The sequence below is a fragment of the Aquihabitans sp. G128 genome, assembly GCF_019048865.1.
Taxonomy (GTDB): Bacteria; Actinomycetota; Acidimicrobiia; order Acidimicrobiales; family Iamiaceae; genus Aquihabitans.
On the sequence record NZ_CP077604.1, the window covers coordinates 230,181 to 286,310 of the forward strand.

Sequence of the window (56,130 nt, forward strand, 5' to 3'; positions counted from 1 at the left end):
CGGGGGGTGGAAGGCGACGGTGTCGAGCACCGGGGCGAGGCGCTCGGCGGCCAGCGCCATGAGCGGGGTGTGGAACGCGCCGTCGACGGCGAGGCGCCGGGTGCGGCGCACCCCGAGCTCCTTGGCCCGCTCGGCGACCGCGTCGAGGGCATCGGCGTGGCCGCCGACGACCACCTGCCCGGCACCGTTGACGTTGGCCACCCAGGCCCGGTCCGGGGCTGCTCGGCACGCCTGGTGGGCGACGTCCTCGTCCGCGCCGAGGAGGGCGAGCATGGCGCCGCCGGTGGCCGCCTGGGCCTCGGCGGAGGCCTCCGCCCGAGCGGCGGCGAGGCGGAACCCGTCAGCCGCCGAGACCGCGCCCGAGGCGACGAGGGCGGTGATCTGGCCCAGCGAGTGGCCGGCGACCGCCACGACCTCACGGCGGTCGAGCGTGGCCGCCAGGGCGTCCCACGCCACCAGCGACGTGGTCAGCACGCTCAGCTGGGCCTCGCGGGTGGGGGCCAGCTCCTCGGCGGGGGCCTCGAGCAGCAGGTGGGCCAGCGGCGCACCGGTGGCCGCCGTGGCCCGCTCGACGAGGGACCACGACCCGTGGTCGCGCCACGGGCGGCCCATCTGTGCTGCTTGGCTCCCCTGGCCGGGGAAGACCACGGCGATGCCCACGTGTCTGGCTCCTCGAAGGTCGGACGTTCGAGGGGTGAGACAGGGGTGATCACCCAGGGGTTTCACCGTACCGGTGGGTAGCTTGCACATTACCGACGGGTAGGTTGCGGGCCGCCGAAGACCCGCAGGTCAGCGGGGGTGCGGGCCACGGGAGGATCGTCACACCCGGGTGCGGAAAAGGTGACCGCTCGCGGTGACGGCCGGTCCAACGGGCCATGGCCACCCCCGCAGGCGAGTCCTCCCGGCTGGTGGGGCTGCTGCCCCACCGCCCGCCCTTCCGCTTCGTCGACGAGGTCGAGCGCTGCGATCCCGGCGTCGCCGTCACCGCCCGCTGGCGCATCACCGGCGACGAGGCCTGGCTGGCCGGGCACTTCCCCGGCAACCAAGTGGTCCCCGGCGTGCTGCAGCTCGAAGCGCTGGCGCAGGCCGGCGCCATCGCCGTGCTCGACCACCCCGACCACGCCGGCCGCCTGCCGCTCTTCGGCGGGGTCGAGGAGGTCCGCTTCCGCCGGCAGGTGGTCCCAGGCGACGAGGTGCTGCTCGAGGTCGAGATCGAGCGGCTGGGCGGTCGTGGGGGGTGGGGCCGCGGCCGAGCCACCGTCGACGGCGTCGAGACCTGCAGCGGACGGCTGCTCTTCGTCATCGTCGATCGCCCCGCCCAATAGGGTCGACGGCGTGCTCGACGCCGTGCTCTTCGACCTCGACGGGACCCTGACCGACCCCGAGGTCGGCATCACGTCGTCGCTCCGCCACGCCCTCGCGAGCGTCGGCCACCCGGCGCCGGACGACCTGGACCTGCGGTGGATGATCGGGCCGCCCATGCGCTCGAACTTCACCCGCTACGGGCTGCCCGAGCACCTGCACGAGGACGCCACGGTGGCCTACCGCGCTCGCCACGTCGCGGTCGGCCTGGCCGAGGCCGAGCTCATCCCGGGCATGGTCGACGTCCTCGCCGGCCTGGCGGCCGACGGCGTCCCGCTGGCCCTGGCCACCGCCAAGCCGGTCGAGCAGGGCCGCCGCACCTTGGAGCTGTTCGACCTCGAGCAGTGGTTCGCCGTGGTGACCGGGAGCGCCGCCGACGGCGTGGCCCGGTCGAAGGCCCACATCGTGGCCGAGGCGCTCCGCGAGCTGGGCGACCCGGACCCCGCTCGGGTGGCCATGGTGGGCGACCGGCTCCACGACGTCGAGGGCGGCCGGGCCAACGGCTGCCTCACGATCGGCGTCGGCTGGGGCTTCGCCGAGGCGGGCGAGCTGGACCTCGTGGCTCCCGACCACGTGGTCCAGGACCCGGTCGACCTGCTCAGCCTCCTGCGCGCCCTGCCCTGAGGACCCGGCGGCTACCGGATGGGGATGAGGCGCAGCGAGTCGGTGGCCTGGCCCGGGTACTCCCGCGAGCCCGAGAGCACGGCCACCAGGTCGCCGCGGCGGATCTCGCCGGCCTCGCGGGCGGTCTCGACGGCGCGGCGCACGGCGTTGTCGGCCTGGGGGTCGACGTCGAGGAGCATCGGGGTGGCGCCCCAGCTGAGCGTGAGCTGCCGGAGCGTCTGCGGGTCGGTGGAGAAGCCGAGGATCTTGGCCTGGGGCCGGAACCGGGCGATGGAGCGGACCGTGTAGCCGGTGCCGGTGATGCAGATGATGGCGCTGGCGCCGGCTTCGAGGGCGGCCCGCCAGGCGGCGTTGGTCATCGACAGGGTGACGGTGTCGTCGATGTGGGGCTGCAGGGCCGAGGCGATCTTGTGGACCTTGCCGCCCCAGGCGTCGTAGTCGAACTCGTCGTCGGCCCGGGCGGCGATGCGGGCCATGGTGGCCACCGCGTTGATCGGGTCGTGGCCGACCGCCGACTCGCCCGACAGCATGAGGGCGCTGGAGCCGTCGAACACGGCGTTGGCGATGTCGGACGCCTCGGCCCGGGTGGGCGACGGGGCGGTGACCATGGACTCCAGCATCTGGGTGGCGGTGATGGCGGGCCGGCCCAGGGTGATGCAGCGCTCGATGATGCGCTTCTGGAGGTGGGGCAGCTCCTCGATGGGCATCTCGGCGCCGAGGTCGCCACGGGCGATCATGACGCCACCGGAGGCCTCGATGATGGAGTCGAGGTTGTCGACCGCGGCGCGGGTCTCGATCTTGGCGATGACCAGCGGGCCGCGGGGGTGGGGCTCGACGCCGATGCGGCGGATGTCGTGGGCCGAGCGGACGAAGGAGAGGGCGACCATGTCGACGCCCTCCTCGATGAACGCGTCCAGCATGCGCAGGTCGTCCGGGGTGGGCGACGGGATGCGCAGCCGGTCCGACGGGATGTGCACGCCGGGGCGGCCCTGGAGCAGCCCGCCGTGGGTGATGCGGGCCTCGAGGTGGTCGGCCTTGCGGTCGATGACCTGGGCCACCACCAGGCCGTCGCCGAAGGCCACCTTGTCGCCCACGTGCAGGTCGACGAGGAGCCCCTCGTGGTCGACGTTGATCATCTTGGCCGTCGACGGGGCGTTGCCGGGGGTGAGGAGGATGATCTGGTTCTGCTCGACCGGGAGGCCGGCCTCGGGCATGTGGCCGGCCCGGACCTTGGGGCCGGGGAGGTCGATCATGGTGCCGATGGCCCGCCCGAGGGAGGCCTCCACCCGGCGGACCCGGCGGAACTTCTCGATGGCCTCGTCGAGCGAGCCGTGGGCCAGGCCGATGCGGGCCACGTCCATCCCCGCCTCGGCCAGGTCCTTGATCATCGCCTCGGAATCCGATGCGGGACCGATGGTGGCGATGATCTTCGTGCGGCGAGCCATGGGGCCAGTGTCGCAGGTGCACCCCGCAGCCCGGCGCACGCGTTCGTGAACTTCCGGTTGCCGGGCCGGCCCGTGGGTCAGGTGGGGCCGTCGGCGGCGGCGAGCAGGTGGCCCACCAGGTCGGCGAGCGAGGTGCCGGCGTTGAGGCCGCTGGTGGACGGCAGGACGTAGACCGGGCTCCCGCCCACGGCGCGCTCCTGCCAGCCGACGACGGCCTTGCGATCGACCGCGGCCCGCCAGCCCGCCAGGCCCACCACCGCGACCGCGGCCGGCTGCAACCAGGCGCAGAGCTGGTCGAGCCGTTCGAGGCCCTCGCGGTACTCGGCCGTCCGGAGCTCGTCGGCCCGGGCGGTGGCCCGCTTGACCAGGTCGGTCATGCCGACGTGGTCGTGGCGCAGGAGGTGGCGGGGATCGCGATCCCGCGTGGCCAGGCCGGCGGCGGCCATGGCCCGCCAGAACCGGTTGGACCCCGTGACGTAGCCCACCCCGGCGTCGGCGGCGTGCAGCGACGGGTTCAGCCCGCAGCAGAGCAGCCGCATGTCGGTGCCCACGTGGTCGGGCAGGGCGCGGAGGGAGGTGGCGGTGAGCTCGATGCGGGCGTGCTCGTCCTGGTGGGTGGCGCCCACCAGCGCGAGGCGGTCGACCCGGAAGCCCGCAGCCGCGACCACGGCGGCCAGGTGGTCCGGCTGCCACCACGTGAACAGGCGGCCGGGGAGGTCGTCGCCGGACTCCGGCGTCGTCAGCTCCTCGACGGTGGGGGCGGCGCCGCCGTCGGGGGTGGCGAAGACGGTCAGGTCGAACCGGCCGCCGACCGCGAGGACCCGGTGCACGTCGGCCAGCGCGAGCGGCAGGTCGGCGGCCGGCAGGTGCTGGTGGGCCTTGGACGCCCAGACCCCGGCGAAGGTGCCTCGGCCGAACGGGAGGTCGGCCAGGTCCGCCTGCACCACGGCCGCCTCGGGGTGGTCTCGATGGGCGGCCCCGACCATGGCGGCGGTGGCATCGACCGCCACCGCGGGCCGGCCGAGGAGCGGGAGGTAGTGGCCGGGGCCACAGCCCAGGTCGAGCCGCCGCGCCCCGTCGACGACCGCGCCGGCGAAGGCCCGCACGCGCTCCTCGCGCTGCACCCCGCGGCGCACGGCGTAGCCCTCGGCCTCGCGCTCGTAGACGTCGATGGTGGGCCGGTGCACGACGCGCGCCTCCCGCCGGCTCAGAAGAGGCCGAGCTGGAGCCCGCCGCCGGCGTCGGTGAGCGGTATCCACTGGGCGCCGCCGCGCGGGCCGAGGACGCGGATCTCGATGGCCTCCACGGCGATGGCCCGGGCCCGACCCCGCTCGTCGCGCAGGCCGACGGAGCCGTCGCGCTCGCGGCGGAGGACGACACCGTCGTGGAACCGCTTGTCGGCGCCGCCCAGGTAGCGGACGAGCTGGCCGATCTCCAGCCCCAGCTCGGCGAGCCCGTCGTCGACGGGCGAGGCGCGCCGGCTCATCCGGGCTCGGCGGCCGACTGGATCCGGGCCTGCAGGCGGGCCATGCCCGCCAGCCAGCGGTCCGGGTCGGTGGCCCGGCGGCGGTAGTACTCGGCCACCTCGGGGTGCGGGAGGATCAGGAACTGCTCGGCCGCGAGGCCGGCGACCACCGCGGCCGCCACCTCCTCGGGCTCGATGACGCCCTGGGCCACGACGGTCTGGGCCGACGTGTGGCCGACGCCACCGGTGAGCAGGTCGGTGTTCACGCCCTGCGGGCAGAGGCACGAGACGGTGATGCCGCGGTCGCCGTAGGTCACGGCCAGCCACTCGGCCACCGAGACCGCGGCGTGCTTGGTCACGGAGTAGGGCAGGTCCCCGATCTGGGTCAGCAGCCCGGCGGCCGACGCGGTGGAGAGCAGGTAGCCCTCGCCGCGGGCGAGCATGCCGGGCAGCACGGCGCGGGCGGCGTGGACGTGGGCCAGCACGTTGACCCGCCAGATGCGGTCCCACGCCGCCTCGGAGGCCTCGAGGCCCTCGCCGGTGCCGATGCCGGCGTTCGACACGAAGAGGTCGATCGGGCCGTGCTCCTCCTCCACCCGGGCCACGAGGGCCTCGAGGTCGGCGGCGGAGCTGACGTCGAGCACCGCACCGACGGCGCCGGCGCCGAGCGCGGCGACGGTGGCCTCGACCTCTGGGGCGGCGAGGTCGGCGACGACGACCGTGCGGGCGCCCTCGGCCAGGAAGGCGGTCGCCAGGGCGCGGCCGATGCCCTTGGCCGCCCCCGTCACCACCACGACCCGATCCTGCAGCTGCACGTCCGGAACCCTACCGAGGGGGTCCGACGAGGACGGGGAGGATCAGGTGGAAGCGGCTGCCTCCATGGTGTCGGTCACCACCTGTCGGCGCTCCCCGCCCCACGGCATGGGCATGAGGACCGGCACCTGGACGCCGGCGTCGACGTAGGCCCGGACGTGGTCGCGCACGGCGTCGTGGTCGCCGATCAGGTCGATGGCATCGCACATGCGGTCCGACACCGCAGCGAGCGCCCCCTCACGGTCGCCGGCGGCGTGGCGCTCGCGGATGGCGGCCACCTCGTCGCCGAACCCGGCGAGGGTGAAGTTGGCGGCGTAGGAGTCGACCACGGCGTAGGAGAAGAGGTCCCGCCGGGCCTTGTCGAGCGCCTGCTCGCGGTCGCCGACGCCGGCGTGGACGTAGGCGTAGATCTCGGCGTCGCCGCCGGAGCGCACCTGCTCCACGGACCAGGCCACGTGCGAGGCGGGCAGGTAGTTCAGCAGGACGCCGTCGGCCAGCTCCCCGGCGAGGGCCAGCATCTTCGGCCCGAGGGCGCCCACCACCACCTTGGGCCGCTTCTCGCCCAGGCGCAGGCCGAGGCGGAACCCCTTCACCCGGTAGAAGTCGCCGTCGAAGTCGACCTTCTCGCCCGACAGGCACGCCTGCACCAGCGTCACGTACTCGCGGACCTGGGCGAGGGGGCGCGAGCCGTACTCGGCGCCGTGCCAGCGCTGGGTCACCACGGGCGACGAGATGCCGACGCCCAGCAGGACGTCGGCCTCGGGGTGCAGCGACTGGAGCGTGGCGGCGCCCATGGCGGCGACCATCGGGGTGCGCAGCTGGAGCGCCAGGACGCCGGTGCCGAGGTCGAGGCCCGGGGCGGCGGCCCCGGCGGCGGCGAGCAGCGAGAACGCCTCGGGGCCCGTGGTCTCGGCGGTCCAGAAGGAGCGGTAGCCGAGGTCGCGGGCCTGCACCGCGGTCTCGAGGGCCAGCCCCGGCCCGAGGGACATGAGGCTGGCGTAGGTGAATCCGAGGCGGTCGTGGGCCATGGCCGGACCCTAGGCCGGTCGGCGCCCGGGTCGGGCGGCCGGCCGGGGCCGCTCAGTAGCTGCCGGACTTCACGAGCTGGTAGGAGCCGGCGCTGGGCGCCGACCCGTCGACGGCCTCCACCCGCACCGTCAACGTGGTGGCGTCGTCGCGGACGCAGCGCGGGTCGCCCAGGGTGACCGTGCCGGGTAGCCCGTCGGCGCTCGACGCCTGGCCCAGCTCCTCGCCGTCGTCGTCGAGCACGGTCAGCTTCTGGCTGGCGCCCCGAGGTGCGGTGAGCTCCACGCGGACCTTGCCGTCGCAGAGCAGCTGGTAGCCGTCGCCCACCGGCATCGGGTACTCGTCGACGTCGTCGGCCGGGACGATGTTGCCGCGGAGCTCGCTGCGCAGCGGCGTCTGCGACGAGTGGCCGTCGGGCTCGGCCTCGCAGCCGTTCTCGGGGTCCTCGTCGTAGTCGGCCGTGCGGCCGGTGCAGCGGCGGCCGTCGGTGTTCGGCGCGTCGGTGCCCCCGCAGGGGCGGTAGGGGAGGTCCTTGCACGGCGCGGTGGTGCTCGACGTGGCGGCGGGCGCCTTGGTGGTGGGCGAGGCGAGCGGGCCACCGCCGCCGTCGTTGCCCGTGAGCACGGCGATCACGGCCCCGACCAGCAGGACCGCCACGACCGCGCCGGCGGCGATCCGGCCGGCCTTGCCCCGCGCCACCACGCGGGGCAGCCGGGCGGCGGTGCGGGGGTGGGTGCCGTCGGGGCCGCCCCGGGCGGCGGCGGCCGACGGCCGGCGCTCGGGGTCCCGGTCGAGCATGGCGGTGAGGCGGCGGCGCAGGTCGACCGGCAGCGTCCGGGGCAGCTTCTCGGTCCGGCCGGCGGCGGCCCGCAGCATCAGCACCCGCGGGTCGGCGGTGCCGAAGGGGCCTTCGCCGGTGGCGGCGAAGGCCAGCGTGGCGCCGAGGGCGAAGACGTCGGACGCCGTGGTGGCGGTCTCGCCGCGGGCCTGCTCCGGCGACATGAAGCCCGGGGTGCCCACCACCATCTCGGAGGCCGTCAGGCCCGGCGTGGCGTCCCGGTGGATGGCGGCGCCGAAGTCGGCCAGGAGGGCGTTGCCGTCGGCGTCGAAGAGCACGTTGGCCGGCTTGATGTCGCGGTGGACCACGCCCTGGCGGTGGGCGGCGGCCAGCCCGTCGAGCAGGCGGTCGCCCATGCGCCGGATGGCCTCGCCGTCGAGCGGGCCCTCCCCGTTGACCCGCTGGGCCAGGTTCCCGCCCGGCAGGTAGTCCATGACCAGCACGAGGTCGTCGCCGTCGTCGAAGACGTCGAGCAGGTCGACGATGGCCGGGTGGTCGAGCTGCTGGAGCACCTCCGCCTCACGGCGGATGCGCTGGCGGGCCTTCTCGAGCTCCTCGGGCGTGCCGTGCAGGGACAGGCGCTTGAGCGCGACCTCGCGCCCGTCGTCGTCCCGGGCCAGGTCCACCACGCCCATGCCGCCCCGGCCCAGCCGCCGGATGGTCTCGTACGCCATCGGCCGTCAGGGTAGGGAGGTCCGGGCCGCTGCCGGGCATCGCCGGTGCCGCCAGGCCCGTGTTTCCGGCGTGTGGCGCTCCGGTTGCAACCTCTCGATGTGCACGTCGGTTCTCCCGATCCGTGGGTAGAGTCCCCTTCGTGACCGAGACCGCAGCGCCAGAGATCATCCTCGAAGCCTTGGCCGTGATCGACCAGGCCCTACCCACCATGCAGCACCGAGCGTTGGTGTCCACCGACGAGGTCGCCGACCTCCTCCTGGACCTCCGCCTCCTCCTCGCCACCGTCCCCGAGCCCGTCGTCGCCCCTGCGGGCGTCTGAGCGCAGAAGGCGGAGGCCCGCCTTCGACGCGGCCCACGGCCGCCGGCCCTAGCGCAGCTCCAGCAGCTCGCGGAAGGCCGCCTCGATGTCTGCGGCCAGCGCGGCCGGCTCGGCCACCGCGGCCGTGTCCACCTGGAGCCCCAGGTCCAGCACGCCCCGGTAGCTCATGGTCGTGAGGTTCCAGGCCGTGCCGGCCACCGGGCCCAACGGGTAGTTCGCCTCCATCAGCCCGCCGGCGATGTACAGGTCGAAGGGCGCGGCCCGCACGTTCGACGTGGCGAAGTCCACCGTCATGACCTGCTGGCGGGCGAGGCGGACCACGAGCGGGTGCGGCAGCAGGTTGACCAGCCCGGCCAGCGAGCCGGTGAGCGCCATCGCCCGCTCGGACTTGGTGACGGCGAGGCGGTCGTGGATGGCGGCGAAGCGCGCCCGGGGGTCGGCCACCACCGGCACCAGGACCCGCGTGGGGGTGAAGGAGTTGCCGCCGGGCGCCTTGCTGGTGCGGGTGCTGACCGGCATCGACATGCGCAGCTCGTCGACGCCGAAGCCGCGGTCGTGGTGGTAGGTGCCGGCGCCGCCCACCGCAGCGGCCACGAAGAGGTCGTTCACGCTGCCGCCCAGCCGGGTGGCCGCCGCCTTGACCTCGTCGAGGGGCACCTCGAAGGTCTCGAGCGCCCGGCCCAGGGACCGCTCGGTCCACAGCGGTGAGCGGTGGCTGTCGACCACGCCGAGCTGGCGGACGAGCGATCGGGCGGTGGCGGCGCTCTCGGCGGGCAGGGCGGCGAGGGTCGACGCCAGGTGGGCGGGGTCCCGCACCAGGTCGGTGGCGCGGTCGACCAGGCCCCGGGTGGCCTCCGCGTTGCGGCGGGTGAGGTCCGCCAGCGCGTCGATGGTGGTGGCGAGGCGGGACCGGAGCGGTGCGGGCGGAGGGCCGTCGTCGACGGGCTCGGGCTCGGGGGCGTCGCGCTCGAGGTCGATGAACTCGATCGACATGCGGATGCCGCCCTCGCCATCGGTGATGGTGTGGTGCATCTTCTGCACCATGGCGGCCCGGCCGTCGGGCAGCCCGTCGAGCACGGTGAACTCCCACAGGGGGCGGTCGCGGTCGAAGGGCTGAGCGGCGAGCTCGGTGGCCACCCGGCGGGCGTCGGCGTCGGTGGAGCCGGCGGGCAGGGTCAGGCGGCGCAGGTGGTGGTCGAGGTCGAAGTGGGGGTCGTCCTCCCAGGTCGGCGTGAGCAGGCCGACGCCCGGCACGGCGCGGCGGCGCAGCCGGGGGACCCGGCGGCTGGCCCGCCAGAGCCGGCGCCGCAGCCGGTCGTGGTCGGGGCTGCGGTCGAAGAGGGTGAGGTTGGCGAAGGTCGACGAGAGGTGGGGGTCGGCCTCGAGGCTCCACATCAGGGCCTCGACGTCGCTCATCCGCTCGGGTGCCAGGGATCCGTCGTCAGCCACGAGGTGCGACCCTAGGCGGGCGGTCAGGCCGGAGCGGCGGGCGGCGCGGCACCGTGCGGGGGCAGCGGCCAGGCGCGGGTGGCTAGCTTGGCGAACACGATGCCGAGGGCGGCGCCGGCCAGGACGTCGGAGGCGTGGTGGATCTGCACGTGGACCCGGCTGGTGGCCACCACCACGGCCACGGCGTAGAAGAGCGGCTTCAGGGCGGGGTCGTGCTCGCTCAGGATGCCGGCGGCGGTGAAGGCCGAGCTGGCGTGGCCGCTCGGGAAGCTGGAGGTCAGCGGGGGCGCGCAGCTCGAGCGGACGGGGCTCGACCGGCTGGGGGCGGGGTCGGTTCACCAGGCGCTTGATGCCCTGGTTGACCAGGAGCGACTCGCCCAGCATCACCACCGCCAGGCGGATGGAGGCGTCGGCGTCGTTGTCGGAGCGAACGCCCTGGGCAGCGCCCAGGAACTGCCAGATGAGGCTGAAGTCGCCCAGGTCCGACGCCAGGTAGAAGAGCTTGTCGACCTTGGGGCGGCCGCGGAAGGCCCGGCCCCACGCCCGGTCGGCCACGTCGTCGAAGCGGTCGATCCAGCTGGGCAGGTTGTCGTCGGTGTGGCGGGCCCGGGTGCGCATCGGCGCGGAGCCTAGGGGCGGGCCGGGCGGGGGCCCGCCTCGGGGGCGATGGCGGCGACCAGCTCGGCCAGCGGCTCGTGGAAGTCGCGCAGCGGCGGGCGGCCGGCGGCGCGCAGGGCCGCGCCGTCGAGCGCCGAGTTGGCCGGCCGCGGCGCCGGGCGGGGCGGGTCCAGGTCGGCGGTGGCGATCGGGACCACGCGGTCGGGGTCGAGGCCGGCGGCCGCCAGGACCGAACGGGCGAAGCCGTGCCAGCTCACCGTGCCCTGGTTGGTCACGTGCCAGGTGCCGGCGGCCCGGTCGAGGCCGAGGTCGAGCAGGGCCGGGGCCAGGTCGGCGGTGAAGGTGGGGTTGCCCACCTGGTCGTCGACGAACCGGAGCTCGGGCCGCTCGGCGGCCACCCGGAGGATGGTGCGGACGACGTTGGGCCCGTGGGCGCCGGACACCCACGACGTGCGGGCGACGGTGTGCCGTGGGTCGAGGGCCTGCTCGCCGGCCAGCTTCGAGCGGCCGTAGGCCGAGCGGGGCGCCGGGGGATCGGACTCGACGTACGGGCCGACCTTGCTGCCGTCGAACACGTAGTCGGTGGAGACGTAGACGACGTGGGCGCCGACGGCTTCGGCGGCGGCAGCGACGTTCGCGGTCCCGCCGGCGTTCACGAGGTGGGCCCGCTCCGGGTCGGCCTCGCAGTCGTCGACCGCCGTCCAGGCCGCGGCGTGGATGACCAGTTCGGGGCCGAAGGCGTTGACGCGGCGGCGCAGCGCCTCGGCGTCGGTGACGTCGCACGGCTCGGGCTCGTGGCGCCCGAGGCGGGCGACGGCGTGGCCCCGGGCCTCCGCCAGCAGCACCAGCTCGCGGCCGAGCTGGCCTCCGCTGCCGGTGACGAGGATGCGGCTCACCGGTTGCGGACGCGCTCGACGAGCGGCTGCCACCAGGCGGGGTGGTCCACGTACCAGGCCACGGTGGCCTCGAGGGCGTCCTCGAAGTCCCGGGTGCGTCGGTGGCCGAGCGCCTCCACCTTCTCGGTGGCCACGGCGTAGCGGCGATCGTGGCCGGGCCGGTCGGCGACGTGCTCGACGCGCGACCCGTCGAGGCCCAGGCACGCCAGGACGGCCTCGGTGACCTGGCGGTTGGTGCGCTCGTTGTGGCCGCCGACGTTGTAGACCTCGCCGACGGCCCCGGTGCGCAGCACCAGGTCGAGCGCGGCGCAGTTGTCCTCGACGAAGAGCCAGTCGCGCACGTTGAGCCCGTCGCCGTAGAGCGGCACGGTGCCGCCCTGGAGCAGCGTGGTCACGAAGAACGGGATGAGCTTCTCGGGGAACTGGTGGGGCCCGAACTGGTTGGACGACCGGGTGACCACCACGGGCAGGCCGTTGGACGTGTGGTGGGAGAGCGCGATCAGGTCGCTGCCGGCCTTCGACGCCGAGTACGGCGAGCTGGGCCGCAGCGCGCCGTCCTCGGTGAAGGCGCCGACGTCGATCGAGCCGTAGACCTCGTCGGTGGACACGTGCAGGAAGCGCTCCACGCCGGCGCGGCGGGCCTCGTCGCAGACCACGTTGGTGCCCGTGCAGTTGGTGCGCACGAAGACGTCGGGGTCGAGCAGGGACCGGTCGACGTGGCTCTCGGCGGCGAGGTGGACGACCGCGTGGTGGCCGGCGACCGCGCTGCGCACGGCGAGGCGGTCGGTGACGTCCCCGTGGACGAAGCGGAAGCGGGCGTCGGGTTCGAACTCGGCCAGGTTGGCCCGGTTGCCGGCGTAGGTCAGGGCGTCGAACGCGGTGACGTGGTCGTCGGAGGAGGCCAGCACGTGGCGGACGAAGTTCGAGCCGATGAACCCGGCGGCCCCGGTGACGAGGACGTGCACGGCTCGATCAGCTCCGCAGGCCGGCGTGGGGCTGCCACGGGTCGGCGATCTCGGACCGGCGCGGGTTGGCGCGATCCCGCTCGGAGAGGATCGGGTCGACCAGGCCCCAATCGGCGCCGATGGCCGGGTCGTCCCAGGCCACGCCCAGCTCGTCGGCCGGGTTGTAGTAGCCGTCGACCAGGTAGGTGAGCGTGAGCTCGGTGATCGAGGCGAAGCCGTGGGCCACGCCGGGCGGGATGTAGAGGCCGAGGTGGTTGTGGGACCGACCGCCGACCTCGCCGAGGTCGACCTCGAGGGTGGCGCCGTCGGTGGGGCTCCCGGTGCGCAGGTCGTGCAGCACCACGCGGGCGTGGCCGGCCACGACGTACCAGTAGTCGGCCTGGTGCAGGTGGTAGTGGAGGCCGACGATGGAGCCGGACCGGCGCTCGGCGCGGTTGCCCTGCACCATCTCCCGGCCGTCGGGGAACCAGCTGCGGCGGTAGGTCTCGACGAAGGAGCCGCGTTCGTCGCCGTGCACCGCAGGGGTGACGAGGACGACGCCGTCGATCTTGTCGCTGGGGGTCAGCTCGGCCACGGCTACTGGAGGTCCACGGAGCAGTGGTCGCCGAGCAGCAGCCGGGTGGCCTTCGGGGGGCGGCCCGAGCGTGCCACCTCGGTGTCGCGGCCGATGAGCGAGTCGACCAGGCGGGGCACCCCGTCGAGCCGGACCCGCTCCAGCAGGACGGAGTTCTCGACCTCGCTGCCGGTGATGGTGGCGTCCTCGCCGACGGACGTGAACGGGCCGATGTAGCTGCCGGTGATGCGGGCGCCGGCACCGATGATGGCGGGCCCGCGCACGGTGGAGCCCTCGAGGACGGCGCCGGCCTCGACCACCACCCGGCCGTCGACCTCGGAGCTGGCGTCGACGGTGCCGTCGATGCGGGGCTCGATCGACTCGAGCGCCCGGCGGTTGGCCTCGAGCAGCGAGTCCTTCTTGCCGGTGTCCAGCCACCAGCCCGAGATCTGCTCGTGGTGCACGGCGTGGCCGCGGTCGATCAGCCACTGGATGGCATCGACGATCTCCAGCTCGCCACGCGCCGACGGGGAGATGGCCGCCACGGCCTCGTGGATGGCGGGCGTGAACAGGTAGACGCCGACCATGGCCAGGTCCGACGGGGGCTCCACCGGCTTCTCGACGAGGCGGACGATGCGGTCGCCGTCGAGCTCGGCCACGCCGAAGCGCTGCGGGTCCGGGACCGCGCACAGCAGGATGTGGGCCGACGGTGACGGCGGTGCGTGCTCGAGCGACGGGGCGGCGGCCGCCAGGCGGTCGCGATCGAAGCGCTCGACCAGGCCGGTGAGGCCCTGTTGCAGCAGGTTGTCGCCCAGGTACATGACGAAGTCGTCGTCGCCGAGGAAGTCCCGGGCGATGGCCACGCAGTGGGCCAGGCCCAGCGGCTCGTCCTGCGGGAGGTAGGTGATCTCGACGCCCCAGCGCGACCCGTCGCCCACGGCCGCCCGGACCTCCTCCGCGGTCTCGCCGACGATCAGGCCGACCTCGGTGATGCCCGCCTCGGCCATGTCCTCGATGCCGTAGAAGAGGATGGGCTTGTTGGCCACGGGGACCAGCTGCTTGGCGCTGGTGTGGGTGATCGGTCGGAGCCGCGTGCCCTTGCCCCCCGAGAGGATCAGTCCCTTCACCGCGGGGAGCGTAGTGGGCTACCCCGCCACGACCCGGAGGGCGACGGGCGCACCGGCCAGCTCGGCGTCTCGGGCGGCGGCGGCCGCCGCCTCGGCCGCTGCTCGGGCGGCCACCACGCCCGCAACCAGCGACGGGTCCCCGCCCTTGGCCGGGCAGTAGGCGTGGAACCCGCACCACGAGCACAGGGGGCCGGGGCGGGGGCGGAAGTCCTCCCGCTCGCACGCCTGCTCGACGGCCTTCCACAGCGCGCTGACCTTGGTGCGCAGGCCCCGGGTGGACTGCTCGGTGGGGACGGTGGCGATGGTGGTGGTGTCACCCAGGTACAGGAGCTGCACCCGCGACGGGCGCACCCCGAAGAGCTCCTCGCAGAGCAGCGAGTAGAACGCCACGCCGCCCAGCCGGCCCTGCTGGTAGGTCTGGCCGGGGGCCTTGCCGCTCTTGTAGTCGGTGACCACGAGGCCCCCGTCCTCGTCGAGCTCGAGGCGGTCGATGATGCCGCGCAGGCGCAGGCCGCCGACCTCGGCCTCCAGGCGGAGCTCCAGGCCGATGGGACGGATGGCGGTGGGGTCCTCCAGCTCGAAGTACCGCTCGACGAGGCGGGCGGCGTCGGCGAAGAAGGCCGCCTCGGCCTCCGGGTCGAGGGCCAGCTCGACGAACTCCGGGTCGACGCGGATCTCGGCGCTGGCCCGGGCGAGGTCCGCACGGGCCGCCACCGGGGTGCGCTCGGCCGGCTCCCGCTCGAACAGGTGCTCCAGGGCGAGGTGCACCAGCGTGCCCTTGGTGGCCGCCGCGGTGGGCGGCTCCGGCAGGCGGTCGATGGCGGAGTACCGGAAGGCCAGCGCGCAGTCCTTGAACGACGACACCTTCGACGGTGACAGCGTGGCAGGAGGGGTCAGGGCCATGGCTGCACGGTACCCGGGCCCTCTGACAGTTCCCGGGAGGGCCGGCACCGCCCACGGTGGCCGCCGGGCCGCCGGCGCCTAGGATCGGGCCGCTCGCGCCAGGCGAAGACGAGGCGTCCGTGTCCACTGCCCCACAGCTCGAAGAACCGGTCGAGCCGGTCGACGAACCCGTCGACGGCCGCACCGCGCGGGCCGTGCGGACCCGGGACGGCCTGGTCGACGCCACCATCGCCCTGGTCGAGGAGGGCGACCTCCGGCCCACGGCCCCGCGCATCGCCGAGCGGGCGGGGGTGTCGGTCCGGTCGGTGTTCCAGCACTTCGACGACCTCGACTCGCTGTTCGCCGCCATGGGGGCGCGTGTGGTCGAGCGCCTCGCCAAGCTCATCGGGCCCATCGACCCCACGGCCCCGCAGGCCGAGCGGGTGGCGGAGTTCGTGCGCCAGCGCTGCCTGGTGTCCGAGGCGGTCACGCCCATCAACCGGGCGGCCATCCTCCAGGCCCCCGGATCCAGCACCATCGGCCGCCAGTTCGCCTCGGGCCACGGGTTCGTGCGCGCCGTCACCGAGGAGGTCTTCGAGGCCGAGCTGGAGGCGGCGGGGCCCCGGCGCCAGCAGCTGCTCGACGGGCTCATCGTGGCCGGCTCGTGGCCCACCTGGAACCTGCTGCGCACCCTGGAGCACCGCTCGGTCGAGGAGGCCACGGCCGCCGTCGCCGGCATGGTCGACCTCCTCGTGTGGGGGGCCGGGCGGTGACCGAGGCCCACGAGGTCTCGTTCCCGCGCTGGTTCGCCGCCTTGGTGCCCCGGTTGGGCACGGTGGTCCGCTGCCACCTCCCCGGCAGCCCGGTCGACGCCCGCCGCCGGGAGCTGGTCTCCGCCGTGGTGGCCGGGGCCGCCGGCAGCGGCCCGCTGGCTCGCCTCCACGCCGACTGGCACGACGTGCTCGGCCCGGCCGAGCTCACCGAGGTCGACGACGAGGTCCTGAGCTGGGTGGTGGCGGCGGTCGCGCCCCGGCCCGAGCTCGATCCGGTGGACCTGCCCGCCGAGGTCACCCCGCAGGTGCGGCGGGCGCTCGTCGCCCTGGTGGCGCACGGGGTGGTGGCGGCCGCCACGGCCGATCGGGCCGGCGCCCTGGCCCTGCGGCTCGTGGGCCAGCTGCCCCGCGACCCCCGTGCCGCAGCGGGCGACCTGGCGGCGCTGGCGGTGGGCGTGCCGGTCTCGATCCCGCCGGTGGCGTTCGGTGCCGTGGTCGGCGTCCTCGGCCGCCTGGCGCCCCCGCCGGCCGCCGTCGAGGTCGGCGACGACCCGAATCTGCTGACCCAGCTGCTGGCCGAGATCCTGCCCACCTGGCTGGGCAGCGCCTGGGGCCGCACCCTCGTCGCCCGGCTGCCCGTCGAGGTGCCCGTGGCCGTCCGCTCGGGCCTCACCGGCGCCACCGTCCGGGTCGGGCGGGGCCGGGTCCGGGTGGCCAACGGGATCGGCGACGACATCTGGGCCCTCTTCGACGGCGAGATCGATGCCCTGCTGCGCGCCGGGTCGTCGAGCCTGAGCCGCGAGCTCCGGTCGGCCCGCCTGCGCCGGTGACCCCTGCGGAGGAGCGGGCGCTGGCCCGCACCCACCAGTGGTTCGAGGCGAACAGCGGGTGGGCGCCGCCGGACCCCGAGACGCTGCAGGACTGGGCGGCGGAGGGCTCCTGCCGGGCGCCGGACGAGTGCTGGGTGGCGGTGCGGGGCACGTGCGAGCACGGCCTGGCGTCCTGGCAGCTGGTCCTCGACGAGCTGGCGGCGCTCGACGCTCGTCGGCCCCCGGACGCCTAGACCACCCGCACGGCGCCGCCGCGCCGCGGGTCGCCCACCGCAGTCACGCCGGGCACCACGGCGTGGACGCCGCCGAAGTACATCGAGGGGCCCGGCCACTCGTTGGTCCGGGCCAGCTCGGCGAGGGCCTCGGCCACCCCGGGGGCGAAGCCCGGCTCGACCTCGAGGTGGTCGGCGTCCCAGTGCAGCCGGGGCGACTCGACGGCGTCGCGGAGCTCGCGCCGGTGGTCGATGGTGGCCACCAGGACCTGGAGCAGGGCCGAGCGGATCCGCTTCGAGCCGCCGCTGCCGAGCGCCAGCGCCACCGAGGCGTCGTCGGCGCCCAGGACGAAGGTGGGCGACATCATCGAGGCCACCCGCTGGCTGGGCGGGGCGCCGTGGAAGCCGTCGGGGTGCAGGTCGTCCTCGCCCAGCATGTTGTTGCAGCTGATGCCCGTGCCGTCGATGAGGTCGCCCGAGCACTCGCCGTTGCTGGTGGTCATGGCAGCCACGTTGCCCTCGGCGTCGGCCACCGAGACGTGGGTGGTGCCGCGGGTGGCCAGCGGGCGCCCGTCGGGGTCGTCACCCAGGTCGCCGCGCAGCGCCGCCACCACCTCGGGGTCGCCCGCGGTGCGCGCTGCGTCGACCTCGGCCATCACGCGGGCCAGCGCCACGGCCAGCTCGGGCGAACCGGCGGGGGGGCAGCTCGGCCACCCGGTCGAGGCGGGCCAGGGCCACCCCGAGGAGGGCGCCGCCGAAGGTCGGGGGCGGGTTGGTGAGCACGGTGCGGTCGCGGTAGCGGAGCCGCAGGGGCTCGCGCTCGATGACGCGGTAGGCGTGGAGGTCCTCCTCGGTGAGCAGGCCGCCCTGGTCGGCGAGCTGGCGGGCGAAGCGGCGGGCGCCGTCGCCTCGGTAGAAGGTGTCCTGCGGGTCCCGCCCGAGCTTCGCGAGGTAGGCGCCGAGGGCGGGGTTGCGGAGGGTGTCGCCGGCGCCGAGCAGCTGGCCGCCGGGGAAGAACACGTCCCGACTGGCCGGGGTCCGGGCCAGGATCGGTGCCAGGAGGGTGAGGTCCTCGGCCTGCGACGGCGAGACCGCCACGCCGTCGGTGGCCAGCGCCGCCGCCGGTGCCACCACGTCGGCCAGCGGCAGCCGGCCCAGGCGCCCGTGGACGTGGAGGTAGCCGGCGAGCACGCCGGGGACGGCGACCGAGCCCGGGCCGCAGTGGAAGGTCTGCACGGCGGCGGCGAACGAGACGGACACCTCCTCGAACACCGGCGCGGCACCGCCTTCGGGTCGGCCCCGACCGGGCGTGTCGACGAAGAAGTCGTGGACGGTGTCACGGCCGTCGGCGGTGCGCGCCAGCAGGTAGCCCCCGCCGCCCAGGCTGGTGAAGCCGGGCTCGCACACCGCCGAGGCGAAGCCGGCGGCCACCACGGCGTCGAAGGCGTTGCCGCCGGCGTCGAGCATGGCGGCCGCGGCATCGGCGGCGGCCTCGTGGCCGGCCGCGACGACGCCACGGTGGGGGAGGGGACCGGACATGGCGCCGAAGCGTAGGGCTGCGGGCCGGGCCCCTCAGGCGGCGAGGGGCGTCAGCTCGTGACGACCTGGTTGACCTTGGCTGCCACGGTGGCGGCGGTGGCCCGCATGCCGGCGGCGTTGGGGTGGACCGGGGCCGCCACGTTGGTGGGCACGAGGCCCTCGACCCACTTGGCCGAGCCGGCGCAGAAGTCGTGGCCGATGCTCGGCGTGGCGACGTCGACGTAGGTGATGCCGGCCTTGGCGGCCCGGGCCTGGAGCATGGCGTTGAGCTCCTTGACCTTGGCCCGCAGGTAGACGACGTCGGCCGGGAGGATCGGCACCACCGGGTAGCAGCCGGTGCCGGTCTCGGGCAGCACGGTGGGGTAGCCCACGAGGAAGGCCTTGGCCCGGGGGGCCTTGGCCTTGACGTCGGTGAGGGCCTTGTCGAGCTTCGGGGCGACGGCGGCGATCTTCTCGCTCAGCTCGTCCCGGCCGTCGTGGACGTAGTCGCCCTTGCAGCCGGCGTCCCAGGGCAGCGACACGGCGCAGTTCTTGACGATGTCGGTGAAGCCGATGTCGTTGCCGCCGACGGTGAGGGTGACCACCTTGGTCTGGCCGTCGAGGGCGCTGAGCTGGGCCGGGTTGGCCGGTCCGGGCGTCACGTCCTGGGGGGGCGTACAGGTCGCTGATGGTGCCGCCGGAGCAGCTGATGTCGCGGAACTTGGTGACCTTGATCGCGGGCCGGGCCAGGCTCGGGTAGTTCTTGTTCGACCGGAGGCAGCCGAGGGGGCTGGTGGACTGGTCGGGGATCAGCGGGCCGGCGGCGTAGCTGTCGCCCAGGGCGACGTAGGTGTCCGGCGCGGCCGGCTGGCAGGCGCTGAGGCCCACCGCGGCGGCGATCGAGACCACCAGCGTGGCCAGGCCCAGGCCGCGGGTTCGTGCGTGGCGTCCGGTCATGGTTCTCCCTCCGGGCCCGCCGTGCGCCGAGCCCCCGTGTCCGCCTGGGCACGGTACTCGCCCGGTGGCCCCCGAGCGCGGCGGTGCCCCGGCCGGAGCCGGGGCACCGCGTGCTCGATGGGGGAAGCGGCCCGGGGGCCGAGGCTCAGCCGCCGAGGGCCGCGAGGGTGGCCTGGAGCTCTTCGGTGAGGTTGGCGGGGACGACGTAGCCGTCCTCGTTGCGGATCTCGTCGAAGTGGTCGCGGATGTCCTCGACCGTGAGGCTCTCGGTGTCGGTCCAGCCCGGCGTGACGCCGGTGAAGATGCGGGCGACGTGGCCACCGCCGCACGAGTAGACCTCGCCGGTGACCGGGACGTCCTCGTGGGCCAGCCAGGCCACGACGGGGGTGATGAACTCCGGGCCCAGCTTGTCGACGAGCGGGCCGAGCAGGTCCTCGGTCATGCGCGACTTGGCCACCGGGGCGATGGCGTTGGCCTTGATGTTGTTGCGGGCGCCCTCGACGGCGAGGACGCGCGTGAGCCCGACGATGCCGGCCTTGGCGGCGCCGTAGTTGGTCTGGCCGAAGTTGCCGAAGATGCCGGCGGCCGAGGAGGTGTTGACGATGCGGCCGTAGTTCTGGGCCCGCATGGTCTCCCAGGCGGCGAGGGTCACGTAGAACGAGCCCTTGAGGTGCACGTCGATGACCGGGTCGAGCTTGGCGGCGTCCATGTTCTTGAACGCGGCGTCCCGCAGGATGCCGGCGTTGTTGATGACGATGTCGACGCGGTCGTAGGCGTCGAGGGCCGTCTTGATGATCGACTGGCCGCCCTCGGGGGTGGCCACGGTGTCGTAGTTCGGGGTGGCCTCGCCGCCGGCGGCCTTGATCTCGTCGACGACCTGCTGGGCGGCGGTGTGCGAGCCGCCCTCGCCGTCGACCGAGCCGCCGAGGTCGTTGACGACCACGAGGGCGCCGCGCTTGGCGAGCTCCAGGGCGTGCGAGCGGCCGAGGCCGCCTCCGGCGCCGGTGATGACCGCGACCTTGCCGTCGTAACCGAGATCAGCCATGGGTGTCGTTGCTCCTCGAGGGGGTTCAGATGGTGCGGCGGCCACGGTAGCGGCGGCCTCCCGCCGCCACGAAAGCCGGCGACGTCGAGCCGGCCCCCTCGATCAGGGCGCGGGAGCGGGGTCGTGGACCAGGGCGGCGAAGAGGGGGCCCGCGTGGACCACCCGCAGGCCGATGGCCAGGAAGGGATCGAGGGTCGGCGCGTTCAGGTACAGCAGCACCAGCGGCCGGTCGCGCTGGTCGAGCGAGCGGCGGAGCAGGGCGGCGAACCGGTCGAGCACCTCGGGCTGCAGGGGGTTGTTGAGGAACAGCGTGGCGACGGCGGGATCGATCGGCTCCGCCAGCGCGTCGCCCTGGACGATCGTGGCGGCACGGCCGAGGCGATGCCGGGAGCTGGCCACCAGGTCGGGGTCGTGCTCGATGCCGCTGAGCGTGGCGAACCCGAGGCGACGGGCGACCTCGAGCACCCGGCCGGAGCCGCTGCCGACGTCGAGCACGGTGCCGGCCCGGGCGTCGGCGGGCACCAGGGCGAGGGCCTGGCGGATGGTCCGGTACCGGCTCTCCGCGTGGTGGACGGTCCCCGGCGGGGCGGCGGCGATCACGGCCCGGGTGGCCGCGGGTGCGCTGCGGCGGCGCTCCCGCACCAGCCAGTAGCGGTCCTCGGCGAGCGTGGCGACGGTGCGAGGCAGCACGGCGGGACTGATCCCGGCGAGGCGTCGGGCGGTCCGCGAGCCCGGAAGGTGGGTGCGGACCGAGTCGAGCGAGCCGCGCGCCGGGGCCAGCCAAGGGTGGCGCAGGGCCCAGCTCCACACCTGGTCCGGGCCGATCGTCCCGCCGAACCAGGGCGCGCCGAACGCGGCACCGAGCGGGCCCGCGGCGGCGACCCGCACGTCGATGCGGCACCACCCCTGGGCGTGGAGCTGCGGCAGGGCCGCCTCGATCGCCCGGCGCACGTCGGCCGGTCGGCCGGGCCGGTCGAGCGCCACGCCGACGACCGTCCCGATCCGGGGGTGGCGGTCCTGCCAGCGCATCGCCGCGGCGCGGGTCGCGGCCGACGCGGGCCAGGCCGGCGAAGCGCCCGCGGCCCGATCGGCCGACCGGTCGCCGGCGGGGGACGGTTCGGCGACGGGGGCCGGGTCCGGTCGGAGCTCGGCCCGGCGTCGGCCCACCTCCACCCAGCCGCCGGGCGCCCGCCCGCTCGCCTCGACGCGGATGCGGGTGGGTCCCCGGCCGGTCACCGGGGCGACGGGGTCCGGCCCCGCCGCTGGCGACGCCGCTGGAGGTCCAGCGCCAGCTGTCGACCGAGCTCGAGCGCCGGCAGGCGCGACCGTCGCACCCACGGCAGGTGGTGCACGGCTCCGCCGTACTTGGCCTTGTAGGTGCCGCCGCCACCGAAGTTGAACCGGACCGCGCCCCGGTCCCGCCAGGTGCGCAGCGCCGTCCACATCAGCGCCTCGTTGGGCAGCAGGTGCTGGTGGCGGCGGTGGCTGGCACCCATCCAGTACTCGGCGGTGCCCCCGGGCAGGCCCGGGAAGATGCCCGTGGCCGCCGGGTCGCCGTCGGGGGTGCGGGCGCGGAGGAGCACGAGCCGGCCGGTGGGCCCCAGGTGGCGGACGAGGGCGGCGACGCGCTCGACCGGATACGTGGGCACGAGCCCGCGCTTGGCGAACGCCTCCGAAACCTGGCCGTAGTACTCCTGGACGAAGGTGGGGTCGGTGGGCGGCACGGCCTCGACCGTGATGCCGTTGCGCAGGGCCCGCCGGACGTCGCGTCGCCCGTGGGCGGTCATCCCGGCGAGCAGGGCATCGTCGCCGATGGGCGTCCCCTCGCTCGCCAGGTCCAGCTCGTAGCCACCGAGGTGGGCGATGGCGAAGCCGGGGGGCACCGCTGCGTCGTCGGTGAGCGCCCGGTCGGCGAGCTCGAGGTGGATGCAGCCGAGCTCGCCGAAGGCGAAGGACGGCAGCGCGGCGTAGGCAGCTGTCCGGTCCACGCCGTCGTCCAGGTTGAACCCCATGGCGGCGGTGGTCCAGCCCCGCAGCGGCGCTCCCAGGAAGCGGAGGCCGGCCCGGCGGGTGGTGGCCCCCGTGAACCAGCCCACCTGCTCACGGCCCTGGAAGACCCGGGCCACCACGGGCTCGGCCGCCTGGGACTCGACCAGGAAGTCGAGCCACGCCCGGGTCTGGGAGATCGTGCGATCGGGTCGGCGGTCCAGGTCGTCCCAGGGGACCGAAGGGGCCGCCGCCCGCTCCAGGTGCAGCGGCCCGCTCATCGGCGCCGCCGGGCGATCGCCTTGCGGGCCTCGCTGCCGGTGCGGGCGCGCAGCTGGTCCCCGAGCCACCGCCGCTCCATCCGTCGGCGTGCCGCGTCGTCGAGCGGCACGTCGACGCCCCTTCGCTCGCGCAGGTGGTCGAGCAGCGACGAGGCGGTCGTGAACCAACCGGGCCGGGCCGCGAGCCGCTCCATCGCCGGGGCGAAGCGCGGGTCGAGTCGGCCGTCGGGAGCGGTGTCGACGCCGAGGTGGGTGTACGCGATGCAGGCGCCGCCCTCCGCCTCCAGGCGGTCGAGGCGAGCGGGGTCGAGCAGGTCGAGCAGCGGCACCAGCGTCGGCGCCTGGGTCGCTGCGAACCACCAGTTCACGTAGGGGCGGGCGGGGTCGTGGTACGGGAGCTGCGGGCACGGGTTCAGCACGTTGACGTCGGTGAAGGTGAAGTTGCGCCAGTAGTCGATGCGGTCGCGCAGCACGTCGCCCCAGAAGTAGGGGCTGGTGGGCACCTCGCCCTGGAAGTGCCGGGGGTTGGCGGCCGGGCCCGGCGCCTCGGGGCGCTCCGGGCGGGCCAGCGCGCTGGCGTGGTCGAAGAGCCAGGAGCGGGCGCCGGTCAGCCTCCGGGGCCCCCAGTACATGGCCTCGAGGTTGCCCGAGTGGTCGGCGCCGATGCGGGGGTCGGCGCCGAACATGTCGCGGAAGGCGTCGAGGGCCGCCACGGTGGACTCGCGGGTCGAGGGGTGGTCGCTGGCGTTGTGGTAGCCGATCTCGTGGCCGGATGCCTGGAGGCGCTGGACCCAGGCGAGGTAGTCGCGATCGGCGCAGGTGGCACCGCCGGTGCGGGGCGGGCCGGAGGGGGCGACCGGCCAGACCGACTTCGTGATCCGGAAGCCGAGGTCGGTGAGCACGTCGTAGACCGGCGGGCCGTTGACCAGGGTGGTCATGTCGGTGTCGTCGAAGATCGTGAAGGCGAAGCGGGCGCCGCCCGGCCACGAAGGCGCAGCGGGCCGCCGCCCTCGGGTCGTCTGCATGCCCGGCCCCTCCCCACCGTCGGTGTCGCGGCCCGGAGCCTAGCGATCGGCCCGGCGGGGCCGATCGCTGCTCAGGCGTCGATGCCCAGCTCGTCCTTGGCGTGCTGCTTGAGCCGCTTGTAGTCGACCTTGCCGTTCGGGGCCCGGCCGATCGTGTCGACGGCGAGCACCCGCTTCGGGGCCTTGTAGGAGGCCAGCTTGGCCTTCACGTGGGCGATGATCCCCGGCTCGTCCAGCTCGGTGCCGGGTGCCAGCTCGACCACGGCGGTGATGGCCTCGCCGAACTTCTCGTCGGGCACGCCGACGGCGACGGCGTCGCGGACGTCCTGGTGGGTCTTGAGGACCTCCTCCACCTCTTCGGGGAAGACCTTCTCGCCGCCGGTGTTGATGCACACCGAGCCGCGGCCGAGGAGGGTGATCGAGCCGTCGGCCTCCACCGTGGCGAAGTCGCCGGGGATGGAGTAGCGCTGGCCGTCGACGGTGACGAAGGTGGCCGCCGTCTTCTCGGGGTCCTTGTAGTACCCCACGGGCTGGTGGCCGCCGACCGCGACCCGGCCCTGCTCGCCGGACCCGGGCGCCACCTCGCGGAGGTCCTCGGTGAAGACCTTGGTGTGCTCGCCGACCTTGAACTTGGCGGTGCCGGCGTCGGTGCCCGCGGCCGAGACCGACTGGCCCATGCCCACCGCCTCCGACGAGCTGAAGGCGTCGACGATCATGGCGTGGGGGAGGTGGCGGATCAGGCCCTGCTTCGAGGCCTCGGAGAACATCACGCCGGACGACGTGAAGACGAACAGGCTGGAGAGGTCCCAGCGGTCCGGCTCGGCGTCGAGCGCCCGCAGCATGGGCTTGGCGAAGGCGTCGCCCACGATGGCCGTGGTGTTGCCCTTGTGGCGCTCGATGGTGTCGAACAGCTCGGCGATGTCGAGGTTGCGGCCCTCGAGGGTGACCACGCTCCCGCCGCCGGAGAGGGCGATGAGCTGGGTCATGCAGCCGGTGCCGTGCATGAGGGGGCAGGCCGGCACGCTGACGATGCCCGGGCCCTGGACCAGGTCCCGCGTGACCTGGTAGTCGACCGGGTCCTGGCCGTAGCGGGGGTTGGTGCCCAGGGCGATGATGTTGCGGATGTTGTCGTCCTGGCGCCACATCACGCCCTTGGGCATGCCGGTGGTGCCGCCGGTGTAGAGCATGTAGAGGTGGTCCCCGTCCCGGCCCCACGGCGCCTCGACCTTCTCGGGGTGCGAGGCCGCCACCGTCTCGTACGGGATGGCCCAGTGCGGGCACGGCCCGGCGCCGTCGTCGACCCAGAGCCAGGTCCTGACCTTGGGCACGCGCTCGCGGATGCGCTCGATGTTCGCGGCGAAGGTGCCGTGGAACACGACGGCCACCGCGTCGGCGTTGTCCCAGAGGTAGGTCAGCTCGTCGTCGGCGTAGCGGTAGTTGGTGTTCACCGGGACGAGGCCGGCCTTGAACGACCCGAACATCGTCTCCATGTAGGCGGGGTCGTTGTACAGGTACAGGGCGACCTTGTCCTGCTCCTGGGCGCCGGCGTCGAGCAGCTGGCGGGCCACGCCGTTGGCGCGCTGGTCGAACTCCCGCCAGGTGTAGGTGCGGTCCCCGTGCACCTGGGCCGGGGCGTCGGGGATCTGGCTCGCCACCGTCTCCCAGATCTCGGCGTAGTTCCAACCCGGCATGTGCGTCCCCTTGTTTCGCCCTCGGTCGGGGGCGAGTGTACGGGAGGCGCCCGGCCCGCCGGACCCCACTTGACCGTTCGGTCAAGTTCTGCGGTACCGTCCCGAGCATGGACTTCGAGCTGCCCGCAGCGGACGATCCTCGGCGGGCCGAGGTCCGCGCCTGGCTTGCTGAGCACCCGACGCCCTCGGGGCGCGAGCTCGCCGACGCCGGCTACGTCGCCCCCCACCTGCCGCGGCCGTGGGGCCTCGAGGCCGACCCCATCCACCAGCTGGTGATCGACGCCGAGCTGCGCGCCGCCGGCGTGCGCCGGCCGGTGAACCCCATCGGCATCGGCTGGGCCGGGCCCACCATCGTCCACGCCGGGACCCCGGAGCAGCAGGCCCGCTACCTGCCCCGCCTCCTGTCGGGCGAGGACATGTGGTGCCAGCTCTTCAGCGAGCCCGGGGCCGGCTCCGACCTCGCCAGCCTGGGCACCCGGGCCGTGCGCGACGGCGACGAGTGGGTGGTGAACGGCCAGAAGATCTGGACCTCGCTGGCCCAGTTCTCGCGCTACGGCATCCTGATCGCCCGCACCGACCCCGACGTGGCCAAGCACCAGGGCATCACCTACTTCGTCTGCCCCATGGACCTGCCCGGCATCGAGGTGCGGCCGATCATCGAGATGACCGGCGGCCACACCTTCAACGAGGTCTTCCTCACCGACGTGCGGCTGCCGGCCGGGTCGGTGGTCGGCGAGGTCGATCGGGGCTGGGAGCTGGCCAAGGTCACCCTCGGCAACGAGCGGGTGTCGCTCTCCTCCGGCGGCGCGCTGTGGGGGATGGGCCCCACCGGTGGCGACCTGCTCGACCTCGTCCGCGACCGGGGCGGCGTGGCCGACCCGCTCCTGCGCCAGCGGCTGGCCCGGCTGCACACCACCGAGGAGCTCCTGCGGCTCATCCGCCTGCGCACCGTGTCGGCCCGCATCCGGGGCGAGCAGCCCGGGCCCGAGGCGTCGATCCGCAAGGTCATGGCCGACGAGCACGGCCAGGAGATCATGGCGCTCGCCAAGGACCTGGCCGGCGCCGACGGCATGCTCACCGACGTCGGCCCGCTGGGAACCGACGTCGCGGGCTGGCACCACGGCTACCTGTTCGCCCCCGCCCTCACCATCGGCGGCGGCACCGGGGACGTGCAGCGCAACATCCTGGCCGAGCGGGTGCTGGGCCTGCCGCACGACCTCGACGTCGAGGCCGGCCGCACCTGGGCGGAGAGCCGCCGCGCCGGCTGAGGCGGCCCGGTCGGCTCCGTCGGCTCAGTCGGCTCAGTCGGCCAGGGCCACCGACTCGTCGTCGAGGACGAGCTCCTCGGTGGCCAGCGGGTCGATCCCGCCGTCGGCGTGCAGGGGCAGGTGGAGGGCCTTGGCGCCGTAGACCGCGGCCACGAGGCAGGCCACCCCGCCGACGGCGATGCCGGTCCGGGGGCCGGCGACATCGGCGATCCAGCCCACCAGCGGCCCGCCGATGGGCGTGGAGCCCAGGAAGACCATGCCCTGGATGGCCAGGACCCGGCCCCGGTACTCCGGCCCGGCGAGCAGCTGCACGATGGCGGTGGACGACGTCATGAAGGCGATCGAGGCCAGGCCCATCAGGATGGCGGCGGGGAACGCCAGCGCCAGGTGCGGGGCGGCGGCGAGGCCCAGCATGGTGATGCCGAAGGCGGCGGCGGAGATGACCAGCTGGCGGCTGGTGACCACGGTGCGGCGGGCCGTGATGAGCGCGCCCACCAGCGAGCCCAGGCTCAGCACCGAGAACAGCAGGGTGAAGGTGGTGTTGTCGCCGTGGAGCGGGCCGTTCACCAGGAGCGGGATGGTGACCGAGAAGTTGAACGCCAGCGTCCCGATGATGGCCATCATCACCAGGGGCACGTAGAGCTGGGCGTTCGACCGGATGTAGCGCAGACCCTCGCGGACCTGGCCCTTGGCCTTGGCCATGGGGGCGGTGCGGAACAGCTCGTCGGGGCGCATCATGAACAGCCCGGCGAGCACCGCCAGGTAGGTCACGGCGTCGATGACGAAGGGCCAGCCGTAGCCGAAGCCCAGGACCAGGGCGCCGGCGGCGGCCGGGCCCACCACCCGGGACCCGGTCATGACGGCGCTGTTGAGGCTCACGGCGTTCGACAGGTCCTCGGGCGGGACCATCTCGACCACGAACGAGCGGCGGGCCGGGTTGTCGAAGGCGGTGAGGACGCCCTGCACGGCGGCGAGGGCGAAGATGGCGGGGACGGTGGCCCAGCCGGCCAGCACCACGATGCCGAGCGCCACGGACTGGACCATGGCCAGGGCCTGCACGGTCATGAGCAGCGTGCGCTTGTCGGCCCGGTCGGCCACGGCGCCTGCCCACGCCCCGAGGAGCAGGACGGGCCCGAACTGGAAGGCGGTCAGGAGGCCGAGCGCGATGCCCGACTTGGTCAGGTGCAGCACCAGCAAGGTCTGGGTGACCATCGTCAGCCAGGTGCCGGTCTGCGAGATGAGCTGGCCGATGAAGAAGAGGCGGAAGTTGCGGACGTGCAGCGAGCGGAAGGTGGAGGTGTCGGCGGGGGCGGCGTCGCCGTCGACGGGCGGCGAGGGAGGGGTCGTGGTGGTCACGAGGGGTCTTTCTGGGGGGTCGTGAGGTGCTCGAGCACGTCGAGCGCGTCGGTGAGGCGGGCCAGCTCCTCGGCGGGCAGCTCGCCGAGGCGGGTGGACAGCCAGGCGGTCTTGCGGGCTCGGATGTCGGCCAGGAGGGCGTCGCCCTCGGCGGTGATGGAGACGAGGGTGACCCGCCGGTCGGTGGGGTCGCCCACCCGCGAGACCAGGCCGGCGGCGTGGAGCCGCTCGACGGTCTTGGTGGCGGTGGGCGCCGACACCTGCTCCTCGTCGGCCAGGGTGCCGACGGGGATCGGGCCGCAGCGGTGCAACGTGGCGAGGGCGGCGATCTGGGTGGGGGTCAGCCCGATGTCGGCCTGCTGGCGGAGGATGCGGGCCAGCCGGGTGGCGCTCAGGCGCAGGCGGACCGCGGTGTCGGCCAGGTCGCCCGAGGGGGCGGCGGCGCCGTCGGGCGGCGTGGGGGTGGCGGTCGCGGCTTCCATCGGTCCGTCCAACTGCTTAGTGCAGGAAACTATTTCCCAGGGAAGGGATTTCTCCGACGGGGGGGCGCCCGCCCGGCCGAAGTGGCGGCGACCCCGGCGCAGCGGGCACGATGGCGCCACCATGGCCAAGACCGACACCGCCACGAACGATCTCCGCAAGGGCGCCAAGGTGGTGGCCCGCACCGCGCTGCGCGACGTGCCCGAGGGCACCACGGGCAAGGTCTCCATGGTCACCGGGCTCACCTGGATCCGCTACTGGGTGCGCTTCGACAACGGCGTCTCGCTGGGCTCCATCGATCGCAAGCGCCTGGCCACCCCGGACCAGTGGAAGCGGTTCCTGGCCGGCGACGAGGAAGAGGCGTCCACCGGCGCCGCCGATGCCGCCGGGGCCGACGACGGCGCGGCCGCCGAGGACGAGGGCGGTGGCGGCGCCACCACGCCGAACGGCACCTTCGTGTCGCAGAAGCACATCGACCGGGCCAAGGCCGCCCGGGCCCGCCTCACCGGCGGCTGATCCGCCCGCTGCGCCGCAGCCACGGGCGAGCCTCGGCGAGTACGGTCGACCGGTCGGTCACGTTCTCCCGGAAGGCACCTCGATGCAGATCAGCATGCAGCTCAGCTACAGCGGCGGGTTCAAGGAGGCGGCGGACACCGTCGCGTCGCTGGAGAAGGCGGGACTGGACCTGGTCTGGGTGGCCGAGGCCTACGGCTTCGACGGCGCCAGCCTCATGGGGTACCTGGCTGCCAAGACCGAGACGGTGCAGATCGCCTCGGGCATCCTGCCGATCTACACCCGCACGCCCACCCTGCTGGCCATGACCGCCGCCGGCGTCGACGCCCTGAGCGACGGCCGCTGCCACCTCGGCCTGGGCGCCTCGGGCCCCCAGGTGATCGAGGGCTGGCACGGGGTGAAGTACGACGCCCCCATCGGCCGCACGCGGGAGATCATCGACGTCTGCCGCGAGGTGTGGGCCCGCGAGGACAAGCTCACCCACGAGGGCCGCTACTACAACATGCCGCTGCCCGAGGGCGAGGGCACCGGGCTGGGCAAGCCGCTGAAGATCATCGCCCACCCGGTCCGCTCCCGGATCCCGATCTGGGTCGCCTCGCTGGGCCCGAAGAACGTGGCCATGACCGCCGAGGTGGCCGACGGCTGGATGCCGATCCTCTTCGACCCGGCCAAGGCGCGCGACGTCTGGGGCGAGGACCTGGCGAAGGGCGAGGCCAAGCGGGCCGACGACCTCGGCACCCTGCAGATCACCGCCGGCGGGCTCGTGGTCATCGGCGACGACGTCAAGGGCTACCTCGACTTCGTCCGGCCGATGGTCGCCCTGTACGTGGGCGGCATGGGCGCCAAGGGCAAGAACTTCTACAACGACCTCTTCCGCCGGTACGGCTACGAGGAGGAGGCCGAGCAGATCCAGGACCTCTACCTCGACGGCAAGAAGGAGGAGGCCGCGGCGCTCATCCCCACCGACTTCCTCGAGGCCATCTCCCTGGTGGGCCCCGAGGGCTACGTGAAGGAGCGCCTCGCGGCGTTCGACGAGGCCGGCGTGACGCACCTCAACGTGATCCCGGTGGCCACCGAGGGCCAGACCCAGCAGAGCATCATCTCGAACCTCAAGGAGTGGGCCAGCTAGCTGCGCCCACGCCGCCGTCGTCCGGGCACCGGCCCGGGGCTCAGGCCTCGGGCAGGTGCCGGTCCGGCGTCACGTAGATGAAGGGCAGCGAGCACACGCTCACCAGGCCCTTGATGACCAGGTTGACCCAGAAGATGTCCCACACCGCGTCCCACGGGAGCGAGAGGTCCTGCTGGTGCTGGGACAGGAAGAACAGCGGCGCGAACGCGCCGAGGGCGAACACCAGGTTGTCGACCGGGATGCTGAACGCGTTCGACACCAGCACGCGCAGCCACTGGTAGCGCACCGTGACCCGTGTGACCCACAGGTGGTACACCTCGGTGTCGAGCAGCTCGCTGACCACCATGGCGAGCAGCGAGGCGATCACGATGCGCCACAGCGGGCCGAGCACCGCCGAGTACTCGGCGCCCAGCGGGTACGACGGGTCGGTCCGGTAGCTCGACACCCAGCTCAGGTAGGCGGCCAGGAACAGGTTGACCACCGCGCTGGTGAGGATGGCGATGCGGGCGGCGGTGCGCCCGGCCGCCTTGTGGATCACGTCCCGCAGCGTGAAGGTGATCGGGTAGATGAACGTGCCCATGTCCACGGCGTGGCCGAAGACGGTGCCGATCTTCAGGCTGGTGACCTGGGAGATCACCTGGGCCCCGATGTAGATCCCGACGGCGGCGAGGGCCACCCGGCTCACCAGGATCTGGCCGTCGGTTCGGGGGTGGGCGTCGGCGGCCGCGGCGGGCGGGGCCTCGGTGGTGGTCATGGGCACGTCCTCGGTTTTGGTGAGGCGGGTGGTCCGGCACCGCCGCCGCCCCTGACGTTCGTCCCGGGGGGGCCGCATCCGGGAGCCGGCAGCCTCGCACGCGTGCGGGCCCGGCCTCCACCTGGCGCCTCAGCCCGGCGCGCCGCCCCCGTCCTTCATGGCCCGGGCCATGTCGAGGATCTCCTTGCAGGTGGGGCAGATCGGGTAGCGCCCGGGGTCCCGGGTGGGCACCCAGGTCTTGCCGCAGAGGGCGGTCACGGCGGTCCCGGTCACGTAGGCCTCGGTGACGGCCGAGGCCGGCACCACGACGTGGGCGAACTTCTCGTGGTCACCGTCGTCGGTGGTCTCGCGGACCTCGGTCCGCTCGTCGAGGTCGACGTGCACGTGGGTCATGGCCGCAGTCTCGCGCTCGGGCTCAGCGCCGCGGCGCGAGGCGCTCGAGGGTGGCCTCGGCGTCGGCCACGATCTGGCGGACGAGGTCCGCGGCCGGCACCAGCTCGTCGATGGCCCCGGCGCCCTGGCCGGCGGGGAAGAACTCCCGGTCCGGGTCGACGCCCTCGGTGCGCTCGTCGCCGCCGAGGTGGTTGGCGCCGTCGTGCATGGACTTGATGACCTGGCCGGGGAAGGGCTCGGGCGTGGCGCCCGAGGCGTCGAAGGCGTTGGTGTAGCTGTTGCGCACCACCCGACACGTCTTGCCCGTGTAGGCCCGGGTGATGACGGTGCCGTCCTCGTGCAGGCCGAGGAGGGCGTCCTTGTAGCCGGGCACCGCCTGGGCCTCCGGCGTGGCGATGAAGCGGGTGCCGACCCAGATGCCGTCGGCGCCGAGGCTGAGGGCGGCGGCCAGGCCGCGGCCGTCGACGATGCCGCCGGCGGCCACCACCGGCACCCGCGCCCCGACGGCGTCCACGATCTGCGGCACCAGGGCGAGGGTGGCGATCTGGCCGGTGTGCCCGCCGGCCTCGGTGCCCTGGGCCACCACGACGTCGCAGCCGGCCTCCACCGCGTCGATGGCGTGGCGCACCTTGCCGCACATGTTGATCACGATGGTGTTGCGCCGGTGGCAGAGCTCGATGACCTCGCGGGGCACGCCCAGGCCGGCCACGAAGACCGTCGCCCCGCCGTCGATGACGGCGTTGACGCTGCGGGTCAGGTCACCGGGGGAGGCGGTGAGCAGGTCGACGCCGAAGGGCTTGTCGGTGGCGGCCCGCACCGCGGCGATCTCCTCCTCCATCTGCTCCAGGCGCATCATCGACGCCCCCAGGCAGCCCAGCCCGCCGGCCTCCGACACCGTCGACACCAGGTGGTGGTAGGACACCCCGGCCATGCCGGCGAGCATCACGGGGTGCTCGATGTCGAGGATCTCGGTCAGGCGCGTCTGCATGGCGGGGGAGCGTACCGGCCCCCTTGACCGCGGGGTCAAGCAGCGAGCGACAGCAGCCCGAGGGCGAGGAGGACGAAGGTGGCGGCCACGCTGGCGGCGCTCACGAGGAGCAGCACCTGGCCGGCGGGGCCGCGCTGCCAGAGGTGGTCCAGCTCGGCCAGGGCGGTGCGGCGGGCCGGAGGACGGGACCGCAGGGGAGCGGCCGACGGGGTGGGGGCGGGGAGCGGTGGAGCGGGGAGCGTCTGCACCCCCTGAGCGTACGGAGGAGGGGTGACGGAGAGAAGCCGGTTCGCCCCCGGATCGGCGGTGGGGACAGCCCCACCGGCCGGGGACCGGGCGAGCCGGGTCGGGCCCGGCTACCGGAACGCGCCGTCGCGGCGCAGGATGCGGCGGTGCCAGCGGCGCGGGGTCACGGCGATGGCGCGGGGCTCGTCCTCGAAGAGCCAGCGGGCGAAGTTCCGGCGGGTCCACGGCGTGGCGTCGGCCACCCGGATGGCGATGCGCGCGCCCCGACGGTGCTTCAGGGCCCGGATGAGCAGCAGCGACATCTTGTGGTCGGCGGCCAGCTCCCGGGCGACGGCGGCCTCGTAGGCGGCCCGGACCGCCGCCGGCTCGTTCGGCCCGCCGTCCAGGACGGCCTCGGCAGCCAGCACGCCGGTCTGCAGGGCCTGGCCGATGCCCTCGCCGGTCATGGGGTCGGTGGCGGCGGCGGCGTCGCCCACCCACAGGACCCGGCCCGCCGCCAACGTGATGTCGTCGACCCGGGCGGGGATGGGCCAGGCCTGGTGCCGGGACTCGGGCTCGGCGTCGGGCCCGAGGACGGCGGCGATGTGGGGCCGGGCCAGCAGCTCGGGCCACAGCGCCTTCATCTCCTTGGTGGCGATCTTGGCGCCGCGCTGGATGCCGAAGCCGACGTTGGCGCCGCCGTCGGGCAGCGGGAAGCTCCACGCGTAGCCGGGGAGCAGGTCCGGCTCGAACCACACCCAGAGCTGCCGGGCCTGGGGGCCGGTGTGGCGGAAGTACTGGCGGAACGCGTGCCACTCCCCCAGGTAGCCGGGCACCGCGGTGCCGAGCAGCTTGCGCAGCGGCGACCACATGCCGTCGGCGGCGATCACGTAGGGCGCGGCCACGGTCGAGCCGTCGGCCAGCCCCAGGACGACCCGGTCGCCCCGCTCCTCGGCGCCCACCACCTCGGCGCCCTCGACGACCTGCACGCCCACGGCTCGGGCCCGGTCGACGATGGCGGCATCGAGGTCCATGCGCCGGGTGACCACCGCGTAGGCCCCGCGGCCGCGGGGCAGCGGGAAGGTGGCCACGTGGCGCGAGGGCGACGACACGTGGATGTCCTCGACGGGGGTCCACGACCCGACCGCCGCCGGCTCGACGCCGAGCCGCTCGAGCAGGCGCAGGGCACCGGTGGTCAGGCCGTCGCCGCAGATCTTGTCCCGGGGGAACGTGGCCTTGTCGACCAGCACCACGCGGCGACCCGCCTCGGCGAGGGTGATGGCGGCGGCGGCCCCGGCGGGGCCCGCGCCCACGATCACCACGTCGGCGGTCGGCGGAACTGGCATCGGGTGGAGGGTACGAGCCGCCGGTGCGCCCCACCAAAGGGGCGCCGGGTCAGGCCCGACCGGCAGCCAGCACCTCGTCCCAGCCCTCTCGGCAGCACTGCACGAACCGCTCCGGGTCGGTGACCGCAGCGGGGTCGACGTTGATGCCGATGTGCACGTCGTCCAGGTACGACAGGAGGGTCACGTTCACCGCCGCGCCGGCGAGCGGCCCGAGCGCGTACATGGCGGTGATCTCGCTGCCCGAGGTGAACAGCTGGATGGGCGCGCCGGGCACGTTGCTGGCCACGAGGTCGACGCCCTTGAGCATGGCGCCGAACAGGCCGGTGCTCATGGACGTGGGCAGCCGGGTGAGGATGCGGGCCAGCGGCTCGACCATGGCCAGGGCCGGCTCGGCCCGCTGGCTGGCCACCAGGGCCCGCATGGCGGCCATGGCGTCGACCGGGTCGGTGATGTCGACGGGGATGGGGAATCGGGCCGGGGCGAAGTTGTTGCCGGTGGCGTCGCCGTCGCCGTCGCCGCGCAGGTTGATGGGCATCGACACCCGCAGGGCGGCGACCGGCTGGCCGACCTCCTCGTGGTAGCGCCGGAGCCCGGCGGCGGTGGCGGCCAGGAAGGCGTCGTTGAGCCGGGCGCCGGCGGCCTTGGCGGCGGCCTTGGCCTCGGTGAGCGACACGGTCACGGTGTCGAAGTGGACCGACAGCGAGCGGCCGGTCATGGCCGGCGACAGCGGCACGTTGGCGGGGGCGGCCAGGCGGGCGATGGACGCCGCCGTCTCGGCGGCCCGACGGGCCGTGCCCACCGGGTCGGTCACCGTGGACCCGGCCACCGAGGCGGCCATCTCGGGCAGGCGCTTGGCGATGCCCAGGTTGCGGCGGGCCTCGTGCTCGGCGGCGTCGACGAAGCGGGCCAGCTGGTCCATGACCTCGGCCTCGGGCGCGTCGGGCATCTCGGCCAGCGCCGCCTCCCGCTCGAGCTCGAAGAGCACCAGGGCGATCTGCACGGCACCGACCCCGTCGGTGATGGCGTGGTGGATCTTCATGACCAGGGCGGCCCCGCCGTCGGCGAGGTCGGTGATGACCACCATCTCCCACAGGGGGCGGGCCCGGTCGAAGCCCTGCATGGCCAGCGGCTGGGCCAGGTCGAGCACCGACCGCAGGTCGCGGTCGCCCCCGGCCCGCACCCAGCGCAGGTGGTAGCTCAGGTCGAAGTGGGGATCGACCTCCCAGCGCGGCGGCGCGACCGACAGCGGGTTGCCCCGCACCCGCTGGCGCATGCGGGGCACCAGGCGGGTGCCGCGGTCGAGCAGGTGGGTGAGCCGCTTCTCGTCCGGCGCCTGGTCCAGCACGCAGACGGCGGTGATCGTGGACCGCAGCATCGGGTCCTTCTCGATGGTCCACATGAGCGCGTCGGAGTCGCTCATCCGCTGCTGGAACGACAGACCTGCCATGGCTCTCGACCTCACTCGTCTCGCGGTGCGCCCGGCGTCACAGCATGCCAGGGAGGTCGGACCTCCGAGCGAAGCGAGCCCGGGAGCGTCAGCAGGTCGTCTTGCCCTCGTCGCGGTAGCGGGCGCGGAACTGGTCGGTGGCGGTGGAGCCGTCGCCCTTGTGGATGGTGCGCGTGGTGGTGACCACGGTGCAGTTGCCCGACCGGCTGTCGGACGAGCCGGTCTGCTCGCCGTAGGCGTACTGGGTGGACCACAGGCGGACGGTGACGGTGCCGTTGCCCCACGTGCTCTCGATGAGGATGCCGTAGGGGGTGTCGTTCTTCCAGGCCATGTCCGGGTTGGGGAAGCCCATGGTGGCCTCGCGACCGCGGGGGTAGCGGGCGAAGTGCTCGGAGTGGGCCTGGTAGGCGGTGATGTCGAGGCCGGCGAAGTAGGCGGCGTTGAACATGGTGGTGGCGAACTGGGACACGCCGCCGCCGATCTCGTCGACGTGCTCGCCGTTGGCGATGGCGCCGGCCTCGACGAAGCCCTTGGCGGTGGTGCGCTGGCCCACCGTGCCGTTGATCGAGAAGGTCTCGCCGGGCTTGACGACAGTGCCGTTCACGAGGTCGGCGATGCGGTGGATGTTGGTCACCCGGCCGCCGCCCCCCGGGTCGTAGTAGGTCGTGAAGCTCTTGACCTGGGGCTGGCCGTTCCAGGTGGTGGTGGTGCCGACCGGCTCCTTGATCCCGAGCTTCTGGGCCATCTCGGTGGTGAACTTGGCCTTGCTCACCTCGAGGTCGATGCCCACCGTGGGGCTCCCGGCGTTGATGGCCGCGAGGAGGCGGGCCGCGGTGTCGGCCGCGCAGCAGGTGGCGCCGTCCTTGCTCGGGCTGATCACGATGGCGCCGTTCACCAGCTTCACGGTGGCGTCGACCGTCCTGCTGTCGCCGGGGATGGCGTCGGTGAGGGCGGCCTTGGCCTTCTCGGCGTCGAGGGTGACCACCAGCTTGCCCCGCTCGACCTTCGACCCCAGCCAGGAGCGCACCGTGGCGGCGGGGATGAGGGTCTGCTTGCCGCTGGCGTCGATGGCCAGCCCCTTGGCGGTGCCGGCGGTGAGCTTGTCGGCGATGGCCTGGGCGTCGGCGTCGCTGACGTCGGGCTCCTTGGCGGTGACCTTGGCGTTGACGATGATCGGCTCGTCGCCGTCCTTGGCCTTGGCGAGGATCTGGTCGGCGACGCCCTCGGTCTGGATCACGGTGCCGCTGGACCCGCTGAGGATGGTGATGGCGTTGGCCCCGGGCACCAGCGAGGGCTCCGAGGCGGTGGCGTTGCCGCCCAGGCCGGCGAGGCCCTTCTCCAGGGCGGCGTCGTCGACGGTGAAGGCGAGGGGGGCGGAGCGCTCCTCGAGGAAGGACGAGGCCCACACGAACGGCCGACCCGGGAGCGAGGTGTCCTCGTCGAGGTCGAGGGCCTTCTGGACGGTGGCCTTCTGGTCGAGCTTGAGGCCGAGCGTGCCGGCCTTCACCTTGTAGGTGCGCTCCGGGGTGCGGACCTGGACCTCGACGTCGGCGTAGTGGTCGGCGACGTCGGCGACGGTGTTGGCCAGCTCGTCCTCCGGCAGCTTCGAGATGTCGCGCCCGCCGAGCGTGACGTTGCGGGGCACCTTGCCGCTGGCGCTGGAGGAGTCGATGGCCCACGCCGCCAGGAGGACGACGACGATGAGCAGGGGGATGCCGAGGCCGAGGACCAGCCGGGCACGGGGGCGACGCATGGCGTCCACCTTGGCACGCCGGGGAGCCGGTGCCGCGGCACCGGGGCGGTCTGCAACGACTCGGTAACCACTCTGCAACCTGGCCCCGCCGCCGGTCTGCGAGCAGCGCTCGCCTCGGCCATGATGGGCGGTCCAAGCGGTCGCCGTGCCTTCCCGGCCGGCGGCGACGTCGATCCCGCCGGGTGGCGGGGGAACAGGGGACGGTCGTGGGCATCTGCGACGGACGGGTCTGCATCATCACCGGCGCCGGTCGAGGCATCGGCCGGGAGCACGCGCTGATGCTCGCCGAACAGGGCGCCAAGGTCGTGGTCAACGACGTCGGCGGCGAGATCGACGGCAGCGGCAACTCCACCGGCCCGGCGCACGACGTCGTGGCCGAGGTCGTCGCGCTCGGCGGCGAGGCCGTCGCCAACGGCGACGACATCAGCACGTGGGACGGGTCCGAGCGCCTGGTCCAGCAGGCCATCGACCACTTCGGCACGCTCGACGTCGTCATCAACAACGCCGGCATCCTGCGGGACCGGATGCTGGCCAACATGACCGAGGCCGAGTGGGACGCGGTCATCGCCGTGCACCTCAAGGGCACGTTCGGCCCGTCGCGGCACGCCGCCGCGTACTGGCGCGAGAAGGTGAAGGCCGGCGAGACCGTCGACGGCCGGATCATCAACACGTCGTCGCCCTCGGGCATCTACGGCAACGTCGGCCAGACCAACTACGGCGCCGCCAAGGCCGGCATCGCCGCCTTCACCGTCATCGCCGCCAAGGAGCTGGCCCGCTACGGCGTCACCGTCAACGCCATCGCCCCGGCGGCGCTCACCCGCATGACCGAGAACCTGGGCATGGGCGAGGCCGACGACCTCACCAAGGCGGCCATGTCGCCACGCTGGATCGCCCCGATCGTGACCTGGCTGGCGTCGAGCGAGTCCGCCGAGGTGACCGGGCGGGTGTTCGACGTGACCGGCCGGGCCCTCTCGGTGGCCGAGGGCTGGCACCGCGGCCCCACGCAGGAGAACCCCACCGACGACCCGGCCGAGCTGGGCGAGGTCGTCAAGCGGCTGGTCGGCGAGGCGCGGCCGAACGCCAACATGCTCGGATTCGACGAGAGCTAGGAGCAACGATGCCCATCAACCCCGAAGCGGTCGGCTCCAAGGGCCAACCGACCAAGCACGCCTGGGACAGCAAGGACGCCATCCTCTACGCCCTCGGCGTGGGCGCCGGCTCGGCCGACCCCCTCCAGGAGCTGGCCTTCACCACCGAGAACACCCAGGACGTCGACCAGCGGGTGCTGCCCACCATGGCGGTGGTCCTCGCCGTCGGCGGCGCCAGCGCGTTCGGCTCCATCGGCTCGTTCAACCCGGCGATGCTCGTCCACGGCGAGCAGGCCATCACCCTGCACGGCCCCATCCCGGTCACGGGCGAGGTCGAGACCACCGGCGAGATCACCGGCATCTACGACAAGGGCAAGGGCGCGGTCATCGAGGTCACCTCCACCTCGGTCGACACGAGCACCGGCCAGCCGCTGTTCTCCAGCGTCATGTCGGCGTTCATCCGCGGCGAGGGCGGCTTCGGCGGCGATCGCGGGCCGTCGGGGCCCAAGAACGTGGCCCCCGAGCGCGAGCCCGACCACACCGTCACCTACCAGACCCGCTCCGACCAGGCGCTGCTGTACCGCCTCTCGGGCGACCGCAACCCCCTCCACTCCGACCCGGCGTTCGCGGCGTTCGGCGGCTTCGACCGACCGATCCTGCACGGGCTCTGCAGCTACGGCTTCACCGGCCGCGCCCTGCTCCACGCCCTCTGCGGCTCGGACCCGGCCCGGTTCACCGGCATGGAGGCGCGCTTCTCGAGCCCCGTCCTCCCGGGCGAGGCCCTCACCGTGAAGGCGTGGGAGACCGGCTCGGGCGAGGCGATCTTCCAGACCACCGGCGACGACGGCCGCACCGTCATCGACGCCGGCAAGCTCACCTACGCACCCTGATCCGCCCAGGGGCCAGGGGTGGTTGCCCGGCGACCACCCCTGGCCTCAGGACCAGTCGAAGAACCAGTGGCGGCCGAAGAGGGTGGCGGCCAGGGCGCCCATGGCGGGCACCAGGTTGTCCATCAGCGCGGGGCAGTAGGCGTAGTGCTGGACCGCGAGCTCGAAGGCGCCGCGGGCATCGGCGGGCGGCCGGGTCACGAGGCACTCGAGCTGGTCCATGCCGAGGGCCACGAGGTCGGCGCCGTAGACCTCGTGCCAGTAGTGGAGCACCGACAGGTGCTCGGGCCCGCCGATGTCGTCGCGCTCGGCGCCGGACCAGGCCAGCAGGGCCGGGACCTCCCAGCCGGCGGCGGCGGGCACCAGGGCGATCACGACGTCGTCGCCGGCGACGGCGCGGACCGCCTCGGCGTCGGGCCGGGCCGACAGGCGCTCGCGGATGGCGTCCTGGTCGACCTCGAGCTTGGCGAGGTGGCGGGGGACGTCGTTGAGGTAGTCGTCGGTGGCCGGGTCACCCATCCACTCGACGAAGAGCTCCGGGGCCGGCGGCACGTGGTCGAGCAGGGGGATGCCCGGGCGCTGCTCGGCCAGGATCCCCACCCGCCAGGTGAGCTGGTCGACCACGGCACGGTCTGCGCCGAGCAGCACGGGCCACAGGCCGGTGCGGGCGTGGCGCTGGCGCAGCGCCTCCCAGGTGGCCAGGGCGGTCTCGCCGCCCGCCACGTCCATGCGCCAGGCCTGCTCGCCGCGCAGGGTCCGGCACCACGGCTCGATGCCGGGCGGCAGTCCGGCCCCGCCGGGGAGGCGGGACGGGTCGCTCACCGGGTGCTCAAAACAGCCGGAGCTCGTTGGACTCGATGCCCCGCAGCTCGTCGTAGTCGACCTCGAGCCAGGCGATGCCCCGGTCGGTGGCCAGCACCTTCGCCTGGGGCTTCACCTGCTGGGCCACGAACATGCCCCGGACCGGGCGCAGCATGGGGTCGCGGTTGAGGAAGTCGAGGTAGCGGGTGAGCTGCTCCACGCCGTCGATCTCGCCCCGGCGCTTGATCTCGACGGCGATGGCGCCGCCCTCGCCGTCGCGGCACAGCAGGTCCACCGGGCCGATGTCGGTGGGGTACTCGCGGCGCACGAGGCGCCAGCCCTCGCCCAGGCGGTCGCAGTTGGCGGCGAGCAGCTCCTGGAGGTGGGCCTCGACCCCGTCCTTCTGCAGCCCGGGGTCGACGCCGAGGTCCCACGAGGAGTCGCTCAGGACCTCGTCGAGGGTGATGCGGATGGTCTCGCCCTTGGGGTTGGTGACCGTCCAGAGCCCGTCCTCGGTGGTGAGGCGGTTCGGCGCGTTCATCCAGTTGAGGGGCTTGTAGGCGCCGCCGTCGGCGTGGATGGCCACGCAGCCGTCGGCCTTGACCATGATCAGCCGGGTGGCGAGGGGGAGGTGGGCGCTGAGCCGACCCTGGTAGTCGACCGAGCAGCGGGCAATGACGACGCGCATCGCCGCGGAGACTAGTGCGACCCGTCAGCGACGGCGGCGGCCGACCAGGCGCCGGAGGCGGGCGCGGCGACTGCCGCGCGGGCGCTGCTCCATGCGGTCGGCGATGAGCTGGCGGCGCTCGCGCAGCTCCCGGTGCGTGATCGAGCCGGCCGCCTCGGCCTCGGTGCCGAAGGTGGCCTTCACGCCGCTGAGGTCGAGGGCCCAGTCGTCGGCGGCCAGGCCCACCTCGGCGGCGATGCGCTCGCCGTGCTGGGTGGTGAAGTACATCGCGATCTGGGTGATCTCGGCGAAGAGGTCGAGGTCGGGGGCCAGGGTGGTGATGGCGCCGTCGAGGAAGACGAGGTTCTTCACGAACAGCATGAGCGGCTTGGGGAGCCGGGCGCCGTAGCCCAGCAGGGCCTTCATGATCCGCTGGATCTCGCCGGTGAGCTGCTCGGCGGTGAGCGACGCCGGGTCGACCGGGGGCTTGTCCAGGCCCAGCTCCACGATGATCCCGGCCAGATCGGCGTCGGGCGGGAGGGCGCCGAGGTCGCGGAGCGCGGCGAGCTGGCTGGTGACGTCGTTCATCGACGCGCCCACCAGGAGGCGGAGGAAGGCCAGGCGCTGCGCCTCGGGGAGGCGGCCGGTGATGCCGAAGTCGAGCAGGCCGGTGCGGCCGTCGGGCAGCACCAGCAGGTTCCCGCCGTGCAGGTCGCCGTGGAAGATGCCGTTGAACATGCACCCCTCGAGGAAGCCGACCATGCCGGTGCGGACGACGGCCTCGGTGTCGATCCCGGCGTCGTGCATGCCCACCACGTCGTCGAAGGCGAAGCCGCGGAACCGCTCCATGACCAGGACCCGCTTCGTCACCAGCGTCGGGTGGGGCCGGGGGATGACGTAGCCGCGCTGGCCGAGGCTGGCGTAGGACCGGGCGACCTCGACCATGTTGTCGGCCTCGAGGCGGAAGTCGAGCTCCTCGGTGATGGTCTCGGCGAAGAGGTCGACGAGCGCGGGCGGGTTGGCCAGCGCCGCCACCGGGATGCGGCCGATGAGGAAGGGCGCGATCCAGGCCATCACCTTGAGGTCGGCGTGGACCCGTTCGCCCACCGACGGGCGCTGGACCTTGACCACGACCTCCTCGCCGGTGCGCAGCGTGGCGGCGTGGGCCTGGGCGATGGAGGCGGCGGCGATGGGCGTGCGCTCGAAGTGCGAGAACACCTCGTCGAGCGGTCGGCCCAGCTCGGCCTCGACGACCTCGCGGATCACGGCGAAGCGCTCGGCCGGCACGCGGTCGCGCAGCAGGGCGAACTCGTCGACCAGCTCGGGCGGGAACAGGCCCTGGCCCGACGAGATGATCTGGCCGAGCTTGATGTAGGTGGGGCCGAGGCGCTCGGCGCCGACGCGGAGCCGGTGGGCGAGGTCGGTCCGTGACGCCACCCCGCCCTGGCGCCGGGCGCCGAGGTACCAGATGCCGACGCCGAGGCCCAGGTGGCGGGCGGTGCGGACGATCCGGGTGCCCGGCGGCAGGAGGCGCCGGCGGGTGAGCTCCGGGAGCTCGGCGGCCACCGCGAGCCGCTCGGCGGCGACCGGCCGCTGCCACGCCAGCTGCTCGTCCGGCAGGACCCAGGGCGCTACGGAGGAGAAGGCGGCCCAGGCGACGTCGGCCGGGCCCTCGATGGCGGTCCGGTCGGCGTCGGGCATGGGCGCCAGTGTCGCAGCCTGGCCGCCGCTTCCCGTCGTCGGCGCCCGAAATCCCCCCCAACCGGTAGCGTGGCGACCTCTGAGGCGCGGCCCGACGGCGGTCGGGCGTCCAGATCGTCGACGGAGCCGAGCGTCATGTCCCCCAACCGCAGCACCGGAGAGTGGAGCCTCGCCGTACGCCAGCAGGCCGCGGTGGCGCGCCTGGGCCAGCTCGGGCTGCGGGGCGGCGACCTCCAGGACCTGCTCGAGGCGGCGCTGCTCTCGATCGCCGAGGAGCTGGGCGCGCGCAACGTGGCCCTCCTCGAGCTCCTGCCCAGCTGGCGCGAGCTGGCCGGGCGGGCGGCGGTGCACGACGGTGCCGTGGTCGACGTGCGCCTCGTCGACCGGGTGCGGATCCCCGCCGGGCGGGAGTCGATGGCCGGTTTCACCGTGATGCAGGGCGTCGCCGTGGTCAGCGGCGACATCGAGGCCGACGAGCGCTTCCAGGTGCGGGCGCCGGACTACGGCATCCCGGCACGCGCCGCGGTCACCGCGCCGGTCGGCTGGGGCGAGCGTCCCTGGGGCGTGGTCGTCGTCTACAGCGACGTGGTGCGGGCGTGGACCGACGACGACGTCCACTTCGTCCAGTCGATGGCCAACACGGTGGGCCTCGCCGTCGCCCGCCAGCGGGTGGAGCACGAGCTGCGCGACAGCTCGGCCCGGCTGGAGCTGTCCCTCGGGGCCGGCGGCTTCGGCGCCTGGACCTGGGACGTCCGCACCGACTCCGTGGAGCTGTCGCCCTCGGCGCTGGCCATCTACGGCCTGGTCGGCGAGGCCTTCGACGGGGACGGCGACGCCTTCCTCGAGCTGATCCACCCCGACGACCGCGCGGCGCTGCGGGGCGAGACCTACGAGGCGCTCCAGACCTCGGGCGAGCAGCACAACGTGTACCGCACCGTGCGGCCCGACGGCGAGGTCCGCTGGGTCGAGTCCTGGGGCCGGGTCCTGCGCGGGAACGACCAGCCCTACCGGCTGGTGGGCGTCATCGCCGACATCACCGACCGCCAGCGGGCAGAGGAGTCGCGCGAGGCCCTGCTCGTCGCCGAGCAGCACGCCCGGGAGCGCCTCACGCTGCTCGCGGAGGCGACCGCTCGCTTCAGCGGAAGCCTCGATCCGGACGTGATCGTGGCCACCCTGCCGGAGTTCTGCGTGCCGCGGCTGGCCGACGTCTGCATGGTCGACCTGTTCGACGAGGTCGAGCAGCTGCGGGAGGTGGCGGCCGACGCCGTCGACCCGGAGCGGCTGGCCGACGTGCGGGCGCTGCGCCGGAAGCGGGCCGAGCTGGGTGGCGTCGGCGGGGTGTGGAGCGAGCGGCGCGTGGCCGGCCGGGCCGAGAGCGTCTTCGAGCCGGTCATGACCGACGAGCAGTTCCAGGCGGCGGCGTCCGACGAGGACCACCTCGCCCTCTTCCGCCGCTTCCACGCCCGGTCCTCGATGGTGGTCCCCCTGGTGGCCCGGGATCGCGTGATCGGCGTGCTGACCCTGATCATCACCGAGCCGGGACGGCAGTACGAGCCCGACCACCTCACCCTGGTCGAGGAGCTGGCCGGCCGGGCCGCGCTGGCGCTCGACAACGGTCGCCTCTTCGCCTCTCGGAACCGGGTCGCCCGCTCGCTGCAGGCCGCGCTGCTGCCGCCGGCCCTGCCCCGCATCGATGGGCTGGGCCTCGCCGCCCGCTACCGGGTGGCCGAGGCCGACATCGAGATCGGCGGCGACTTCTACGACGTGATCGAGGTCGGTGGCGGGGCCTGGGGCGTGGTCGTCGGCGACGTGTGCGGTCGTGGCCCCGACGCCGCCGCCCTCACCGGCCTGATGCGGCACTCGGTCCGCACCGCCGTGGTGCGCGAGGCCGCCCCCAGCCGCGTCCTGGCCCAGACCAACGACGCCGTGCTCGACCAGATCGACGACGCCCGGTTCTGCACCGCCGCCTACCTGCGGCTCGAGCCCGAGGGGCCGGGCCGGCCCGTGCGGGTGGTGGCCTCCAGCGCCGGGCACCCGCGCCCGGTGGTGCTGCGGGCCGATGGCCGCGCCGAGCTGGTCGACTGCTCGGGCCTGCTGCTGGGCGTGGTCCCGTCGCCGTCGCTCGTCGACGTCGAGGTCACCCTCGAGCCCGGGGACTCCGTGGTGCTCTACACCGACGGCGTGACCGAGGCCCGGCGGGGCAAGGAGCTCTTCGGTGAGAAGCGCCTGCTCGCCGCCATCCGCTCCCTGGCCGGCCAGGACGCCGAGGGCATCGCCGCCGGCCTCGACGACGCGGTCAGCGACTACCAGGACGACGCCAACGACGACATCGCCATCGTGGTCGTGCAGGCCCAGCGCGCCTGAGCCCGCGCCGCCCTGCCAGGATCACGGCCATGGCTGCCCCCGATCCCCGAGACGACCACGCGCTGGCGCGCACCCTCGCCGAAGAGGCCGGCCGGCTGCTGCTCGAACTGCGCCAGCGCCTGGTGGCCGACGGGGCCACCGGCGACGAGCTGAAGGCCGAGGGGGATCGCCAGGCCCACGAGCTGCTGATGGGCCGCCTGGCCGACGAGCGCCCCGGCGACGCCGTCCTCTCCGAGGAGGGCGCCGGCAGCGAGGGGCCGAAGGGCACGACCCGGCTCACCGCCGAGCGGGTGTGGATCGTCGACCCGCTCGACGGCACCCGGGAGTACGGCGAGCCGCCGCGGGCCGACTGGGCGGTGCACGTCGCCCTGGTGGTGGCCGGCGAGCCCGTCGCCGGGGCGGTGGCCCTGCCGGCCCAGAACCGCGTGCTCTGCACCTCGCCCCCGGCGCCGACCCCGGCCTCGCCGGCGGTGCGCCCCCGCATCATCGTCAGCCGGACCCGGCCGCCGGCGGTGGCCACCCACCTGGCCGAGGCGCTCGGCGGCGTGCTGGTGCCCATGGGCTCGGCCGGGGCCAAGGCCGCCGCGGTGGTGCTGGGCGCCGCCGACGTCTACCCGCACTCGGGCGGCCAGTACGAGTGGGACTCGTGCGCGCCCGTGGCCGTCGCCCGCGCGGCAGGGGTGTGGGCCAGCCGCCTCGACGGGAGCCCGCTCGCCTACAACAACGCCGACCCCTACCTGCCGGATCTGCTCGTCTGCCACCCGCTGCTCACCGACCAGGTGCGAGCCGCGCTGGCCACCTTCGACCCCGACGGGGCCTGACCCTCCGGCACCCGGAGCCGACCCGGGCGGGGCCGGCCGGATTGTTGAGCGGACTGGTCAAGAATGGGCCGCCCCGGTCTACGCTGTCGGCGATGCGCACCACCTACGAGCTCTCCCACCTGCGGGCGCTGGAGGCGGAGTCGATCCACATCATCCGCGAGGTCGCCGCCGAGTTCGAGCGCCCGGTGCTGCTCTTCAGCGGCGGCAAGGACTCGATCGTCATGCTGCGCTTGGCCGAGAAGGCGTTCTGGCCGGCCAAGATCCCGTTCCCCGTGATGCACATCGACACCGGCCACAACTTCGCCGAGGTCCTCGAAGTTCCGCGACCGCCGGGTGGGCGAGCTGGGCGTGCGGCTGGTCATCGCCTCGGTGCAGGCCAGCATCGACCAGGGCCGGGTGGCCGAGGAGACCGGCCCCAAGGCCAGCCGCAACCGCTTGCAGACCACCACGCTGCTCGACGCCATCGAGGAGCACCGCTTCGACGCCGCCTTCGGCGGGGCCCGGCGGGACGAGGAGAAGGCCCGGGCCAAGGAGCGGGTGTACAGCTTCCGCGACGACTTCGGCCAGTGGGACCCGAAGAACCAGCGCCCCGAGCTGTGGAGCCTCTACAACGGCCGCCACAAGCCGGGCGAGCACATCCGGGTGTTCCCCCTCAGCAACTGGACCGAGCTCGACATCTGGCAGTACATCGGCGACGAGGGCATCGACATCCCGAGCATCTACTACGCCCACCCCCGCCAGGTGTTCCGCCGCGACGGCATGATCCTCGCCGTCACCGAGCACCTCGCGCCCGGCCCGAACGACGAGGTCGAGACCCTCCAGGTCCGCTACCGCACCGTCGGCGACGCCACCATCACCGGCGCCGTCGAGAGCAGCGCCGCCACCGTCGAGGCCGTCATCGACGAGGTCGCCGCCACCCGGGTGACGGAGCGAGGCGCGACGCGAGCCGACGACCGCGTGACGGAGGCAGCCATGGAAGACCGGAAGAAGGAGGGCTACTTCTGATGCTCACCCCGCTCGGCGCCGTCGTCCTGCTCGTCGCCCTCGCCTTCACGCTCCTCGTGTTCGGCCTCCTCGGGCTCATCGTGCTGCGGTCCGGCTGCGAGCGCTGCACCGATCGTCGGGTCAACGGAGGAGCGTCCTCGTGACGGAGCTGCTGAGGTTCGCCACCGCGGGTTCGGTCGACGACGGGAAGTCGACGCTGATCGGGCGGCTGCTGTACGACTCGAAGGCCATCTTCGAGGACCAGCTCGAAGCGGTGGAGCGCTCGAGCGAGGCCATGGGCGCCGAGTACGTCAACCTGGCACTGCTCACCGACGGCCTGCGGGCCGAGCGCGAGCAGGGCATCACCATCGACGTCGCCTACCGGTACTTCGCCACGCCCAGGCGGAAGTTCATCATCGCCGACACCCCCGGGCACATCCAGTACACGCGGAACATGGTCACCGGCGCCTCCACCGCAGATCTCGCCCTCGTGCTGGTCGACGCCCGCAAGGGGCTGGTGGAGCAGTCCCGGCGCCACGCCTTCCTGGCCTCGCTGCTGCGCATCCCGCACCTGGTGCTGTGCATCAACAAGATGGACCTCGTCGATTGGTCCCAGGACCGCTTCGAGGAGATCAAGGCCGAGTTCCGGGCCTTCGCCACCAAGCTCGACATCCCCGACCTCGCCTTCGTGCCGGTCTCGGCGCTGATGGGCGACAACGTGGTCACCCGCTCCGACAACACGCCCTGGTACGAGGGGGCGTCGCTGCTGCACCACCTGGAGCAGGTGCACATCGCCTCGGACCGCAACCTCATCGACGTGCGCTTCCCGGTCCAGTACGTGATCCGCCCGCACTCCGACGAGTTCCACGACTACCGGGGCTACGCCGGCACGGTGGCGGGCGGCGTGATGAAGCCGGGCGACGAGGTCGTGGTGCTGCCGTCGGGCTTCACCTCCACCATCGCCGCCATCGAGACCATGGACGGGCAGCTGGCCGAGGTCACCACCGACCAGTCGGTCACCGTGCGGCTCACCGACGAGATCGACGTCAGCCGCGGCGACATGATCTGCCGGCCGGGCAACCAGCCCCACGTCGGCCAGGACGTCGACGCCATGATCTGCTGGATGGACGAGACCCGCTCGCTCGGCGTGCGGGACAAGCTGGTCATCAAGCACACCACCCGCACCGCCAAGGCGCTGGTGAAGAACGTGCAGTACCGGCTCGACATCAACACCCTCCACCGCGACGAGGCGGCTGGTGCGCTGGCGCTGAACGAGATCGGGCGGGTGCAGTTCCGCACCACCCAGCCGCTCTTCTTCGACGAGTACCGCCGCAACCGCACCACCGGCTCGTTCATCCTCATCGACGAGGCGGCCAACACCACGGTGGGCGCCGGCATGATCCTCGGCCCCACCGCCCCGGCCTGAGCGTGAGCACCAACGTCACCTGGCACGACGGCGAGGTCGGCCACGGCGATCGGCCCACCCGGGGCGCCACGGTCTGGCTGACCGGCCTGTCGGGCTCGGGGAAGTCCACCGTGGCCGTCGTCCTCGAGCAGCTGCTCGTGGGCCTGGGCCGGCCCGCCTACCGCCTCGACGGCGACAACCTTCGCCTCGGCCTCAACGCCGACCTCGGCTTCTCCGCCGACGACCGGGCCGAGAACGTGCGCCGGGCCGGCGAGGTCGCCCGGTTGATGGCCGACGCCGGCGTGGTGGCCATCGTCCCGCTCATCAGCCCCTACCGCGCCGGGCGGGACCACGCCCGGCAGATCCACCTCGCCGCCGGCCTGCCGTTCCTGGAGGTCTTCGTGGACACGCCGCTGTCGGTGTGCGAGGCCCGCGACCCCAAGGGCCTCTACGCCAAGGCGCGCGCCGGCGAGATCACCGGCTTCACGGGGATCGACGACCCCTACGAGGCGCCCGTGCGTCCCGAGCTCACCCTCACCCCGGCCGACGGCGATCCCGTCGCCCAGGCCACCCAGGTGCTGGCCCGCCTCGGCTGAGCGGGTGTGAACCGCGGGTGAACCCGGGGCCGGAGCCCTCGTGATCGGCCCGGGCCGGTGGTAGTGGTGGGGCGTGGCCAGCGACGACGGTGGAGCGGACGGACCCCCGGAGGCGGCCACTGCGGGCGGCCACCGGCGGGGCGAGGGCGGCGACCTGTTCGCCGAGGGGGAGGACGACCAGGCGCTGCGGGCCGACATCCGCCGGCTCGGCGAGCTGCTCGGTCGCTCGCTGGTGCGCCAGGTGGGCCCCGGCCTGCTGGAGCGGGTGGAGGCGGTGCGGACCCTCACCCGATCCGACCCGGCCGCCGCCGCCGACCTGCTGCGCGACGTCGACCCGGTGGAGGCCGGCCACCTGGTGCGGGCCTTCAACGCCTTCTTCCACCTGGCCAACGTGGCCGAGCAGGTCCACCGGGGCCGGGCCCTGCGCACGCTGCGGTCGGCCGACGGCGGCTCGCTGGCCACGACCGCCCGCCTGATCGAGGAGCGCCGGGCGACGGCCTCGGTCGACCTCGACGGGCTGGCCGCCGCCCTGGCCGTGCGCCCGGTCTTCACCGCCCACCCGACCGAGGCGGCGCGCCGCTCCCTGCTGACCAAGCTGCGGGCCGTGGCCGAGCTGCTCGACGCCGAGGCCGCCGAGCTGGCCACCACCGGCGGCCCCCGCACCCGGGCCGAGACCGATCGCAAGCTGGCCGGCACCATCGACCTGATCTGGCTCACCGACGAGCTGCGCCGCTCGCGGCCCGATCCGCTCGACGAGGCCCGCAACGCCATCTTCCACCTGGTCGACCTGCAGTCGGGCGGCCTCGTGGAGGTCCTGGACGACCTGGCGCGGACCCTGGGCGAGCTGGGTGCCGAGGTGGGCGTGGCCGATCGCCCGCTCACGTTCGGCAGCTGGATCGGCGGCGACCGCGACGGGAACCCGAACGTGCTGCCGGCGCTGACCATGGACGTGCTGCTGCTGCAGCACGACCACGGCATCGCCGCCGCCGAGGGGATCGTCGACCGCCTCATCGAGGAGCTGGGGGTGTCCTCGGCCGTGGCGGGGGCGTCGGCCGAGCTCGAGGCGTCGCTGGCGTCCCACCTCGCCGCCCTGCCCGAGGTGCCGGAGCGCTACCGGCGGCTCAACGCCGAGGAGCCCTACCGGCTGGAGCTGAGCTGCATCCGGGCCAAGCTGGCCCGCACCCGCACCCGGCTCGCTCGAGGCAGCGCCCACCAGCCCGGGCTCGACTACCTCGGGTCCCGCGAGCTGGTGGACGACCTCGACCGCTTGCGCCGGTCCCTCGCCGAGCACGGCGGCGACCTGGTGGCCGACCTGGTGGCCCGCTCGGTGCGCACGGTCGCCGCCACCGGGCTGCACCTGGCGACCCTCGACGTCCGGGAGCACGCCGACGCGCACCACGCCGCCCTGGCCGCCCTGTACGGCGCGGTGGGGGAGCCGTTCCGCCCCTACGGCGAGCTGACCCGCGGCGAGCGCACCGCGCTGCTGGCGCGCGAGCTCACCGGCCACCGGCCGCTCACCGGGCCCACCACCTCGCTGGTGGGCGACGACGCCCGCACCTTCGGCGTGTTCACCACCATCCGCGAGGCCCTCGACCGGTTCGGTCCCGAGGTGGTGGAGAGCTACATCACCTCGATGACCCGGGGCGTCGACGACGTGCTGGCCACCGTGGTGCTCGCTCGCGAGGCCGGGTTGGTCGACGTGCACCGCGGCGTGGCCCGCATCGGGTTCGTCCCCCTCCTGGAGCAGGGTCGCGAGCTCGAGGCGGCGGGCGAGATCCTCGACCAGCTGCTCCAGGTGCCGGAGTACCGCTCGATCGTGGCGGCCCGGGGCGGGGTCCAGGAGGTGATGCTGGGCTACTCGGACTCCAACAAGGACGCCGGCATCGCCACCAGCCAGTGGGAGATCCACCAGGCCCAGCGGGCCCTGCGCGACGTGGCGGCCCGCCACGGCGTGCGGCTGCGCTTGTTCCACGGCCGGGGCGGCACGGTGGGCCGCGGCGGCGGCCCCACCCACGACGCCATCCTGGCGCAGCCCTGGGCCACCCTCGACGGCGCCATCAAGGTCACCGAGCAGGGCGAGGTCATCAGCGACAAGTACCTGCTGCCGACCCTGGCCCGGGAGAACCTGGAGCTGACGGTGGCCGCGGTGGTGCAGGCCACGGCGCTGCACCGCCAGCCCCGCCTGCCCGCCGACGCCCTGGCCCGCTGGGACGCCGCCATGGACGTGGTCAGCGACGCGTCGCGCACCGCCTACCGCTCGCTGGTCGACGACCCCGAGCTGCCGGCCTACTTCCTGGCCACCACGCCCACCGAGCTGCTGGCGTCGCTGAACATCGGGTCGCGGCCGGCGCGCCGACCCGACGCCGGCGCCGGCCTCGACGGGCTGCGGGCCATCCCGTGGGTGTTCGGCTGGACCCAGTCCCGCCAGATCGTGCCCGGCTGGTTCGGGGTGGGCTCGGGGCTGGCAGCCGCCCGCGAGGCCGGGCTGGGCGACCTGCTCGACGAGATGCTCGAGCGGTGGTTCTGGTTCCGCACCTTCGTCTCGAACGTGGAGATGACCCTGGCCAAGACCGACCTCTCGATCAGCCGCCGCTACGTCGAGCGCCTCGTCGACGAGCGGGGCCACCGCCTGCTCGACGTGATCACCGAGGAGCACGACCGCTCGGTGGCCGAGGTGCTCCGCCTGACGGGCGAGGCCCGCCTGCTCGACGGCCAGCCGCTGCTCCAACGCACCCTGGCCGTGCGCGACCGCTACCTGCTCCCGCTGCACCAGCTCCAGGTGGAGCTGCTCGCCCGCCACCGCTGGGCCCAGGGCGCCGGCGACGAGATCGACCCCGCCCTGCCCCGGTCCCTCCTGCTCACCGTGAACGGCATCGCCGCCGGCCTCCGCAACACCGGCTGAGCGGCGGCCGGGCGCGACGCCGCCCGGTCCATGGGGACCGGGCGGCCTCGGGTGCTCGATCTTCCGGACGGAGGGCCGGCCGAGGTCAGGCGCCGGCGAGGTCCGGGGTGGGGGTGGCCTCGTCGGTGGTCTTGTCGCCGAGCTTGGCCGGGTCGACCAGGCCACGGGTGACCCAGCCCTTCTCCTCGGCCCAGACCATGATCGGCGGCAGGATGACCAGCGCCGAGACCAGCGCCACCAGCACGTTCATGGCCACGATGGTGCCGAAGTCCCGCAGGAGCGGCAGCGAGGAGGTGGCGATGACCGCCACGCCGACGATGGCCGTCATGCCCGAGACGATGAAGGCCCGACCGGTGCGCGCGGCGGTGATGTCGGCCGCCGCCTGGGGCGCCAGCCCTCGTTCTCGTTCCTCGATGAACCGCAGGAGGATCAGCGAGGTGAACTCGGTGCAGACCGCGATCACCAGCGGACCGCCCACCGCGGTCATGGGGCTGAGCTTCAGGCTGAAGGCGTAGGCCACCAGCGACGACGCGCCGACCGCGATGAGCACCGGCACCAGCGAGAGCAGCGATCGCACGATGCTCTTGAGCCGCACGGTGAGGAAGGCGAACACCAGGAAGATCGACAGGTAGGTCAGCTGCACCCGGTTGGACTCGAGGTTCTGCAGCAGGCCGACGCCGACCACGGCGAGGCCCGACGGCGTGGCGTTGATGCCCGACGGCGGCAGGTTGCCCTCGCTGCCCTTCTCGGCGATCTTCTCCCGCATGTCGTCGATCATCACGGCCCGGCTCTCGAGGTCGCCGGGCTTGGTGATGAACAGGATGTTGAACGCCGGCGACCGGTCCGACACCGTGAACGCCTTCACCGACTCCGGTGCCGCGTCGTAGGACGCCTTCACCAGCTTGCCGGTGGGGACGTAGTTGGTGGCGCCGGGCAGGTCGACGAGGTCGGCCAGCGGCGTGAGGATGCTCGAGGACACCAGCAGCTTGTCGTCGTAGCGGCGCATGGAGTCGTTGGTGAAGCCCTCCATCCAGTCCATGGTCTTGTCGGTGAAGAGCTCGTCCTGCTTGTCGGCCGTGACGTAGATGCCGAGCTCCGACGACGCGCCGGTCTCCCGCTCGAGGGTGGCGACGTCCTTGCGGTTCTGCGAGTGCTGGTTCACCCACTGGACCGGGTCGGTCTGCAGGGTGAGCTTGCCCTCGGTGACGATCCCCCCCGATGAAGATGATCAGGCTGGCGCCGATGAGCACCGGGGCGATCTTGGCCGGCAGCGAGCCGAGCTTGACCACCAGGGTGCCGAGGGCGCCCTCGCGGAAGTCCCGGCCCTGGGTGGGCGACTTGAACTCCCGGATGCCGAGGATGGCCAGGGGCAGGATGATCGAGCAGAAGCAGATGACGGCGATGCCGATGCAGAGCAGCAGGGCGAAGTCACGGATCATCGGGACCTTGGCGAAGCGCAGGGCGGCGAAGGCGAAGAGGGCGTCGAACGTGACCACCAGCAGGGCGGGGCCCAGGTTCCGGGCGGTCTCCTGGATGGGGTGCTCGGCACGGTCGATGATCACCTCCTCCTCGATGCGCGTGCATCTGGATCGCGTAGTCGATGCCGACGCCGAGCATCACCGGGAGGCCGGCGATGGTGACGATGGTGAGCGGTATCCCGATCCAACCGGCCAGGCCGAACGCCCAGATCACGCCGATCAGCACCACGCCGAGCGGCAGCAGGCGCCACCGGACCTTGAAGAAGAGCAGGAGGATCACGATCATGATCGCCACCGCGAGGGCGCCGAGCTTGAGGATGCCGCCGCGGAGGTAGTCGTTGATGTCCTTGAGCAGCACCGGGGCACCGGTGACCAGCGTGGTGCCGCCCTTGATGTCCCGGTCGGCCCAGGCCGCCTTCACGATGTCGGCGCCCTTGCCCTCGGCCACGACGTCGGCGTTGCCCTTGAGGCGCACGATCATCTGGGCGTGGGTGTCGTCGAAGAACGACGACAGCAGGGGCTTGCGGATCTTGCCCCGGTTGTCGCGCAGCAGGACGTCGACCCACTCGGGGTTGTCGAGGCTGCGCTTCGACTCCGGCGAGTTGAGGAAGGGCGTGATGCGCTCGGTGGTCTCAGCCAGGTCCGCCTTGCGGACCTTCTCGCCCTCGGAGCCCGGCTTCTCCGCGGCGATGGCGGCGTTGATGGTGCTGGAGGCGATGGAGCCCAGGGCGGTGGCCACCTCGAGCTTCGGGTTGCGGTTCGGGTCCTTGGGATCGACCGGCCCCGGTGCGTCCGGCGTGCGCGAGAGGAGGTTGGCGCTGAAGTCGAGGGTGTCGAGCGGGGTGAGCACCGCCTCGATCTCGTTCGTGTGGCTCAGGATCTCCTTCTTGGCCGCCTCGATGGCCTTCTGGTTCTCGGCGCTCGCCAGCTCGTCGACCTTGTGGCCGTCGTCCATGGTGAACAGGACCAGCATGATCTGGCCGCCGAACAGCTTCTGGTACGAGACGTTGTCCTTGGCCACCTGGTCGCCCTTGTTCAGGTAGCTGTCCTGGCCGGTGGCGAACTTCAGCTGGCTGATGCCGAGGCCGAGGACGAGGGTGATGACGAGGCCGACGACCGACACGGCGCCGGCTCGCTTGCCGAGCTGCACGGCCAGGTTTGACCAGAACTTCTTCACAGGTGGTGCTCCGTCGGGGTCCAGGCGGGAGGGGACGGACGACCTTACCCCCTGGTCACTTGGGTGCGTCGAACGGCACACGATCGGCCAGGGGTCACCGTCGGGTGACGGGAAGGCGTCAGGCGCGTCGAACGCTCCGACGCCCAGCGGGCGTACCTTCAGGTCGTGACCGAGCCCGTCGCCGTCGTCCACGTGGTGGCCAAGACCCACCTCGACCTGGGCTTCACCGCCCTGGCGGCCGAGGTCGCCCAGCAGTACGTCGACGACTTCTTCCCCCGTGCGGTGGCCGTCGGGCGGCAGCTGCGGGGTCGGGGCGGGCCCGAGCAGCTGGTGTGGACCACGGGGTCCTGGATCCTCGAGCACGCCCTGGCCACCGGCACCCCGGAGCAGCGGGCCGCGGTGGCCGCCGCGGTGGCCGACGGGCTCCTGGCCTGGCACGCCTTGCCCGTCACCACCCACACCGAGCTGATGGACGTCGACCTCGTCCGCACCGGGCTGGGCATCTCGGCGGAGCTCGACGCCCGGTTCGGCCGCACCACCACCGCCGCCAAGATGACCGACGTCCCGGGCCACACCCGCGGCCTGGTGCCGCTGCTCGCCGAAGCAGGGGTGACCTTCCTGCACCTCGGCGTGAACCCGGCCTGGCCGGTGCCCGAGGTGCCCCCGACGTTCCGCTGGCGCTCGCCCGACGGCGCCGAGGTCGTGGTGGCCTACCAGCGGGGCGGCTACGGCGGCGAGGTCGTGGTCCCCGGCTGCGCCCACGTGCTGGCCTTCCTGCACACCGGCGACAACCTGGGCCCCCCGTCGGCCGACGACGTGGTGGCGGCCCACGCCGAGCTGGGATCGCGGTTCCCCGGCGCCGAGGTGCGGGCCTCCACCCTCGACGCCTTCGCCCGGGCCCTGGCGGCCAGCGGGGCGGTGGCCGCCCTCCCCGTGGTCACCGCCGAGATCGGCGATCCCTGGCTCTTCGGCGCCGGCAGCGACCCCCAGAAGCTGGCCGCCTACCGCTGGCTGCTCCGCCATCGCCGCCGCCTGCCGGCCGCGGTGCCGACCGCCGATCGGGTCGCCGTCGATCGCGAGCTGCTGCTCGTGGCCGAGCACACGTGGGGCCTGGACCAGAAGGCGGCGCTGCCGGACACCGAGCGGTGGGACCGCGCCGGCCTGGCCGAGCTGCGGGCCACCCCCGAGGGCCGCCGGTTCGAGGCCTCGTGGGCCGAGCAGCGCGCCTACGTCGACGGCGCGGCCATTGCTCAGGTGGTCGAGGGGTCCGCGCCGCCGCTCGTCGATGGTCGCCACCGCATGGGAGCGGGTTGGGAGGCGGTCGCGCCCGGGGAGGCGATCACCACCGCTGCCTGGTCCCTGGCCGTCGACGGCACCGGATCGTTGGCCCACCTGGTGGAGGTGGCCACCGGTCGCGTGATCGCCGGCGTCGACCACCCGCTCGGCCGGGTCTCGTACCAATCGTTCGATGAGGGCGACTACGAGCGGTTCTACGCCGGCCTCGAACCCACCCCGGAGGACGACTGGTGGGCCCGGTGGGACAACACCAAGCCCGGCATCGACGCCGCCGGCGCCACCTCGGCCACCTGGCACCCCGAGCTGGTCGGCGCCTGGCACCACGACCACCTGGGCGAGGGCTCGCGCGGCCTGGTGGCCTGCTGCACCTTCGCCGGCGTGGCGACCGAGCGGCTGGGCGCCCCGCCGGAGCTCTGGACCGAGTGGCTCTGGAACGATGGGCCCGCGCTCGCAGGCGGCGCGGTGCTGCACGCTCGGCTGTGGTGGACGGCGAAGCCGGCCAACCGGCTGCCGGAGGCGCTGTGGTGGTCGTTCTCGCCCCTGGTGGCCGAGCCGGAGCGGTGGACCGTGGACAAGCTGGGCCAGTGGGTCTCGCCGCTCGACGTGGTGCGGCACGGCGGCCGGTCCCTGCACGCGGTCGGCGACGGTGGCCTCCGCTACGACGGCCGTGGCGGGCCGCTCCGGCTCGCCACCGACGACGCACCGCTGGTGGCACCCGGCCGTCCGAACCTGCTCGACGCCGACCCGCCGCTGCCGGACCTGGCCGGCGGCTTCCACGTCCTGCTGCTCGACAACTGCTGGGGCACCAACTTCCCCATGTGGAACGAGGGCCCGGCGTGCTTCCGGGCCCAGCTCTCCACTGCGCCCCCCGCCTGAGCGCCGTCGCCGCCAGGGCGGTTGCGGTCAGGCCGGTGCCGCCGGGCTAGGCGACCACGA

At 73.8% G+C, this 56,130-nt stretch carries 56 protein-coding genes and 1 pseudogene (2 of these 57 running past the window's edge); 20 read left to right on the forward strand and 37 right to left on the reverse strand.

All coding sequences use genetic code 11. From position 1 onward, the window contains the following. Positions 1-660: the 5' portion of an ACP S-malonyltransferase gene (locus tag KSP35_RS01045; protein ID WP_216998399.1), read on the reverse strand. 258 nt of this gene lie to the left of the window's left edge; 660 of the gene's 918 nt are visible here — the first part of the coding sequence; its start codon is at positions 658-660; its stop codon lies beyond the left edge, outside the window. Positions 661-875: 215 nt separating this feature from the next. Here KSP35_RS01045 and fabZ point away from each other — a divergent pair, with 215 nt between their 5' ends. Continuing rightward, entirely contained in the window at positions 876-1,325 is a 450-nt protein-coding gene (gene fabZ, locus KSP35_RS01050) for a 3-hydroxyacyl-ACP dehydratase FabZ (RefSeq protein ID WP_216998400.1), read from the forward strand. 10 nt (positions 1,326-1,335) lie between these two features. Then, positions 1,336-1,986: an HAD-IA family hydrolase gene (locus tag KSP35_RS01055; protein ID WP_216998401.1), complete on the forward strand. Its 651-nt coding sequence runs from the start codon at positions 1,336-1,338 to the stop codon at positions 1,984-1,986. Positions 1,987-1,997: 11 nt separating this feature from the next. Here KSP35_RS01055 and pyk read toward each other — a convergent pair whose 3' ends face one another. The 6 genes from pyk to KSP35_RS01085 form a co-directional block, all read right to left on the reverse strand. After that, a complete protein-coding gene (pyk, locus tag KSP35_RS01060; RefSeq protein ID WP_216998402.1) occupies positions 1,998-3,431 on the reverse strand; it encodes a pyruvate kinase in 1,434 nt (477 codons plus the stop codon). Positions 3,432-3,508: 77 nt separating this feature from the next. Then, positions 3,509-4,618, reverse strand: a complete 1,110-nt coding sequence (locus KSP35_RS01065) for a methyltransferase domain-containing protein (protein WP_216998403.1) — start codon at positions 4,616-4,618, stop codon at positions 3,509-3,511. A 20-nt stretch (positions 4,619-4,638) separates the two neighbouring features. Beyond that, positions 4,639-4,917, reverse strand: a complete 279-nt coding sequence (locus KSP35_RS01070) for a hypothetical protein (protein WP_216998404.1) — start codon at positions 4,915-4,917, stop codon at positions 4,639-4,641. Further along, on the reverse strand, positions 4,914-5,711 hold the full coding sequence (locus tag KSP35_RS01075; RefSeq protein ID WP_216998405.1) for an SDR family oxidoreductase: 798 nt from the start codon (positions 5,709-5,711) through the stop codon (positions 4,914-4,916). Before KSP35_RS01075 ends, KSP35_RS01070 begins: the two co-directional genes overlap by 4 nt. Positions 5,712-5,753: 42 nt before the next feature. Then, entirely contained in the window at positions 5,754-6,737 is a 984-nt protein-coding gene (locus KSP35_RS01080) for an LLM class F420-dependent oxidoreductase (protein WP_216998406.1), read from the reverse strand. A gap of 52 nt (positions 6,738-6,789) precedes the next feature. Then, positions 6,790-8,247: a serine/threonine-protein kinase gene (locus KSP35_RS01085; RefSeq protein WP_216998407.1), complete on the reverse strand. Its 1,458-nt coding sequence runs from the start codon at positions 8,245-8,247 to the stop codon at positions 6,790-6,792. Positions 8,248-8,387: 140 nt separating this feature from the next. Between KSP35_RS01085 and KSP35_RS01090 the strand changes: the two genes are divergently transcribed. Further along, positions 8,388-8,567, forward strand: coding sequence for a hypothetical protein (locus KSP35_RS01090; protein WP_216998408.1), 180 nt, complete (start codon positions 8,388-8,390; stop codon positions 8,565-8,567). Between the two features lie 48 nt (positions 8,568-8,615). Here the strand turns inward: KSP35_RS01090 and KSP35_RS01095 are convergent, their stop codons facing one another. Both KSP35_RS01095 and KSP35_RS01100 read right to left on the reverse strand, forming a co-directional pair. Beyond that, a complete protein-coding gene (locus KSP35_RS01095) occupies positions 8,616-10,016 on the reverse strand; it encodes a wax ester/triacylglycerol synthase domain-containing protein (RefSeq protein WP_216998409.1) in 1,401 nt (466 codons plus the stop codon). A gap of 23 nt (positions 10,017-10,039) precedes the next feature. Further along, positions 10,040-10,297, reverse strand: a complete 258-nt coding sequence (locus KSP35_RS01100) for a phosphatase PAP2 family protein (protein ID WP_217002044.1) — start codon at positions 10,295-10,297, stop codon at positions 10,040-10,042. On the opposite strand from KSP35_RS01100, the gene KSP35_RS01105 reads away from it, so the two are divergent. Beyond that, the gene (locus tag KSP35_RS01105) at positions 10,254-10,649 is read left to right on the forward strand and encodes a hypothetical protein (RefSeq protein WP_216998410.1); all 396 of its coding nucleotides are present in this window, start codon (positions 10,254-10,256) and stop codon (positions 10,647-10,649) included. The genes KSP35_RS01100 and KSP35_RS01105 overlap by 44 nt on opposite strands. On the opposite strand, the gene rfbD is transcribed toward KSP35_RS01105, so the two are convergent. From rfbD to KSP35_RS01130, 5 genes are read right to left on the reverse strand one after another with little or no spacing between them, the layout of a single operon-like run. Further along, positions 10,646-11,530: a dTDP-4-dehydrorhamnose reductase gene (gene rfbD, locus KSP35_RS01110; RefSeq protein ID WP_216998411.1), complete on the reverse strand. Its 885-nt coding sequence runs from the start codon at positions 11,528-11,530 to the stop codon at positions 10,646-10,648. The genes KSP35_RS01105 and rfbD overlap by 4 nt on opposite strands. Then, positions 11,527-12,495 (reverse strand): dTDP-glucose 4,6-dehydratase, encoded by a 969-nt coding sequence (rfbB, locus tag KSP35_RS01115; RefSeq protein WP_216998412.1) that lies wholly within the window; start codon positions 12,493-12,495, stop codon positions 11,527-11,529. The genes rfbD and rfbB overlap by 4 nt, the downstream gene beginning before the upstream one ends. Positions 12,496-12,502: 7 nt before the next feature. Further along, positions 12,503-13,069, reverse strand: coding sequence for a dTDP-4-dehydrorhamnose 3,5-epimerase family protein (locus KSP35_RS01120; protein ID WP_254126923.1), 567 nt, complete (start codon positions 13,067-13,069; stop codon positions 12,503-12,505). Positions 13,070-13,071: 2 nt separating this feature from the next. Further along, on the reverse strand, positions 13,072-14,175 hold the full coding sequence (locus KSP35_RS01125; RefSeq protein WP_216998413.1) for a glucose-1-phosphate thymidylyltransferase: 1,104 nt from the start codon (positions 14,173-14,175) through the stop codon (positions 13,072-13,074). Between the two features lie 18 nt (positions 14,176-14,193). Continuing rightward, a complete protein-coding gene (locus tag KSP35_RS01130) occupies positions 14,194-15,078 on the reverse strand; it encodes a PD-(D/E)XK nuclease family protein (RefSeq protein WP_216998414.1) in 885 nt (294 codons plus the stop codon). 119 nt (positions 15,079-15,197) lie between these two features. Between KSP35_RS01130 and KSP35_RS01135 the strand changes: the two genes are divergently transcribed. Genes KSP35_RS01135 through KSP35_RS01145 form a run of 3 tightly spaced genes read left to right on the forward strand, consistent with a single transcriptional unit; the run spans position 15,198 to position 16,893 of the window. Beyond that, on the forward strand, positions 15,198-15,830 hold the full coding sequence (locus tag KSP35_RS01135) for a TetR/AcrR family transcriptional regulator (protein ID WP_216998415.1): 633 nt from the start codon (positions 15,198-15,200) through the stop codon (positions 15,828-15,830). Next, positions 15,827-16,660 (forward strand): hypothetical protein, encoded by an 834-nt coding sequence (locus tag KSP35_RS01140; RefSeq protein ID WP_216998416.1) that lies wholly within the window; start codon positions 15,827-15,829, stop codon positions 16,658-16,660. Before KSP35_RS01135 ends, KSP35_RS01140 begins: the two co-directional genes overlap by 4 nt. Next, on the forward strand, positions 16,657-16,893 hold the full coding sequence (locus KSP35_RS01145) for a hypothetical protein (protein WP_216998417.1): 237 nt from the start codon (positions 16,657-16,659) through the stop codon (positions 16,891-16,893). Before KSP35_RS01140 ends, KSP35_RS01145 begins: the two co-directional genes overlap by 4 nt. On the opposite strand, the gene KSP35_RS01150 is transcribed toward KSP35_RS01145, so the two are convergent. The 8 genes from KSP35_RS01150 to KSP35_RS01185 form a co-directional block, all read right to left on the reverse strand. Further along, positions 16,890-17,546: a gamma-glutamyltransferase gene (locus KSP35_RS01150; protein ID WP_216998418.1), complete on the reverse strand. Its 657-nt coding sequence runs from the start codon at positions 17,544-17,546 to the stop codon at positions 16,890-16,892. The genes KSP35_RS01145 and KSP35_RS01150 overlap by 4 nt on opposite strands. Beyond that, complete coding sequence (locus KSP35_RS01155) at positions 17,455-18,411, reverse strand: gamma-glutamyltransferase (RefSeq protein WP_216998419.1); 957 nt, start codon at positions 18,409-18,411, stop codon at positions 17,455-17,457. Before KSP35_RS01155 ends, KSP35_RS01150 begins: the two co-directional genes overlap by 92 nt. A 50-nt stretch (positions 18,412-18,461) precedes the next feature. Beyond that, positions 18,462-19,052: an SGNH/GDSL hydrolase family protein gene (locus KSP35_RS01160; RefSeq protein ID WP_216998420.1), complete on the reverse strand. Its 591-nt coding sequence runs from the start codon at positions 19,050-19,052 to the stop codon at positions 18,462-18,464. A 440-nt stretch (positions 19,053-19,492) separates the two neighbouring features. Continuing rightward, positions 19,493-20,392, reverse strand: coding sequence for an SDR family oxidoreductase (locus KSP35_RS01165; protein ID WP_216998421.1), 900 nt, complete (start codon positions 20,390-20,392; stop codon positions 19,493-19,495). 102 nt (positions 20,393-20,494) lie between these two features. Beyond that, on the reverse strand, positions 20,495-21,376 hold the full coding sequence (locus KSP35_RS01170; RefSeq protein ID WP_216998422.1) for a trans-aconitate 2-methyltransferase: 882 nt from the start codon (positions 21,374-21,376) through the stop codon (positions 20,495-20,497). 248 nt (positions 21,377-21,624) lie between these two features. Further along, positions 21,625-22,659 carry a GNAT family N-acetyltransferase gene (locus KSP35_RS01175; protein WP_216998423.1) on the reverse strand — a complete coding sequence of 345 codons (1,035 nt, stop codon included), beginning with the start codon at positions 22,657-22,659 and terminating at the stop codon, positions 21,625-21,627. After that, positions 22,656-23,684, reverse strand: a complete 1,029-nt coding sequence (locus tag KSP35_RS01180) for a hypothetical protein (protein WP_216998424.1) — start codon at positions 23,682-23,684, stop codon at positions 22,656-22,658. Before KSP35_RS01180 ends, KSP35_RS01175 begins: the two co-directional genes overlap by 4 nt. Before the next feature lie 71 nt (positions 23,685-23,755). Further along, a complete protein-coding gene (locus KSP35_RS01185) occupies positions 23,756-25,375 on the reverse strand; it encodes an acyl-CoA synthetase (protein WP_216998425.1) in 1,620 nt (539 codons plus the stop codon). Between the two features lie 107 nt (positions 25,376-25,482). Between KSP35_RS01185 and KSP35_RS01190 the strand changes: the two genes are divergently transcribed. Next, the gene (locus KSP35_RS01190; RefSeq protein ID WP_216998426.1) at positions 25,483-26,643 is read left to right on the forward strand and encodes an acyl-CoA dehydrogenase family protein; all 1,161 of its coding nucleotides are present in this window, start codon (positions 25,483-25,485) and stop codon (positions 26,641-26,643) included. Between the two features lie 33 nt (positions 26,644-26,676). Here KSP35_RS01190 and KSP35_RS01195 read toward each other — a convergent pair whose 3' ends face one another. Both KSP35_RS01195 and KSP35_RS01200 read right to left on the reverse strand, forming a co-directional pair. Further along, positions 26,677-27,999: an MFS transporter gene (locus KSP35_RS01195; RefSeq protein WP_216998427.1), complete on the reverse strand. Its 1,323-nt coding sequence runs from the start codon at positions 27,997-27,999 to the stop codon at positions 26,677-26,679. Then, positions 27,996-28,481 carry a MarR family winged helix-turn-helix transcriptional regulator gene (locus KSP35_RS01200; RefSeq protein ID WP_216998428.1) on the reverse strand — a complete coding sequence of 162 codons (486 nt, stop codon included), beginning with the start codon at positions 28,479-28,481 and terminating at the stop codon, positions 27,996-27,998. The genes KSP35_RS01195 and KSP35_RS01200 overlap by 4 nt, the downstream gene beginning before the upstream one ends. Positions 28,482-28,602: 121 nt before the next feature. Between KSP35_RS01200 and KSP35_RS01205 the strand changes: the two genes are divergently transcribed. Together KSP35_RS01205 and KSP35_RS01210 are read left to right on the forward strand one after the other, a co-directional pair. After that, positions 28,603-28,995: a hypothetical protein gene (locus KSP35_RS01205; RefSeq protein ID WP_216998429.1), complete on the forward strand. Its 393-nt coding sequence runs from the start codon at positions 28,603-28,605 to the stop codon at positions 28,993-28,995. A gap of 82 nt (positions 28,996-29,077) precedes the next feature. Further along, positions 29,078-30,121 (forward strand): LLM class F420-dependent oxidoreductase, encoded by a 1,044-nt coding sequence (locus tag KSP35_RS01210; RefSeq protein ID WP_216998430.1) that lies wholly within the window; start codon positions 29,078-29,080, stop codon positions 30,119-30,121. Positions 30,122-30,161: 40 nt separating this feature from the next. Here the strand turns inward: KSP35_RS01210 and KSP35_RS01215 are convergent, their stop codons facing one another. The 7 genes from KSP35_RS01215 to KSP35_RS01245 form a co-directional block, all read right to left on the reverse strand. Beyond that, a complete protein-coding gene (locus tag KSP35_RS01215; RefSeq protein ID WP_216998431.1) occupies positions 30,162-30,875 on the reverse strand; it encodes a queuosine precursor transporter in 714 nt (237 codons plus the stop codon). A 129-nt stretch (positions 30,876-31,004) separates the two neighbouring features. Further along, entirely contained in the window at positions 31,005-31,268 is a 264-nt protein-coding gene (locus KSP35_RS01220; protein WP_216998432.1) for a DUF3039 domain-containing protein, read from the reverse strand. Between the two features lie 22 nt (positions 31,269-31,290). Continuing rightward, positions 31,291-32,256: a nitronate monooxygenase family protein gene (locus KSP35_RS01225; RefSeq protein WP_216998433.1), complete on the reverse strand. Its 966-nt coding sequence runs from the start codon at positions 32,254-32,256 to the stop codon at positions 31,291-31,293. Positions 32,257-32,291: 35 nt separating this feature from the next. Next, positions 32,292-32,504, reverse strand: a complete 213-nt coding sequence (locus KSP35_RS01230) for a hypothetical protein (protein ID WP_216998434.1) — start codon at positions 32,502-32,504, stop codon at positions 32,292-32,294. A gap of 108 nt (positions 32,505-32,612) precedes the next feature. Then, on the reverse strand, positions 32,613-33,827 hold the full coding sequence (locus KSP35_RS01235) for an NAD(P)/FAD-dependent oxidoreductase (protein ID WP_216998435.1): 1,215 nt from the start codon (positions 33,825-33,827) through the stop codon (positions 32,613-32,615). Positions 33,828-33,876: 49 nt separating this feature from the next. Then, on the reverse strand, positions 33,877-35,274 hold the full coding sequence (locus KSP35_RS01240) for a wax ester/triacylglycerol synthase domain-containing protein (RefSeq protein WP_216998436.1): 1,398 nt from the start codon (positions 35,272-35,274) through the stop codon (positions 33,877-33,879). A gap of 88 nt (positions 35,275-35,362) precedes the next feature. After that, complete coding sequence (locus KSP35_RS01245) at positions 35,363-37,027, reverse strand: VanW family protein (protein WP_216998437.1); 1,665 nt, start codon at positions 37,025-37,027, stop codon at positions 35,363-35,365. 206 nt (positions 37,028-37,233) lie between these two features. Between KSP35_RS01245 and KSP35_RS01250 the strand changes: the two genes are divergently transcribed. Both KSP35_RS01250 and KSP35_RS01255 read left to right on the forward strand, forming a co-directional pair. Further along, positions 37,234-38,136: an SDR family oxidoreductase gene (locus tag KSP35_RS01250; RefSeq protein ID WP_216998438.1), complete on the forward strand. Its 903-nt coding sequence runs from the start codon at positions 37,234-37,236 to the stop codon at positions 38,134-38,136. 8 nt (positions 38,137-38,144) lie between these two features. Then, entirely contained in the window at positions 38,145-39,005 is an 861-nt protein-coding gene (locus KSP35_RS01255) for a MaoC/PaaZ C-terminal domain-containing protein (protein ID WP_216998439.1), read from the forward strand. Between the two features lie 45 nt (positions 39,006-39,050). Here KSP35_RS01255 and KSP35_RS01260 read toward each other — a convergent pair whose 3' ends face one another. From KSP35_RS01260 to KSP35_RS01270, 3 genes are read right to left on the reverse strand one after another with little or no spacing between them, the layout of a single operon-like run. After that, positions 39,051-39,824, reverse strand: a complete 774-nt coding sequence (locus tag KSP35_RS01260; protein ID WP_216998440.1) for a DUF4253 domain-containing protein — start codon at positions 39,822-39,824, stop codon at positions 39,051-39,053. Positions 39,825-39,831: 7 nt separating this feature from the next. Next, positions 39,832-40,491, reverse strand: coding sequence for an endonuclease NucS (gene nucS, locus KSP35_RS01265; protein ID WP_216998441.1), 660 nt, complete (start codon positions 40,489-40,491; stop codon positions 39,832-39,834). 24 nt (positions 40,492-40,515) lie between these two features. Then, positions 40,516-42,171 (reverse strand): AarF/ABC1/UbiB kinase family protein, encoded by a 1,656-nt coding sequence (locus KSP35_RS01270; RefSeq protein ID WP_216998442.1) that lies wholly within the window; start codon positions 42,169-42,171, stop codon positions 40,516-40,518. Between the two features lie 135 nt (positions 42,172-42,306). On the opposite strand from KSP35_RS01270, the gene KSP35_RS01275 reads away from it, so the two are divergent. From KSP35_RS01275 to ppc, 7 genes and pseudogenes are all read left to right on the forward strand, one after another. After that, positions 42,307-44,535 carry a SpoIIE family protein phosphatase gene (locus tag KSP35_RS01275; protein WP_216998443.1) on the forward strand — a complete coding sequence of 743 codons (2,229 nt, stop codon included), beginning with the start codon at positions 42,307-42,309 and terminating at the stop codon, positions 44,533-44,535. Between the two features lie 29 nt (positions 44,536-44,564). Next, positions 44,565-45,356 (forward strand): 3'(2'),5'-bisphosphate nucleotidase CysQ, encoded by a 792-nt coding sequence (locus tag KSP35_RS01280; RefSeq protein WP_216998444.1) that lies wholly within the window; start codon positions 44,565-44,567, stop codon positions 45,354-45,356. 92 nt (positions 45,357-45,448) lie between these two features. Further along, a pseudogene (cysD, locus tag KSP35_RS01285) lies at positions 45,449-46,361 on the forward strand (sulfate adenylyltransferase subunit CysD). Next, positions 46,361-46,504 (forward strand): hypothetical protein, encoded by a 144-nt coding sequence (locus tag KSP35_RS01290; protein ID WP_216998445.1) that lies wholly within the window; start codon positions 46,361-46,363, stop codon positions 46,502-46,504. Before cysD ends, KSP35_RS01290 begins: the two are co-directional and overlap by 1 nt. Beyond that, entirely contained in the window at positions 46,501-47,766 is a 1,266-nt protein-coding gene (gene cysN / locus KSP35_RS01295; RefSeq protein WP_216998446.1) for a sulfate adenylyltransferase subunit CysN, read from the forward strand. The genes KSP35_RS01290 and cysN overlap by 4 nt, the downstream gene beginning before the upstream one ends. Positions 47,767-47,768: 2 nt before the next feature. Beyond that, complete coding sequence (gene cysC / locus KSP35_RS01300) at positions 47,769-48,341, forward strand: adenylyl-sulfate kinase (protein WP_254126925.1); 573 nt, start codon at positions 47,769-47,771, stop codon at positions 48,339-48,341. Positions 48,342-48,495: 154 nt separating this feature from the next. Then, complete coding sequence (gene ppc / locus KSP35_RS01305) at positions 48,496-51,243, forward strand: phosphoenolpyruvate carboxylase (protein WP_371749012.1); 2,748 nt, start codon at positions 48,496-48,498, stop codon at positions 51,241-51,243. An 85-nt stretch (positions 51,244-51,328) separates the two neighbouring features. Here ppc and KSP35_RS01310 read toward each other — a convergent pair whose 3' ends face one another. Both KSP35_RS01310 and KSP35_RS01315 read right to left on the reverse strand, forming a co-directional pair. Continuing rightward, positions 51,329-52,405 (reverse strand): MMPL family transporter, encoded by a 1,077-nt coding sequence (locus tag KSP35_RS01310; protein WP_216998448.1) that lies wholly within the window; start codon positions 52,403-52,405, stop codon positions 51,329-51,331. A 266-nt stretch (positions 52,406-52,671) separates the two neighbouring features. Continuing rightward, positions 52,672-53,898 (reverse strand): MMPL family transporter, encoded by a 1,227-nt coding sequence (locus KSP35_RS01315; RefSeq protein ID WP_216998449.1) that lies wholly within the window; start codon positions 53,896-53,898, stop codon positions 52,672-52,674. A 165-nt stretch (positions 53,899-54,063) separates the two neighbouring features. On the opposite strand from KSP35_RS01315, the gene KSP35_RS01320 reads away from it, so the two are divergent. Then, on the forward strand, positions 54,064-56,070 hold the full coding sequence (locus tag KSP35_RS01320) for a DUF5054 domain-containing protein (protein ID WP_216998450.1): 2,007 nt from the start codon (positions 54,064-54,066) through the stop codon (positions 56,068-56,070). A gap of 46 nt (positions 56,071-56,116) precedes the next feature. Here KSP35_RS01320 and leuS read toward each other — a convergent pair whose 3' ends face one another. Further along, positions 56,117-56,130 carry the 3' end of a leucine--tRNA ligase gene (gene leuS / locus KSP35_RS01325; protein WP_216998451.1) on the reverse strand. It continues 2,902 nt past the right edge of the window, so 14 of the gene's 2,916 nt are visible here — the last part of the coding sequence; the start codon falls outside the window, past its right edge; the stop codon is at positions 56,117-56,119.

Coding starts and splice junctions, on each gene's coding strand:
- KSP35_RS01270 (WP_216998442.1), bottom strand. CDS start 42,171: ATGCCCGACGCCGACCGGACCGCCATCGAGGGCCCGGCCGACGTCGCC.
- pyk (WP_216998402.1), bottom strand. CDS start 3,431: ATGGCTCGCCGCACGAAGATCATCGCCACCATCGGTCCCGCATCGGAT.
- KSP35_RS01190 (WP_216998426.1), top strand. CDS start 25,483: ATGGACTTCGAGCTGCCCGCAGCGGACGATCCTCGGCGGGCCGAGGTC.
- KSP35_RS01080 (WP_216998406.1), bottom strand. CDS start 6,737: ATGGCCCACGACCGCCTCGGATTCACCTACGCCAGCCTCATGTCCCTC.
- fabZ (WP_216998400.1), top strand. CDS start 876: ATGGCCACCCCCGCAGGCGAGTCCTCCCGGCTGGTGGGGCTGCTGCCC.
- KSP35_RS01085 (WP_216998407.1), bottom strand. CDS start 8,247: ATGGCGTACGAGACCATCCGGCGGCTGGGCCGGGGCGGCATGGGCGTG.
- KSP35_RS01280 (WP_216998444.1), top strand. CDS start 44,565: ATGGCTGCCCCCGATCCCCGAGACGACCACGCGCTGGCGCGCACCCTC.
- KSP35_RS01200 (WP_216998428.1), bottom strand. CDS start 28,481: ATGGAAGCCGCGACCGCCACCCCCACGCCGCCCGACGGCGCCGCCGCC.
- KSP35_RS01255 (WP_216998439.1), top strand. CDS start 38,145: ATGCCCATCAACCCCGAAGCGGTCGGCTCCAAGGGCCAACCGACCAAG.
- KSP35_RS01235 (WP_216998435.1), bottom strand. CDS start 33,827: ATGCCAGTTCCGCCGACCGCCGACGTGGTGATCGTGGGCGCGGGCCCC.
- KSP35_RS01210 (WP_216998430.1), top strand. CDS start 29,078: ATGCAGATCAGCATGCAGCTCAGCTACAGCGGCGGGTTCAAGGAGGCG.
- KSP35_RS01205 (WP_216998429.1), top strand. CDS start 28,603: ATGGCCAAGACCGACACCGCCACGAACGATCTCCGCAAGGGCGCCAAG.
- KSP35_RS01180 (WP_216998424.1), bottom strand. CDS start 23,684: ATGCAGACGACCCGAGGGCGGCGGCCCGCTGCGCCTTCGTGGCCGGGC.
- KSP35_RS01155 (WP_216998419.1), bottom strand. CDS start 18,411: ATGTCCGGTCCCCTCCCCCACCGTGGCGTCGTCGCGGCCGGCCACGAG.
- KSP35_RS01275 (WP_216998443.1), top strand. CDS start 42,307: ATGTCCCCCAACCGCAGCACCGGAGAGTGGAGCCTCGCCGTACGCCAG.
- nucS (WP_216998441.1), bottom strand. CDS start 40,491: ATGCGCGTCGTCATTGCCCGCTGCTCGGTCGACTACCAGGGTCGGCTC.
- KSP35_RS01165 (WP_216998421.1), bottom strand. CDS start 20,392: ATGGCTGATCTCGGTTACGACGGCAAGGTCGCGGTCATCACCGGCGCC.
- KSP35_RS01220 (WP_216998432.1), bottom strand. CDS start 31,268: ATGACCCACGTGCACGTCGACCTCGACGAGCGGACCGAGGTCCGCGAG.
- KSP35_RS01175 (WP_216998423.1), bottom strand. CDS start 22,659: ATGAGCGGGCCGCTGCACCTGGAGCGGGCGGCGGCCCCTTCGGTCCCC.
- KSP35_RS01185 (WP_216998425.1), bottom strand. CDS start 25,375: ATGCCGGGTTGGAACTACGCCGAGATCTGGGAGACGGTGGCGAGCCAG.
- KSP35_RS01070 (WP_216998404.1), bottom strand. CDS start 4,917: ATGAGCCGGCGCGCCTCGCCCGTCGACGACGGGCTCGCCGAGCTGGGG.
- KSP35_RS01225 (WP_216998433.1), bottom strand. CDS start 32,256: ATGCAGACGCGCCTGACCGAGATCCTCGACATCGAGCACCCCGTGATG.
- KSP35_RS01215 (WP_216998431.1), bottom strand. CDS start 30,875: ATGACCACCACCGAGGCCCCGCCCGCCGCGGCCGCCGACGCCCACCCC.
- KSP35_RS01130 (WP_216998414.1), bottom strand. CDS start 15,078: ATGGCCCTGACCCCTCCTGCCACGCTGTCACCGTCGAAGGTGTCGTCG.
- KSP35_RS01290 (WP_216998445.1), top strand. CDS start 46,361: ATGCTCACCCCGCTCGGCGCCGTCGTCCTGCTCGTCGCCCTCGCCTTC.
- KSP35_RS01245 (WP_216998437.1), bottom strand. CDS start 37,027: ATGCGTCGCCCCCGTGCCCGGCTGGTCCTCGGCCTCGGCATCCCCCTG.
- KSP35_RS01240 (WP_216998436.1), bottom strand. CDS start 35,274: ATGGCAGGTCTGTCGTTCCAGCAGCGGATGAGCGACTCCGACGCGCTC.